Raw genomic sequence first — 57,671 nt, 5'->3', positions numbered from 1 at the left:
CACCCTCACCCTCACGGCGCGGACGATCACCAAACGGCTTACGCTCACGATCGCCAAACGGCTTACGCTCGCCACCACCAAAACCGCGGCGGTCACCCTCACCCTCACGGCGCGGACGATCACCAAACGGCTTACGCTCACGATCACCAAACGGCTTACGCTCGCCACCACCAAAACCGCGGCGGTCACCCTCACCCTCACGGCGCGGACGATCACCAAACGGCTTACGCTCACGATCACCAAACGGCTTACGCTCGCCACCACCAAAACCGCGGCGGTCACCCTCACCCTCACGGCGCGGACGATCACCAAACGGCTTACGCTCACCGCCACCGAAACTGCGACGATCGCCGTCGCCCTCGCGGCGCGGACGGTCACCAAACGGCTTACGCTCACCGCCACCGAAACTGCGACGATCGCCGTCGCCCTCACGGGAGCGGAAGCCCCGCGGATCCCCGCCGGAGTTATTGGTCCCCCTAAACGGGCCCCCCTGCCGTCCCCGGTTGCTTCCCGAGTCCCCCCGGTCATTTCCGCCGCGGTAACCGCCGCCCTTGTGCTCAGCCATAGTGGATTCCTCCTGTAGTGAGCCGACCACTGGCGCGATGTGCAGCCGCTCTTGTCCGTGTTTGGTTGTCTTGCGCGACCCGGGGTGAAGCATTCGGTGTCCGCATATCTCTAGCAATTCTAGGTGAGAGGCGGTGCCAGCCACTAACGGCGAGGGCCGTCCACGGGCCGGCGTGTGCATCCTCACAGCGTGGGCTACTCGGTCAGTTGCGGGCCCGCCCGTTTATTCGTGCTTCGGGGCGTCCGGGGAGCGCACCATCCCACAGGAAAAATCCAAGGAGGCGTGGCAAGACTGTGCCCTACAGCATCCGCCGAGGGGGGACCATGAAGAATTTCCGGACGAAGCCGGTGGCCGCTGCAGCCATGATCCTGGGTTGCGGGCTACTGGCACTGTTCGTTGCCTACTCAACCGAGGCCGGCCAGGAAGCAGCACTCCTTGACCGGACCGGCGCAGCGGTGATCTGGGGGCTTCCTGTTGCCAAGCTTGCTTTCAATGTCGCGGCTGCCGGGACTGTCGGACCTCTTGTCCTGGCGCTCTTTGCCCTTCCCCCAAAAGGAAAAGCGTTCTCGAAGGCACTCGTCCTTGCCGGTATATCCGCTGTGCTGTGGACAGCCGCCTCAGCCGCGGTCAGCGTCCTCACCTTCCACTCGCTGGCTAATCTGCCGCTGTTTTCGGAAGGATCCGGCGCCATCCTTGTGAGCTTCCTGACGGACGTCGACGCTGGGCGGAGAAATGCTTTGACCGTCGTGATTACGGCAGCCGTGGCGCTCCTGTGCTTCGGAGTTCAGAGCCAGCGGGCTGTAGCCGTCACGGCTGTGCTGGCTTCCGCGGGACTGATACCGCTGGCTCTAAACTCCCATGCCGCCGGAGGTGCCAGCCACGCCGACAGTACGGTTTCGGTGGTGATGCACATGGTCGCCGCAGCCATCTGGATCGGCGGTCTGGCGGCGCTCGTCCTGCTGCGGCGGACGCTGGAAACGGAGCTGCTGGCCGCGGTCCGGCGTTATTCGACGCTGGCGCTGCTGTCCTTCCTTGCCCTGGCAGTCTCGGGCGTGGCGGCGGGAGTGACAGGCATCGGCACGCTTGAAGGGCTGGCCACACCGTACGGCCTGATCCTCTTGGCCAAGACCGCAGCTCTGGGGGTTCTGGGCCTATTCGGTTCCCTGCACCGAAAGTGGATCCTTGCGAAGCTGGCGTGGGTCCCGGGCCGGGCACGGACCACTTTCGCAGTCCTGGCGGTGGCCGAACTTGCCGTCATGGCAGCCGCCTCTGGGCTGGCCGCCGCGCTGGCGCGCACCCCGCCGCCAACGGTCTCGCAGGCAGCACCCGCCCCGGTGTCCCTCCGTCTTCCGGGTTTTGTGGATCTCCTCAGCAGCTGGAAGCCGGATGCCCTGTGGATCTTCCTGTGTGCCGGCGCTCTGTTCTTGTATGCAGCCGGCGTGCGGCGCGTCAGGAACGGTGGCGGGCACTGGCCCGGTTACCGCGCGGGTCTTTGGGTGGCTGGAGTCGCGCTGCTGTTCCTGGTCACCAACGGAGGACTCCGCGTTTACCAGGAGTACCTGATCAGTGCCCACGTCACCACCCAGATGCTTCTTGTCGCCGTCGTTCCGCTCCTGCTGGTTCCGGGTGCGCCGCTGACATTGGCCAGGCTCGGCGCTGCGCCGAGGCAGGACGGGACCATAGGCGGTGCGGAAGCTCTCCTGTTAATCCTGCGTCCCGTTATGAGTGCATCGTCGGCGCCATATATGGCGGCCGCTGGCTTGGCCGCGGTGCTGGCTGCCCTGTACTACACGCCTTTATTGGAGTACTCGTCGCGCACCCAGTTCGGGTACCAAGCAATGGCCATGTTGGCGTTGCTCTCCGGCTGCCTGTTCACAGCTTCCCTTGCCCGCGCCACCCACGGCGGCCCTGGATCGTCACTGCCCTCCAGGCTGGCGACCTTAGGTGCCGTGGCTGCGCTCTATGCAGCGCACGGCTGGGCCCTCGCCCAACAAGCAGACCAGCTGCCGGACTCGCGGCGGCAGGAGTGGCTGATCACGGTGGGCCAGCCTTGGGACCAACCGGTTTTGGCGGTGGTCGAGCCGGCGGGCATGGCCATGTGGATCATCGCGGCCGGCACGCTTGGCGCGGCGGCGGCTGTGCTGTCCACGTCCCGCCAGCGCCGCGATCCGGTCGCACGGCACCGTTCCGGTACTGAGCGCGACCACAATCTGGTGATGTCCTCTGAGCCCTAATGGGCTTCGCCCCCACGCGGCCCCCCTTGGGTGGCTTCCACCCAAAGAAGGCCACCGCCAGCACTGCCTCCCTCAAGGTTTCCGCAGGGTAGGTAATACACCCTTCAACTAAATCAATTGGACTTTCTTTACGACGTCGGAGGTAGTCGTGTCAGTTACACGCCGTCAGGCATTGCAAATAGGTGGACTGGGGATCATCGGCGCGTTTGGGACTGGCCGTCCCCTTGACCTCCGTCAACGCCAAGTCAGCAAGCCAGCTGGCGTCCCGCAACATGCCGAAGCCCTTTCAACGGACACTTCCCATTCCGGAGGTACTCAGGCCCAGCAGCACGGTCGTGGACCCTGACGGCCACAAGCGGCACCTGTACAAGATTGAGCAGAAAGCCGCCCTGGCCAACATCGTGCCTGGCCTCAGCACACCGATCCTCGGCTACAACGGGACATTTCCGGGGCCGACCATCAAGGTGAATCAGGGCGAACGCATCACACTGGAGATGGACAACGTGTTGCCCCTGTTCCACCCGCAGTGGGGGTACCGGCTTGACACCTCCACCCACCTGCACGGGTCGGCGTCGCTGCCGCAGTTCGACGGCTACGCCAACGACCTCACCGGCCTGGGCTACTGCAAGGATTATGAATACCCCAACTTCCAGCCGGCACGGACGCTGTGGTACCACGACCACGCCGTCCACAATACGGCCCAGAGCGTCTACTCCGGTCTCGCTGCCCAGTACCACCTGCACGACGAAGTGGAGGGCAGCATTCTTCCGCAGGGAAGGTTTGACGTGCCGCTCACGGTATCCGACGCCATGTTCGCAGCCAACGGCTCCCTCGGCTACAACGACAACACCCATTCCGGCCTGTGGGGCGACGTCATCCTTGTCAACGGAGCGCCTTGGCCGGTGATGAAGGTCCAGCGCAGGATCTACCGCTTCCGTATTCTCAATGCCTCCATTGCGCGTTCCTACCGCTTCTCCCTGAGCACAGGAGACGCAATGACTATCGTCGCAACGGACGGCGGCCTGATGCCGGCCGCCCAGCAGGTGACCAACTGGCGTCACGGCGGCGCCGAGCGCTACGAAGTCCTCATCGACTTTTCGAAGTATCCCGTTGGCAAGCGGGTCGAATTGCGCAACCTGTCCAACAAGAACAATGTGGACTACGACTTCACCAACAGGGTCATGGCCTTCGACGTAACGGACGAGCCGGTAGACACGTCCGGTCCCGGCGCCAGGGTGCTGCCGACGCTTCTCGCCCCGAGCACGGCCATGAGCCTTAAGACGTCGGACTCTGTAAAGACCAGGCGCATGCGCGTAAAGCGGGACCTGGACGTCTGGACAATCGGCGGCATGACGTGGGACGAGGTGGTTGAGAGTGGCTACAGAAAGGTTCTCGCAAATCCCGACCTCGACGACGTGGAAATCTGGGAAATAGAAAACAGCTCGGGGGGATGGTTCCATCCGGTCCACATCCATCTGGTGGACTTCCAGGTCCTCAGCCGCAACGGGCAGGCACCCTTCGCCCACGAGCGTGGGCCCAAGGACGTTGTCTACGTGGGCGAGGGCGAGACGGTCCGGCTGCTCATGAAATTCGAACACCACCGCGGCAGGTACATGATCCACTGCCACAACCTGCCCCACGAGGACCACGACATGATGGCCCAGTTCAGCGTCGGCATCGACACGAACGACCCAGATCCCAATCATCCAGTGGAGGCCGTAAAGCCGCACCTGATCAACCAGACTGCACCGGCACAAGGGACGGAAGCGCCGGCACCACAGACCACCGAGGCAGCAGAGGTGGCCACACCGGTGACGACCACGCCGGCCACATCACCGGTGGCATCACCACCGGCACCAGCCCCGGCTGCGGCACCTGTGGGACAGAAAGACGTGGTGACCATTACCAGTGCCCGGCACCGGCTGAGGAAGGACATGACCTTCAGCGGTACTTCCAGGTACGCCGGGTCGACGGCAGCAACCTCGGCCACCATCGTGCTGTACGACGTGACACCAGGGCGAGCTGCCGCCCGCTTGGGAACTGTAAAGGCAAACTCCTCGGGAACTGGACGCTGGCGGTCAAGCCCGGACCTGCCAAGCAGGTCACCGCTGTCAAGGCCGAATCAAGCGCAGGCGGGACAGCAACAGCGAGCGTCAGGACCAGCTGAGAGGGTGTTTTAAATGCGGGAGAGCCCCGACCATGACTGGTTCGGGGCTCTCGACCTAATGGTTGTCCGGCGGTGACCTACTCTCCCACACCCTCCCGGGTGCAGTACCATCGGCGCTGTGGGTCTTAGCTTCCGGGTTCGGAATGGGACCGGGCGTTTCCCCCACGCTATGACCGCCGTAACCCTGTGTCCCGTCACACACCCGTGCGGGTGTGCGGGGGAAATCTTGTGGTTACAACAACTGTGGTGTTGTTATTCAGTTTATTTTGGTTCCTGTTCCAACGGGTTTGTTGGTTGGGAACCACATAGTGGACGCAAGCATGCTTTGTTCTTGTGTGGTGTAAGTTATCGGCCTATTAGTACCGGTCAGCTTCACGAGTCGTTAGTCCTCGCTTCCACATCCGGCCTATCAACCCAGTGGTCTGGCTGGGGGCCTCTCACACCCGAGGGTGTATGGAAATCTCATCTCGAAGCGAGCTTCCCGCTTAGATGCTTTCAGCGGTTATCCCATCCGAACGTAGCTAATCAGCGGTGCACTTGGCAGTACAACTGACACACCAGAGGTTCGTCCGTCCCGGTCCTCTCGTACTAAGGACAGCCCTTCTCAAATTTCCTGCGCGCGCAGCGGATAGGGACCGAACTGTCTCACGACGTTCTAAACCCAGCTCGCGTACCGCTTTAATGGGCGAACAGCCCAACCCTTGGGACCTACTCCAGCCCCAGGATGCGACGAGCCGACATCGAGGTGCCAAACCATGCCGTCGATATGGACTCTTGGGCAAGATCAGCCTGTTATCCCCGAGGTACCTTTTATCCGTTGAGCGACGGCCATTCCACAATGTACCGCCGGATCACTAGTCCCGACTTTCGTCCCTGCTCGAGATGTCTCTCTCACAGTCAAGCTCCCTTGTGCACTTACACTCGACACCTGATTGCCAACCAGGCTGAGGGAACCTTTGGGCGCCTCCGTTACTTTTTAGGAGGCAACCGCCCCAGTTAAACTACCCATCAGGCACTGTCCCTGACCCGGATTACGGGCCGAAGTTAGATGTCCAAAGTGACCAGAGTGGTATTTCAACGATGACTCCACCCGAACTGGCGTCCGGGCTTCAACGTCTCCCACCTATCCTACACAAGCCACTCCGAACACCAATACCAAACTATAGTAAAGGTCTCGGGGTCTTTCCGTCCTGCTGCGCGTAACGAGCATCTTTACTCGTACTGCAATTTCGCCGAGTTTATGGTTGAGACAGCGGGGAAGTCGTTACTCCATTCGTGCAGGTCGGAACTTACCCGACAAGGAATTTCGCTACCTTAGGATGGTTATAGTTACCACCGCCGTTTACTGGGGCTTTAAATTCTCAGCTTCGCCGTGAGGCTAACCGGTCCTCTTAACCTTCCAGCACCGGGCAGGAGTCAGTCCGTATACATCGTCTTGCGACTTCGCACGGACCTGTGTTTTTAGTAAACAGTCGCTTCCCTGGTCTCTGCGGCCCCGATCCCCTCCCGGACGCACGGTCCGTTCAAGGTTGGGGCCCCCCTTCTCCCGAAGTTACGGGGGCATTTTGCCGAGTTCCTTAACCATAATTCTCTCGATCGCCTTAGTATTCTCTACCTGATCACCTGTGTCGGTTTGGGGTACGGGCGGCTAAAACCTCGCGCCGATGCTTTTCTAGGCAGCATAGGATCACCGAATCCCCCCTTTACGGGAGTCCCGTCAGATCTCAGGCACATGAACAGCGGATTTGCCTACCGTTCGCCCTACATCCTTGGACCGGGACAACCATCGCCCGGCTCGGCTACCTTCCTGCGTCACACCTGTTAATACGCTTGCCTCCCAGGATCAGGTCCCGCGCTCCACCAAAACCCTTCACCCACAAGGGGTGTCAGGCAGGTCTCGGGCGGTTAGTATCCCCTGTTCAACATGGGCGGTTTTTCGCCGGTACGGGAATATCAACCCGTTGTCCATCGACTACGCCTGTCGGCCTCGCCTTAGGTCCCGACTTACCCAGGGCAGATTAGCTTGACCCTGGAACCCTTGATCATCCGGCGGACGGGTTTCTCACCCGTCTTTCGCTACTCATGCCTGCATTCTCACTCGTGTAGGCTCCACCGCTGGTTTACACCGCGACTTCACCGCCCACACGACGCTCCCCTACCCATCCACACTCCTGAACCACAAAGGCTTGGAAAATATGTGAATGCCACAACTTCGGCGGTGTACTTGAGCCCCGCTACATTGTCGGCGCGGAATCACTTGACCAGTGAGCTATTACGCACTCTTTTAAGGATGGCTGCTTCTAAGCCAACCTCCTGGTTGTCTTCGCAACTCCACATCCTTTCCCACTTAGCACACGCTTAGGGGCCTTAGTTGGTGGTCTGGGCTGTTTCCCTCTCGACTATGAAGCTTATCCCCCACAGTCTCACTGCTGCGCTCTCACTTACCGGCATTCGGAGTTTGGCTGACGTCAGTAACCTTGTAGGGCCCATTAGCCATCCAGTAGCTCTACCTCCGGTAAGAAACACGCAACGCTGCACCTAAATGCATTTCGGGGAGAACCAGCTATCACGAAGTTTGATTGGCCTTTCACCCCTACCCACAGCTCATCCCCTCCATTTTCAACTGAAGTGGGTTCGGTCCTCCACGACGTCTTACCGTCGCTTCAACCTGGCCATGGGTAGATCACTTCGCTTCGGGTCTAGATCACGCCACTGCAACGCCCTGTTCAGACTCGCTTTCGCTACGGCTTCCCCACACGGGTTAACCTCGCGACGTAACACTAACTCGCAGGCTCATTCTTCAAAAGGCACGCCGTCACAACTACTATGGCTGCTCCGACGGATTGTAAGCACACGGTTTCAGGTACTGTTTCACTCCCCTCCCGGGGTACTTTTCACCTTTCCCTCACGGTACTGGTCCGCTATCGGTCATTAGGGAGTATTTAGGCTTATCAGGTGGTCCTGACAGATTCACACGGGATTTCTCGGGCCCCGTGCTACTTGGGATACTCATCAAAGGCGGTACACAGCATTACGGTTACGGGGCTCACACCCTCTACGGCCGGCCTTTCAAGACCGTTCACCTATACCAGCACTCACACCTCCCCGGTCCGGCAGAACCAGGACAACAAGTCCCACAACCCCGCCCATGCAACGCCCGCCGGCTATCACACATGGGTCGGTTTAGCCTGATCCGCGTTCGCTCGCCACTACTAACGGAATCACTGTTGTTTTCTCTTCCTGCGGGTACTGAGATGTTTCACTTCCCCGCGTTCCCTCCACGCACCCTATGTGTTCAGATGCGGGTCACCAGATCACTCGCGCGTCTGGCGGGGTTTCCCCATTCGGACACCCTGGGATCACAGTCCGGTTATCGACTCCCCCAGGCTTATCGCAGATTCCTACGTCCTTCTTCGGCTCCTAATGCCAAGGCATCCACCGTGTGCTCTTAAAAACTTGACCACAAAAGATCAATCAGTAATTTTCGAGAGAACCATGAAAACCAACCACACCCAACAACCACCCCCAAAAAAGGAAGCCATCATCACGCGCAGCCAGATCCAGGTTCATATTCTTGGAAATTGCTTCTTATAAAAGATGCTCGCGTCCACTATGTAGTTCTCAAACAACAACCCCGTACCACACACCCCACACACAACCCCCCAAAGGGGCCAACGCGCATGACCGGTGCAGCCAGGAAACCAGAAACAAACAAGCCCCGGGAAAACACGGCCAAAAACCGCAGCCTCCCCGGCCCTGTTGCCTCAGGACCCAACAGTGTGCCAAACACTAAACCACGCATCCCCCACCCGCACCGTTCCAGGACAAACCCCCACAGGGAACCCATCCGTACTAAACACAGGAAAAAAACACGCGGCCGCTATCCGTTGATATTCCACCCATGAGCACCCGCCGCAGAACAAACGTCTGCGCAACGGGCCTTTACTCCTGACAACCCCTCCACACCCGCCTACACGGGCCGCAGAGACTGTAGGTGCTCCTTAGAAAGGAGGTGATCCAGCCGCACCTTCCGGTACGGCTACCTTGTTACGACTTAGTCCCAATCGCCAGTCCCACCTTCGACGGCTCCCTCCCACAAGGGGTTAGGCCACCGGCTTCGGGTGTTACCAACTTTCGTGACTTGACGGGCGGTGTGTACAAGGCCCGGGAACGTATTCACCGCAGCGTTGCTGATCTGCGATTACTAGCGACTCCGACTTCATGGGGTCGAGTTGCAGACCCCAATCCGAACTGAGACCGGCTTTTTGGGATTAGCTCCACCTCACAGTATCGCAACCCTTTGTACCGGCCATTGTAGCATGCGTGAAGCCCAAGACATAAGGGGCATGATGATTTGACGTCGTCCCCACCTTCCTCCGAGTTGACCCCGGCAGTCTCCCATGAGTCCCCGCCATTACGCGCTGGCAACATGGAACGAGGGTTGCGCTCGTTGCGGGACTTAACCCAACATCTCACGACACGAGCTGACGACAACCATGCACCACCTGTGAACCGGCCCCAAAAGGAGAAACCACATTTCTGCGGCGGTCCGGTCCATGTCAAGCCTTGGTAAGGTTCTTCGCGTTGCATCGAATTAATCCGCATGCTCCGCCGCTTGTGCGGGCCCCCGTCAATTCCTTTGAGTTTTAGCCTTGCGGCCGTACTCCCCAGGCGGGGCACTTAATGCGTTAGCTACGGCGCGGAAAACGTGGAATGTCCCCCACACCTAGTGCCCAACGTTTACGGCATGGACTACCAGGGTATCTAATCCTGTTCGCTCCCCATGCTTTCGCTCCTCAGCGTCAGTTAATGCCCAGAGACCTGCCTTCGCCATCGGTGTTCCTCCTGATATCTGCGCATTTCACCGCTACACCAGGAATTCCAGTCTCCCCTACATCACTCTAGTCTGCCCGTACCCACCGCAGATCCGGAGTTGAGCCCCGGACTTTCACGGCAGACGCGACAAACCGCCTACGAGCTCTTTACGCCCAATAATTCCGGATAACGCTTGCGCCCTACGTATTACCGCGGCTGCTGGCACGTAGTTAGCCGGCGCTTCTTCTGCAGGTACCGTCACTTTCGCTTCTTCCCTACTGAAAGAGGTTTACAACCCGAAGGCCGTCATCCCTCACGCGGCGTCGCTGCATCAGGCTTTCGCCCATTGTGCAATATTCCCCACTGCTGCCTCCCGTAGGAGTCTGGGCCGTGTCTCAGTCCCAGTGTGGCCGGTCACCCTCTCAGGCCGGCTACCCGTCGTCGCCTTGGTGAGCCATTACCTCACCAACAAGCTGATAGGCCGCGAGTCCATCCAAAACCACAAAAAGCTTTCCACCCCCCACCATGCGATGAGGAGTCATATCCGGTATTAGACCCAGTTTCCCAGGCTTATCCCAGAGTCAAGGGCAGGTTACTCACGTGTTACTCACCCGTTCGCCACTAATCCCCGGTGCAAGCACCGGATCATCGTTCGACTTGCATGTGTTAAGCACGCCGCCAGCGTTCATCCTGAGCCAGGATCAAACTCTCCGTTGAAGAAAAACAGACACAACCAACACCCCCGGAAATAACAGGAACGAAGGCTGCACAAAATTTGAAACCAGCTAAAAACACCAGGCCACACCACGGGGGTGGGCAGCCCGGCACAATCAACCAATTCATAAAAAAATCGGTATCAACAAACTTGGCACACTATTGAGTTCTCAAACAACAGACACATTCGAATACTCACGAAATAATTCAAGAATTATCATCTCGAATTTGCCTTTTCGCTTTTCTTCGCTGCGATGTTTCCAGCTTATTTCATTCATTTTCACTTTGCAAATCCGGGTTATTTACCCGATATTCACCTCGTGGAATGAATCCACCCAGCACTAATGGAAGCTTTTCTTCATTCATGCTTGAAGTTGAAGAATTGCTTCTCAGTGAAGGGGGTTTGTCACCGCTCAGCGGCGGCGACTCAGAAGACATTACACGCTCCCCCGCGGCCGTGCAAATCGGCTGCGGAGGAGCGTGCATTTTGCCTGTTCCGGTGCTAGGCGCCGGACACCTGAACCGTGGCCAGGTTCTTCTTGCCCCGGCGAAGCAGCAGGTACTTGCCGTGCAGCAGCTGGGAAGGTGGGATCACCGCGTCAGGATCCGTGACCTTGGCGTTGTTGACGTAGGCACCGCCCTCTCCGACGACACGGCGTGCGGCGGACTTGCTGTCCGAGAGCCCCGAGGCAACCAGCAAGTCGATGATGCCGAGCCCGGTGTCGTCCACGGAAGCGGACGGCAGTTCTGCAGTTGCCGCGGCAAGCGTCTGCTCGTCCAGCACCGACAGGTCGCCGTTGCCGAAAACGGCCGCGGAAGCAGCAATGACCTTTTCGGTGGCTTCGGCTCCGTGGACCAGGGCCGTCACTTCGTAGGCGAGCTTCCGCTGGCCTTCGCGGGCGAACGGACGCTCGGCGACAGACAGGGCAATCTCGTCAATCTCGGCCCGGGTGAGGAAGGTGAACACCTTCAGCCGGTCCACGACATCTGCATCGGCGGTGTTAAGCCAGAACTGGTAGAAGGTGTACGGGCTGACCATTGCGGAATCCAGCCAGATGGCGTTGCCCTCGCTCTTGCCGAACTTGGTGCCGTCGGCGTTGGTGATGAGCGGAGTGCCCAGCGCATGGACCGTCTTGCCCTCCACCTTGCGGATGAGTTCGGTGCCGCTGGTGAGGTTGCCCCACTGGTCCGAACCGCCGGTCTGCAGCATGCAGCCGTAGTCGCGGTAGAGCTGGAGGTAGTCCATGCCCTGCAGGATCTGGTAGCTGAATTCCGTGTAGCTGATGCCTTCCTCGGAGCTGAGGCGTGAGGCCACAGCGTCCTTGCGGAGCATGGTGCCCACGCGGAAGTGCTTGCCGACCTCGCGAAGGAAGTCGATCGCGCTCAGCGGTGCGGTCCAGTCGAGGTTGTTGACCATCCGGGCTGCGTTGACGCCGTCGAAGCTGAGGAAGCGGCGGACCTGGGCCTGCAGGTAGCCGACCCACTCGGAAACGGTGTCCTTGGTATTCAGGGTGCGTTCCGCCGTCGGACGCGGATCGCCGATCAGCCCGGTGGAGCCGCCCACGAGACCGAGGGGCTTGTGGCCGGCCAGCTGGAGCCGCCTCATGAGCAGGAGCTGGACCAGGTTTCCCAGGTGGAGGCTCGGCGCCGTGGGGTCGAATCCGCAGTAATAAGTGACCGGTTCCCCGGCGAGGAGCTTTTCCAGTTCCACCTCGTCGGTGGATACGTGGACAAGGCCGCGCCATTTGAGCTCCTGCCAGATGTTGGCGAAGCTGGGGTCGTTCTGCTGGGATTCGAGGTCGTTTAGTTGTGACACGCCTTCTAAGTTAGCAGGGTCAGCGCCACCCGGACCCTCGGGGAGGGCAAGCGGGCGGGCCGGGCCGCGACGGCCGGGCCCGCCCGGAAACCTTAACGCTCGATGCCCGCCGGAACGTCCGCGGCCGCGATCAGCCGAAGCCGCTGGGTCGGGCGGGTCATGGCGACGTACAGATCGCCGACCCTGCCGTGCTCGTGGTTCAGCATGGCGCTCGGTTCAAGGACCACGACGCCGTCGAACTCAAGACCCTTGGCTTCCCGCGGGCTGATGACCACCACGTCCTGTTCGTAACTGCCGGCACCCGTGCCGAGCCGGGAACCATACTTCGCGCGCAGCGCGGCGGTGGCCTCCCGGAGCAGGTCCCCGTCGGCAATCACGGCGAGCAGACCGCCGTCGAGCGCTTCGAGCTCCTCGGGGAGGACCTCCACCAGCCGGCTCACGATGTCCGACTGCTCCACACGGTCGATAATCGGCGACCAGCGGCCCTCCCGGACCGCCTTCGGTGCGGAAACCACCAGGCCGGCGGCGTTGGCCATGCGTGCCGCCGCTTCGGCAATTTGCGACGGCGTGCGGTAGTTCACCGTGAGCTCCTCCAGCTGCCAGCGGTCGCCGAACATCGGGGCAAGGGCTCCCTGCCAGGACTTCGCGCCGGCCACGGAACTGGTCTGGGCGATATCCCCGACGATGGTGAAGGACTTGAGCGGGCAGCGGCGGACCAGGAGCCGCCACTGCATGGGCGAGAGTTCCTGTGCCTCGTCGACGACGATATGGCCGAACGCCCACGTGCGGTCGCTGGTGGCGCGCTCGGCTGCCGTCAGGCGCGCCTCGCGTTCCTCGTTCTGTTCAACGAGTTCCTCGGCGGACATCAGGACATCGACCCCGGCCGATTCCATGTTCACCAGGGTCTGCCGGGCGTTGGCCAGGGCGCGGGCCCGGTCCTGCTCCTGCTGGGCGAGGCCGCGGCCTGCCGCCGGATCCAGTTCACCGAGGAGTTCCGCAGCTTCGTCGAGCAGGGGTACGTCGGCCTCGGTCCAGGGGGCATCGGGGGCCCGCAGCAGGAGCTCGCGTTCCCTGGCATTGAACCCGGGGGTGCAGGCTTCGAGCAGGGCGGGCTTGCTGAGGAGTTCGTTCACCAGCTTCTCGGGCGTCATCGGCATCCAGCACAGGTTCAGCGCGATGCGCACGTCGCGGGACGTCCGCACGTCCTCGGCGAGGTACGAGCGGTCGGCGTTGTTGCCGATGTTGCCGGCCTCGACGAGTTCGGTCATCTGCTCGGTCAGCTCGCGGAGCAGGATCTTGACGAACGTCACGCGGGCCTCGTTGTGCGGCTTGCCGGTGGAGCGTGCGCGTTCACGTGCGCGCCGGACCTGGCGGGGCGTGAGGGTCAGCTTGCGGCCGTCGACTTCCAGGGTCCGGTTTTCGGCCGGAATGCGCTGCCGGTTGGCCACGGCGTTGGCAATGACCTCGGCCATTTCCAGCCGGCCCTTGATGGCGGCAACGTCCGCCTCCTGTTCCGGCACCGCATGGATGCCGGGCATGAGCCTGCCGAGGCTGGCCATGACCACGCCGGTCTCACCCAGCGACGGCAGGACGCGTTCGATGTACTTCATGAACGACGACGACGGGCCCACCAGCAGCACGCCGGCGGACTTGAGCCGGTCGCGGTGGGTGTACAGCAGATAGGCGGCACGGTGCAGGGCCACGGCGGTCTTGCCGGTGCCGGGCCCGCCCTGGACCACCAGGGCGCCGGAGATGGAGGACCGGATGATCCGGTCCTGCTCGGACTGGATGGTGCCCACGATGTCCGACATCCGGCCCGTGCGCTTGGAGTTCAGTGCGGCCAGCAAGGCGCCCTCGCCCTGCAGCGAGTCGGCGTCGGAAAGCATGTCGGCATCCAGGACGTCGTCCTCGATGGCCTTGACCTCGCGGCCCTGCAGGATCAGGTGCCGGCGCCGGCGCACGCCCTGCCGGTCAAACGCGGTGGCCTGGTAGAAGTGGCCGGCCTCCGGCGCGCGCCAGTCGACCATGAGCCGGACGAGGTCCTCGGTGGTGAGCCCGATGCGGCCGATGTACTGCGCTTCCCGGAGTCCAGGTCCAGCCGCCCGAACACCAGGCGGTCGTCGACGGCGTCGAGCTGGGCGAGGCGGTCCTCGTACAGGGCCGCGAAAGCGTCGCGTTCGGAAACGTTCTGCATGGTGCCGACGGCTCCCGCGCGGCGCACCTGGGCCAGCTGGGCGCGCTTTTCCTCGCGCAATTCATCAAGCCGTGTGTACAGACCGGCTACGTAGTCCCGTTCGTGGGCCAAATCGGCGTCGAGCATCGTTCCCCTATCGCAAAAGACAGACCGTCCATTCTATAACCTTTTCGGCTGACGTGGCGGCTCTTGAGCTGCTTACAGCAGGTTATCTGACGGCGCGGCTTCGCCGCTCACCGACGAGGCTGCTGGTCAGAGCCTGGTAAGCCAGAGCCACGGCCGGCCCGCGGACCGCAACGTCAGAGTCGCAGCAGCGACCGCACACGGTGCCCGGCCAGCGCGGAGCGGCCGCGCAGCTCGCCGAGTTCCATCACCACGCCCACGCCCGACACGTGGACGCCGCAGCGCTCAAACAGGCGGGCGGCCGCCCCGAGGGTGCCGCCGGTGGCGAGGACGTCGTCCAGGATCAGCACCCGGCTGCCGCGGGCCAGGTCCGTGGTGTGAAGTTCCAGGGTGGCGTTGCCGTATTCCAGGGCGTAGTCCTCAGAGTAAACCTCGCGCGGCAGCTTCCCGGCCTTCCGCACTGTCACCACACCGGTGCCGGTGGCGTAGGCCGCGGCGGCGGCGAGCAGGAACCCCCGTGCCTCGACGCCTGCCACGGCGTCGAACTGCCCCTTGAACGGTTCCACGAGCGCGTCAACGACTGCCCGGAACGCGGTGCCGTCGGCGAAGACGGGCGTCAGGTCCTTGAAGGTGATTCCGGGCTTGGGGTAGTCCGGAACGGTCGCGCAGAGGCTGGTAATGAGTTCGTCCACGGGGACGGGCCTGCGGGCAGGGGCTTGTTCGCTGTGGTTCACCCGTCCAGCCTACGCCCGCGGCGGGCGCGCCTTCGCAGCCTTGTAACGGGACACGGTGGGGTCGCCCGTGAGCCAGAACCGCCACGGATAATCGTGCGTGCCGCCATGCCCGGCGACGCCGACCCGCGGCCCGGTGCTGACGTGGGCGGCGGGTGCCGGCGGCAGTGACAGGCCAAACGGAGGGCTCAGGGCATCCCGTCCGCTGTCCTCGGTGGTCAGTCCAAGTGCTGTGGCCAGCCGGGCCGGTCCGCTGGCGAGATCCTTGGCGGCTTTCGACGTCGGCCGCCGGGCAAGCGCGAGTTCGCGGCCGCCGACGATTTCCCCCGCGCGGAGCAAGACGGCCGAGGCGTGGCCGGCCGGACCACAGACGATGTTGGCGCAGTAGTGCATGCCATACGTGAAGTAGACGTAGAGGTGGCCGGCCGGGCCGAACATGGGCGCGTTCCTGCGGGTCGGGCCGCGGTACGTGTGGGAGCCGGGATCGGGGTGCAGCGAATCGACGGGACCCATGTAGGCCTCGAGTTCGGTGATCCGGACGGAAACGGGACCTTCCTCGCTCTCGTGGGTCAGGACAGCACCAAGCAGCAGCGGCGCTATTTCGCGGGCATCGCCGGACAGGAACTGCCGCACAGGGCCGCTGGTGGTCATGCCCCGACTCTACCGAAGCGTCTGTTGTCCGGACCTGGCCCGAAGAAGCCGTTCCACGGCCATGTCCGATTTCCGCTAGCACGGCCTCTTGGTGGCTGGCAGGATGGAGTCATGGACTTCTGGCAGCGCTACCGCGCCATCGACGCGCGGGACACCCGCTTCGACGGGCAGTTCTACACGGCGGTGCGGACCACGGGCATTTACTGCCGGCCGTCATGCCCGGCGAGGACGCCCAAGGCGGAGAACGTCACCTTCTATGAAACCTCCGCGGCCGCCCACGACGCCGGCTACCGCGCCTGCAAGCGCTGCCTGCCGGAGGCCGTGCCGGGCACGCCGGCCTGGAACCTCCGGTCGGATATCGCCGGCCGGGCCATGCGGCTGATCAACGACGGCGTGATCAACCGCGACGGCGTTGAGGGGCTCGCCTTGAGGCTGGGCTATTCGTCCCGCCAGCTGAACCGGATCCTCAGCCATGAACTCGGCGCCGGTCCCCTGTCCCTGGCCCGGGCCAGCAGGGCACAGACCGCGCGCACGCTGCTGGTGTCCACGGGGATGAAACTTGCGGACGTGGCCTTCGCCGCGGGTTTCAGCAGCGTCCGCCAGTTCAACGAGACCGTGGCCGAGGTGTTCGACATGACGCCGACCGCCCTGCGCAGCACCGCACGGCACCATCCGTCCGCCCGCGCAAGCACCTCACTCACCCTGGCTCTCCCCTACCGCGAGCCATTCGACCCCGGCGTGTTCAGTTTCCTTGCCGTCCGTGCCATCCCGGGAATCGAGGCCGGAACCGCAACGTCCTATGCCCGCACGCTGCAGCTACCGCACGGTGGCGCTCGGTTCAGCGTTGAGTACACCGGTGGTGCCACCGGAGCGGGTGGCACAGCGTTGGCCAACACAGCGGTGGGTGACACAGCGTCGGATAATTCAGTGAAGTACGACGGCGGGCCGCACCGGCGGCCGCTGATTCTCACCATCGGCGCGGTGGACCTCCGGGACCTGCCGGCCCTGCTGAGCAGAGTACGCCGGCTTTTTGACCTCGACGCTGATCCCGTCGCCATCGATGGCGCGCTCGGCGCCGACCCCCGGCTTTCGGCGTCCGTGGCGGCAGCGCCGGGGATCCGCCTGCCCGGCGCCCTGGATCCGCAGGAACTGCTGGTCCGGGCCATGGTCGGGCAGCAGATCACGGTCGCCGCCGCACGCACGGCCCTCACGCAGCTGGCCGAGGCCGGCAGCCCCAGCACTGCCGCAGGCGACGGACTTTCCCGGCTGTTCCCGACGCCGGCGCAGATCGCCGGAGCCGGCGCGGAACTGCTGCGCGGCCCGCGGCGCAGGATAGAGTCTCTGCTGGCCGTTGCCACGGCACTGGCCGAAAACAAGCTGGAGCTTGGCTACGGGGACGATCTTGCCGGCCTTTCCGCCAAGCTGCTGCCGCAGCCCGGCATCGGGCCGTGGACTGTGGGATATGTGGCCATGCGGGTCATCGGCGCGCCGGACATCTTCCTCGCCAACGACGCCGCGGTGCGCAACGGAATCCGGGCGCTGCCCGGCGGTACTGCCGGAAGTGGCGCTGCCGGAAGTGGCGCGGGGCCGTCGTCGGACGTGCCGTCGCCGGACTTCCGCGAAGTCAGCCCATGGCGTTCGTACGCCACCATGCATCTCTGGCGGGCAGCCGCGGCTGCATCCGCGAACCCCCGCCGCCCGCGGGGCGCAGACAATGAAAGCGACAGTGCCATGAAAGTGACCGCACAATGAAAGCCCAATTGCTCACCATGACCACGCCGGACGGGCCGTTCACCATCATCGCCCGCGACGGCGTGGTGCTCGCCTCCGGCTGGACGGCCGCCCCCCAGGACCTCACGGGCCAGATCCATCCTGAGCTCCTGCCGGACGCCTACGAAGCGGTGGAGCACCTCGGGCCGATTTCGGCCGCCGTGGACGCCTTCTACGCGGGCGATCCGGCTCCGGCCATGAGCGTGCCTGTCCTGCAGAAATCAGGCCCGTTCCGCGTCCACGCCTGGGACATGCTCCGCACCGTCAGCCCGGGGGCGCCGGTTACTTACACCGAATACGCGGAGCTGTCCGGCAACGCCAAGGCGGTCCGCGCCGCCGCCAGCGCCTGCGCCTTCAATGCGGCGGCGCTGTTCGTACCATGCCACCGCGTGGTCCGCACGGACGGCACCATGGGCGGCTTCCGCTGGGGCCTGCGGATCAAGGAAAGCCTGCTGGCCCGGGAAAAGCAGGGACTCGCCGCAGGTTGAGCTGCCGGGCCCTGGGTGGGCCGCTATTTCGCCGGAACCCCGGCGGGCCACGGCAGCAGTTCCGGCAGGTCCACGCCGTCAGCGGCGGCCGAGGCACGCAGGCTGCCGAGTGACGGTTCCCGTCCGGCGAGCCAGGCGGCGATGTCGGTGATCATTCCGCTGATGACCGTGGAGCGGCCGCCGGTCCCGATGGTCACGGGAGGCATGCCGAGCGGCTGCAGCACCAGTTTCTGGTCCTCGGGCACGCGCGCGGCGAGGAAGGAGAACAGGTGCTCACAGAATGGCCTGCTCCACGTTTCCGAGCCGCGGCCTGTGTTGAGGTCGGAGGCATGGATCACCAGCTCGCGCCAGAGCGCGAAGCCACCGTCCAGCACCACTCCCCCGCGGTAGGAGATGGGCGCATGCCAGCTGCCGGCACCCGCCGCAGCAGCGTTCCCGGAAGCGGCACCCGCATCCGCCGCCAGCGAATCGAAGGCGCGCAGCGCCCGCTCCAGCGCTACGTTCAGATCCGCGCGGTGCTGTTCCAGGGCATGCCCGGCATTCATTTCGATGGCCTTCGTGCGGCCGTCATAGCCGCCGTCGTACAGTTCCACCATTTCCCCGCGTGCGGCGTATTCGAGCTGCCGGGCCATTGCGTTGGAGATGCCGGTGATGTGCGCGAGGACGTGTCCGCGGGTCCAGCCCGGGAGGGCCGAGGGGGCCGGGACGTCGGCCTCGGTGAGTTTGGCTGCCAAGGAGGAAACGGCGTCGGCCGCTTTGTGGAGCTCAGCCAGCAAAGCGTCAGGTGTGATCGCGGTCATGCCGCAATCGTAGCGGAGTGTTATTTCATGTTAACGCAGGTAAGGGTCTCGACGGGCTCGACCACCGGTGGGCGAGCCGTCGAGACCCAAGGTCCCGGCACGTGAACTGCTAGCCCGCGTACTCGCGGACGCCGCTAAGCTCGCCTTCCAGCGCAGCAAGCTGGCGTTCGACGGCGGCCGGGGCCGTTCCGCCCTGCGAGTTCCGGCTGTTGAGGGAACCTTCCGTGCTGAGGACGCTGCGGACCTCCGGGGTGAGGTGCTCCGAAATGGCGGCATACTCCTCATCCGTCAGGTCCCACAGCTCCACGCCGCGGCTTTCAGCCTGCTTCACGGCCGCGCCGGAGAGCTCGTGCGCTTCGCGGAAGGGAACGCCCTGGCGGACCAGCCACTCGGCGATGTCCGTGGCCAGCGCGAAGCCCTGCGGGGCCAGCGCTTCCATCCGGTCCGCATTGAACTTGAGCGTGGCGATCATCCCCGAAACGGCCGGCAGCAGCAGCTCCAGCGTGTCGGCGGCGTCGAACACCGGCTCCTTGTCCTCCTGCAGGTCCCGGTTGTACGCGAGCGGCAGACCCTTCAGCGTGGCCAGCAGGCCGGTGAGGTTGCCGATCAGGCGGCCGGCCTTGCCTCGGGCCAGCTCAGCCACGTCCGGGTTCTTCTTCTGCGGCATGATGGACGATCCCGTGGAGTAGGAATCGTGCAGCGTGACGAAGGAGAACTCCTTGGTGGCCCAGAAGATGACTTCCTCCGAGATGCGTGAGAGGTCCACGCCGATCATGGAGCACACCCACGCGAACTCGGCGAAGACGTCGCGGGATGCGGTGCCGTCGATCGAGTTGTGGACAGCGGAGAAGAAGCCAAGGTCCGCGGCAACTGCCTCGGGGTCAAGGCCCAGCGACGAGCCGGCGAGGGCGCCTGAGCCGTACGGCGAAACGCCGGCGCGCTTGTCCCAGTCCTGCAGCCGCTGCACATCGCGCAGCAGCGCCCAGGCGTGGGCCAGGAGGTGGTGGCTGAGCAGGACAGGCTGGGCGTGCTGCAGGTGAGTGCGGCCGGGCATGGCGACGCCCTGGTGCGCCTTCGCCTGCTCCACCAGCGCGTCGATGGTGGCGAGCACGCCGCGGGCGATGATCCGGGCGTGGTCGCGCAGGAACATGCGGCCCAGGGTGGCCACCTGGTCGTTGCGGGAACGCCCCGCCCGGAGCTTGCCGCCCAGCTGGGTCCCGGCCCGCTCGATCAGCCCGCGCTCCAGGGAACCGTGCACGTCCTCGTCGGACTCCGCCGGCAGGTACGCGCCCGAGGCGACGTCCGCATCCAGCTGGTCCAGGGCTGCGAGCATGCCTTCGAGTTCGGCGTCGTCCAGCAGCCCGGCCTTGTGCAGCACGCGGGCGTGCGCCTTGGAGCCGGCGATGTCGTAGCGGGCCAGCCGCCAGTCAAAGTGCGTGGACTTGCTCAGCGCCGCGAGGGCATCCGCGGGGCCGCCGGCGAACCGGCCGCCCCACAGTGCACCTGTGTTTGTCGCTTCGGTCTTCGAGGTTTCGACAGGCTCAACCAACGATTTTTACTTTCCTGCGACGCGGATGTCGCGGCCGGAGGCAACCTTGGCGGACATGCCCCACAGCTCGATGAAGCCGCGCGCCATGGACTGGTCGAACGTGTCGCCGGTGTCGTAGGTGGCGAGCTCGAAGTCGTAGAGCGAGGTCTCGGAGCGGCGTCCGTTGACGATCGCCTGGCCGCCGTGCAGCACCATGCGGATGTCGCCGGTCACGTACTTCTGGGTGTCCTCGATGAAGGCGTCCAGGGAGCGCTTCAGCGGGGAGAACCACTGGCCGTCGTAGACCAGTTCGGCCCACCGCTGGCCAACGGTGGCCTTGAAGCGCGCCTGCTCACGCTCGATGGTGATGTCCTCAAGGTGCTTGTGCGCGGTGATCAGCGCCATGGCTCCCGGGGCTTCGTAGATTTCGCGGGACTTGATGCCGACCAGGCGGTCCTCGACGACGTCGATCCGGCCCACGCCCTGTGCACCGGCGCGGCGGTTCAGTTCCTTGATGGCCTGCAGTGGGGTGACCCTGACGCCGTCGATCGCTACCGGAACGCCTGCTTCGAAGGAGATGGTGACCTCGTCCGGTGCCGGCGGGAATTCCGGCGTGGCGGTGTAGTCGTAGATGTCCTTGGTGGGGGCGTTCCAGATGTCCTCGAGGTAGCCGGTTTCGACGGCGCGTCCCCAGACGTTCTGGTCGATCGAGTACGGGTTCTTCTTGGTGGTCTCGATCGGCAATCCCTTTTCCTCGGCAAAGGCGATGGCCTTGTCGCGGGTCAGGGCGAGGTCGCGGACCGGGGCGATGCACTTCAGGTCCGGGCCGAGGGTCTGGATGCCCACTTCGAAGCGGACCTGGTCGTTGCCCTTGCCGGTGCAGCCGTGGGCCACGGTGGTGGCTCCGAATTCGCGGGCGGCCTTGACCAGGTGCTTGACGATGACCGGGCGGGAGATGGCGGAGACCAGCGGGTAGTGGCCCTGGTAGAGGGCGTTGGCCTTCAGCGTGGGCACGCAGTATTCGTTGGCGAACTCGTCGCTCGCGTCCGCCACGTAGGCCTCGACGGCGCCGCAGCCGAGGGCGCGCTGGCGGATGGTCTCCAGCGATTCGCCGCCCTGTCCGACGTCGACCGCCACGGCGATGACCTCGGCGCCGGTGGCTTCACCGATCCAGCCGATGGCTACGGAAGTATCCAGGCCACCGGAGTAGGCCAGAACAATACGCTCAGTCACGGAATATGCTCCTTAGTTGTTGTTTCTGTCTTTTGATTGTCTTGAAAGTCAGCGGCCAGGCGCTACTGGCCGGCTTCCTCGGCGAGCTGCAGGAAGCGGGCAGCCAGTTCCGGCCCGCCCAGCGGGTCCCGGGCCACGAGCAGCACGGTGTCGTCCCCGGCGATGGTGCCCAGGATCGAGGGCATTACGGAATGGTCGATGGCAAGCGCGAGGAAGTTCGCCGCGCCCGGCGGGGTCCGGAGCACCACGAGGTTGGCGGATGCCTCGGCCGTGACCAGCAGTTCCCCGCACAGCCGCGCCAGCCTGGCATCCAGGATTTCCTGGCTGACCCCGCTTTTGGCCGCCCGTTCCCCGCCTTCACCGGGAACGGCGTAAACCAGCACGCCTTCCTTGCCCCGGACGCGGACGGCACCAAGCTCCACGAGGTCACGCGACAGCGTGGCCTGGGTAACCTGCACGCCGTCGTCCGCGAGCAGCGCCGCAAGCTCAGCCTGGGAACGCACCGATTCGCCGGTCAGGATCGCGGTGATCCGCGCCTGGCGGGCGGTCTTGGTGGCCGGGCTGGCGCCGGGCGAGGGGGCGGGGACAGACAACTACGCCTGCCCTGCCAGGGGCCGCAGTCCGTCGACGACGGCCAGTCCGGACTGGTGCATGAGCCAGGCCATGAGCCCCTTCTGCGCGTGCAGGCGGTTTTCGGCCTCGTCCCACACGATCGACTGCGGGCCGTCAATCACGCCGGCAGAGATTTCGTAGCCGCGGTAGGCGGGAAGGCAGTGCAGCACCACGGCGTCCGCGGCGGCCTGCGCCAGCGCGGCCTCGTCCACGGAGTATTCACGGAAGAGCTGCATCCGTGCTTCCTTTTCGGCTTCCTGGCCCATGGAGACCCACGTGTCGGTGGCCACGACGTCGGCCCCCTTGAGTGCCTCCGCCGCGTCGGTCGTGATAAGCACGGATCCGCCGGTCTCGGCGGCACGTTCCCGGGCGGCCGCCACGATGCCGTCCGCGGGCAGGTAGCCGTCGGGACCGGCGATGCGGACGTGCATGCCGGCGGTGACGCCTGCCAGGAGGTAGGAGTTGGCCATGTTGTTGGCGGCGTCGCCAAGGTAGGCCATGGTGAGGCCCTTGAGTTCGCCCTTGTGCTCCTTGATGGTCAGCAGGTCGGCCAGCAGCTGGCAGGGGTGGTAGTCGTCGCACAGGGCATTGATGACCGGAACCTTTGAGTTCTCGGCCATGGCGACGAGGCCGGAGTGCGCGCCGGTCCGCCACACGATGGTGGAAACCATGCGCTCGAGCACCTTGGCGGTGTCCTCGACGGATTCCTTGTGGCCGATCTGCGCCTCGCCCGGGTTGATGATCAGGGCGTTGCCGCCCATGTCCGCCACGCCGGTGGCAAAGGAGACCCGGGTCCGGGTGGAGGTCTTGTCGAAGATCACCGCAACGGTCTTGCGGCCGCTGCCTTCGGCGGCGAAAGGCTGGACGCTGTACGGCGCCGCCTTCATGCGGCCCGCGAGTTCGAGGACTTCCGCCTGCTCGGCAGGGCTGAGGTCCGTGTCCTTGAGGAAGTGGCGGATGGTGCCGGTGGAAGTCACTGTGCGTCCTTTGCAGTTTGCAGGATGGCCGGAAGGGCGGCGAAACGGTCCGCCTGCTCGGTGGTCAGGATGAGCGGCGGGGCCAGGCGGATCGTGCGGGGGCCAGGGCTGTTGATGATGAAGCCGGCGTCCAGGGCAGCGGTCACGGCGGCCGGGGCGACGTCGGCATCCAGGTCGAAGCCGATCAGCAGTCCCTCGCCACGCACCTCTGTGACACCGTCGACGGCGGCCAGCGCCTGCCGCACATGCTCACCCACCACGCGGACGTGGTCCATCACCTGCTGGCTTTCGATGGCGTGCAGCGTGGCCAGTGCCGCGGCGGTGGCCACCGGGTTCCCGCCGAAGGTGGTGCCATGCTGCCCGGCGGAGAGCAGCGACGACGTCTTCTCACCGAACGTGACGAGCGCGCCGATGGGGAAACCGCCGCCAAGGCCTTTGGCCAGGGTGATGGCGTCGGGCACGATCCCGGCATCCTCGCTGGCCAGCCACTTGCCCGTGCGTGCGATGCCGGTTTGCACCTCATCGAGGATCAGCAGGGCGCCGGCTTCGGCGGTGAACTCGCGGGCTGCCTTCAGGTAGCCGGCCGGAAGGGGCCGGACGCCTGCCTCGCCCTGGATCGGCTCTAGGAAGACGGCAGCAACGGTGTCGTCCACCGCGTTGCGCAGGGCCTCGATGTCCCCGAACGGAATGTGCTCGACGCCGCCGGGCACCGGCTCGAACGGAGTGCGGTAGGCCTCCTTGGCCGTGAGCGCGAGTGCGCCCATGGTCCGCCCGTGGAATGCGCCTTCAAGCGCGATGATCCGGGTGCGGGGCTTGCCGCCCTCGGCGCCCCCGGCGGGAGACCCCGAGTTCCGGCGGGCCAGCTTGAAGGCGGCCTCGTTGGCCTCGGTGCCCGAGTTGGTGAAGAACACCTTGGAGCCGGCCGGTGCCTTGCTCAGCTCCAGCAGCTTTTCCGCCAGGGCGATCTGCGTGGGGCTGGTGAAGAAGTTGGAGACGTGCCCCAGGGTGGCCAGCTGGCTGGAGATCACCGAGGTCACGAACGGGTGGGCGTGGCCCAGCGCGTTGACGGCGATGCCGCCCAGGAGGTCCAGGTATTCCTTGCCGTCGGCATCCCAGACGAGGCAGCCCGCGCCGCGGACCAGCACCCGCTGGGGCGTGCCGAAGACACCCATCAGCGACGACGAGTAGCGTGCCAGCCACTCAGAGCCGCTGCTGGTGGGGACAATTGTGGTTACGGTGGCCTCCGCAGCGATGGGGGCCCCACTGCGGCCTTCAGCGGAATGGCTCAGTTCAGTGCTGCTCACTATGCGTTCACGTCCTCATCGGGTACGACCTGGGTGCCAATTCCGGCGGTGGTGAAAGTTTCCAGAAGCATCGAGTGGGGCAGGCGGCCGTCCACTATGTGCGCCCGCTCCACTCCCTCGTCGATGGCCTTGAGGCAGGCGGCCATCTTGGGAATCATGCCTGATTCGAGCCTGGGCAGCATGTCCCGCAGCTCGGAGGCCGTCAGGGACGAAATGAGCGAGGACTTGTCCGGCCAGTTGGCGTAGAGGCCTTCGACGTCGGTCAGGATGACCAGCTTCGAGGCGCCCAGGGCGGAGGCCACAGCTGCCGCCGCGGTGTCCGCGTTGACGTTCAGGACCTGGCCGGTGGGCTGGAAGCGCGCCGCGCCGGCCACGCCCTCGCCGGCGTCGGTGATCTCCGGGGCGACGGTGGAGATCACCGGGATCCGGCCGGCGTCGAGAATGTCCACGATGCCGGCGGGGTCCACTCCCACCACTTCGCCCACGAGCCCGAGGTCCACCTGCTCGCCGTCAACCACGGTGCCGGTGCGGACGGCACGCAACAGGCCGCCGTCTTCACCGGACATGCCGACGGCGTAGGGCCCGTGCGAGTTGATCAGGCCTACCAGTTCACGGCCCACCTGGCCGGTGAGGACCATCCGCACCACGTCCATCGCCTCGGGCGTGGTGACGCGCAGGCCGCCCTTGAATTCCGACTCGATGCCGAGCCTGCCCAGCATCGAGTTGATCTGCGGTCCGCCGCCGTGCACCACCACGGGGTGGATGCCGACGTGGTGGAGGAAGACGACGTCCTCGGCGAAGGCACGGCGCAGCTCGTCGTTGACCATGGCGTTGCCGCCGTACTTGATCACCATGGTGGTTCCGGCGAAGCGCTGGATCCACGGCAGGGCTTCGATGAGGGTGCCGGCCTTGGCTTGGGCATCACTCATGGACGTTGACTCGCGGGTCTGGGTGTTCATGCGGCTGGTTCTCCAGGGGTTGCTGGCGGATCTAGCTTGAGTAGGCGCTGTTCTCGTGGACGTAGTCGTGCGTGAGGTCGTTGGTCCAGATAGTGGCTTCCGCCCCGCCGGCCTGCAGGTCGATCTCCACGAGCACCTCGCGTGGTTCCAGGTCCACGAGCTTGCGGTCCTGGCCGATGCCGCCGTTCTGGCAGATCTGGACGCCGTTCATGGACACGTTGAGCTGGTCCGGTTCGAACACGGCGTCGGTGGTTCCCACGGCGGAGAGCACCCGGCCCCAGTTGGGGTCCTTGCCGAAGATGGCGGCCTTGAAGAGGTTGGAGCGGGCCACGGCGCGGCTGACGGTTTCCGCGTCGCGTTCCGTGGCAGCGTTGAACGTCCGGATCGCGATGTCGTGGCTGGCACCCTCGGCGTCGCCAATCAGCTTGCGGGCCAGTTCAGCGCAGACCTGGGTGAGGCCCTGGCCGAACGCCTCGGCTGACGGGACTGCCTTGGAAGCGCCGGAGGCGAGCAGCACCACGGTGTCGTTGGTGGACATGCAGCCGTCGGAGTCTGCCCGGTCAAAGGTGACGCGCGTGGCGTCACGGAGGACGACGTCGAGCATTTCCGGCTGCACGTCGGCATCGGTGGTGAGCACCACGAGCATAGTGGCGAGCCCGGGTGCCAGCATGCCGGCACCCTTGGCGATGCCGCCGATGGTGAATTCATTTCCTTCGGCGTCGGCGCCGGTGAAGACGGCCTGCTTGGGCACCGTGTCGGTGGTCATGATGGCAGTGGCCGCTTCGGGACCGCCGTCGGCGCTCAGGGCGGCGGTCGCGGCGTCGATGCCGGGGACGATCTTGTCCATGGGCAGCTGCTCGCCGATCAGGCCGGTGGAACAGACAAAGATATCGGTGGCGGACAAGCCCAGCACCTCGGCCGTTTTCTCGGCCATGGTGTGCGTGTTCTGGAAGCCCTGCGGGCCGGTGCAGGCGTTGGCGCCGCCGGAGTTGAGGATCACAGCGTCAACGCGGCCGTCCGAGACCACCTGGCGCGACCAGTGGACGGGGGCCGCGGCAACCCGGTTGGAGGTGAAGACGGCGGCTGCCGCTTTGGACGGTCCGTCGTTGACCACGAGTGCGAGGTCCGGGTTTCCCGAGGCCTTGAGTCCGGCTGTGACACCGGCGGCACGGAATCCCTTGGGGGCGGTAACGGTCACGGGGCAACTCCCTGCAGGTTAAGGCCGGCGGTCTCCGGCAAGCCAAGGGCAATGTTCATGGACTGCACCGCTCCACCGGCGGTGCCTTTGGTCAGGTTGTCGATGGCGCACGTGACAATGACGCGCCCGACGTGGTGGTCGAACGCCAGCTGCATGGCGGCGTGGTTGGAGCCCTGCACGGACTTGGTGGTGGGCCACTGGCCCTCAGGCAGCAGGTGGACGAACGGCTCGTCGTCATACGCCTCCGCCCAGGCACGGCGAAGTTCCTCGGCGCCGACACCGGGCTTGACGCGTGCGGTGGCGGTGGTGAGGATGCCACGGCTCATGGGTGCCAGGGTGGGCGTGAAGGAAACCGTGACCGGCTCACCGGAGGCGTTGGACAGGCCCTGCTCGATTTCCGGCGTGTGCCGGTGGCCGCCGCCCACGCCATAGGGGCTCATGGAACCCATGACCTCGGCGCCGATGAGGTTTACCTTTGCCGCCTTTCCGGCCCCGGAGGTGCCGGAGGCGGAGACAATGACGACGTCGTTCCCCTCGAGCAGGCCGCCGGCGAACCCGGGTGTGAGGGCGAGCAGCGCCGACGTCGGGTAGCAGCCCGGGACGGCGATCCGGTTGGCGCCCTTGAGTTTCTCGCGCTGGCCCGGCAGCTCTGGCAGACCGTAGGGCCACGTTCCGGCGTGGTCGGAGCCGTAGAACTTTTCCCACGCGGCGGCGTCCTCCAGGCGGTGGTCCGCGCCGGCGTCGATCACCACCGTGCCTTCGGGCAGCTTGGCCGCAATCTCGGCGGACGCACCGTGCGGGAGGGCCAGGAACACGACGTCGTGTCCGGACAGGTTCTCCACGCTGGTGTCCTCGAGAATCCTGCTCGCCAGGCCATGGAGATGCGGCTGCAGTTCGCCTAGTCTGGAACCGGCGTTGCTGTGTGCCGTGATGGCTCCGATGGTGACATCCGGGTGGCCGGCCAGGAGCCGGAGAACTTCGCCGCCGGCGTAGCCGCTGGCGCCGGAAACGGCAACAGAAATAGTCATGAAGACGACTATACAGCAAGACTATGCATAGGTCCCGATATTTATGCATGACTTTCCATGCCGTGAGCCGGTCCGCCGCGATGCTTAGCCACCGTATGATTAACAAAGGGTGATCCAGACCGTGCGCGCCGAATGTCGGCCGCAGCGTTGCCCGTAACAGTTACGAGGCACGCCGTTCATGACGTCCACCATCACTTCCGAGCGCCCGCAGCCCCGGATCAGCCAGCCCAGCAGGGTCCGCCAGGCCAATCCTGTCACACAGAGCTACTCCGACCTGCTCAAGTCCGTGCGCGCAGCCGGACTCCTGGAACGGCGCCAGGGCTTCTACATCACCGTCTTCGCCACGCTGGCTGTCCTGATGGCGGCGGCCTGGTTCGGTTTCGCGCTGATCGGCCAGAGCTGGTTCCAGCTCCTCATCGCCGCAGCGCTCGGCATCATCTGCACGCAGCTGAGCTTCCTGGCCCATGAGGCCGGCCACCGCCAGATATTCGCCTCCCGGCGCGCCAACGACTGGTCAGCACGGATCGGCAACATCCGTGGCCGGCGTCAGCTACTCGTGGTGGGAACAGAAACACGGGGCCCACCACAACCACCCCAACGTCATCTCCAAGGACCCGGACATCGCCCCGGGTGCCATCGTCTTCCACCCGGAAGCCGCGGCCGCACGGCAGGGCCGGCTGGCCCTGCTCACGCGCAAGCAGGGCTGGCTTTTCTTCCCCCTGCTCTTCCTTGTGGGTCTCGGCCTGCAGATAGATTCGGTCCGCTTCATTTTCCGGCGCGCCAAGGTCACGCACCGCTGGGTGGAACTGCCCATCCTGCTGGCCCGCCTCAGCATCCTTCCTGTGCTGGCGTTTTCCTTCCTGCCGCTGGGCATGGCTGCCGCCTTCATCGGCGTGCAGCTCGCTGTTTTCGGGTTCTACATGGGTGCGTCCTTCGCGCCCAACCACAAGGGCATGCCGGTCCTTCCGGCTGACAGCCGCGTCGACTTCCTCAGCCGTCAGGTCCTGACATCACGCAACATTTCCGGCGGCCGGTTCATGGATATCCTGCTCGGCGGCCTGAACCGCCAAGTTGAGCACCACCTCTTCCCCGACATGGCCCGGCCCCAGCTGCACAAGGCAACCGCGCTGGTGCGCCAGCACTGCGAAAAACACGGGATTCCCTTCACGGAGACCACGCTGGCGGCGTCGTTCGGAATCATCGTCAGGTACCTCAATGAGGTGGGGCTCGCTGCCGGACGCCACTTCGAATGCCCCATGGCAACGGTCTCCCGCCGCTACTAAGCGGCCGCCCCGACTTCGCCTGCACCGCCCCGGTCCCTAGGATGAGGGGAGGAAGGGTGCCGGAGGTCCCGGCCCGGAAAAGGAGAATTCCATGACGCACGCCATCGTCGCCCGGCAGGCAGGCGGACCCGAGGTTCTGGACTTCACGGAGATCGACCGTCCCGTCCCCGGCCCCGGCCAGCTGCTCATCAAAGTGGCAGCGGCCGGCGTGAACTTCATCGACACCTACCAGCGCGGCGGCATGTACCAAGTGCCTTTTCCCTTCACCCCGGGCTCCGAGGCCGCCGGCACCGTTGAGGAAGTGGGGGAAGGCGTTGAGAACTTCGCAGTCGGCAGCAGGGTCGCCACGGCCGAAGGTTCCAAATGCTATGCCGGCTACACGGTGCTGGATGCAGCGAAGGCCCTTCCGGTGCCTGACGGCCCGGATGACCAGACGGCAGCCGCCCTCCCGCTTCAGGGCATGACGGCGCACTACCTCATCAATTCGTCATTCCGGGTGGAGCCGGGCCACACGGTGCTGACGCATGCGGGCGCAGGCGGCGTTGGCCTGCTGCTGACCCAGCTGCTGAAGGAGCGGGGGGCACGGGTCATCACCACGGTGTCCTCCGATGCCAAGGAGGAACTTGCCCGGGAAGCCGGAGCCGATCACGTGCTGCGCTATCAGGGGTTTCCCCACCACGTCCGCGAGCTGACCGGAGGCAAAGGCGTGGACGTCGTGTATGACGGCGTCGGCCGGAACACCTTTGACGGGTCCATGTCCTGCCTGCGCACGCGCGGATCGCTCGTCCTGTTTGGAGCAGCCTCCGGCGCCGTTGCTCCCGTGGACCCCCAGCGGCTGAATGCCGGCGGCTCGCTGACGCTGACCCGGCCGTCCCTTGCGCACTTCCTTCTCAACGAACAGGAACGCCGCTGGCGGTCCGGGGAGATTTTCGCTGCCGCCGCCAGCGGAAACCTCAAGGTCCGCATCGGCGCCAGTTACCCGTTGGCTGAGGCCCGCCAGGCACACGAGGATCTCGAGGGCCGGCGCACCACCGGCAAGGTTCTGCTGGTTCCGTAGCAAAACAGCCTCGGATGAACACGAAGGAAACGATGTCACCTTCCGTTCATCTTGCCGGGAAAGAATTCAGCCGTGACTGACCCACTCCCGCACACCATGGACACCACCGCTCCCTCCGTCGGCGGACAGGCGGCAGTGCTGTACCCGGTGCAACTGCCGGGCGCTGCCGCCGCCCCGCCGGAGCGGACCCTGGTGGACATCCTCACCGGCACCGCCGCGCGCTTTCCGGATGCTTCCGCGCTCGACGACGGCCGCCGCTCCCTGAGCTACGCCCAGCTCCTGGCGGAGGTCAAGGCCGAGGGCCGGCGGCTCCACCAGGCCGGCCTCGGTGCGGGAGACAAAGTCGGGGTGCGGATTCCCTCGGGCACCAACGAGCTCTACATTGCGATCCTTGCGATCCTGCTGATCGGCGCCGCCTACGTCCCCGTGGACGCGGACGATCCGGACGAACGGGCCAGGCTGGTGTTCACTGAAGCGCGGGTGGCCGGCATCCTGCGGGCCGACGGCGTGATCGTCACGGACCACAAGCGGCCCGTCCCCTTCCCGGCTCCGCGCCCGGCCACCCCCGACGACGATGCCTGGGTCATCTTCACGTCCGGTTCCACCGGGACGCCCAAGGGCGTGGCGGTGCAGCACCGCTCGTCGGCCGCGTTCGTCGACGCGGAAGCCCGCATTTTCCTGCAGGAGGATCCGGTCGGCCCGCAGGACCGTGTGCTCGCGGGACTTTCGGTCGCCTTCGACGCGTCCTGCGAGGAGATGTGGCTGGCCTGGCGCCATGGCGCCTGCCTCGTGCCTGCCCCGCGGGCCCTGGTCCGCACCGGCATGGACCTGGGGCCGTGGCTGATCAACCACGGCATCACGGTGGTCTCCACCGTTCCCACCCTTGCGGCACTGTGGCCGGCCGAGGCCCTCGAGAACGTCCGGCTGCTGATCTTCGGCGGCGAGGCCTGCCCGCCGGAGCTGGCCGAGCGCCTGGCCGTGGACGGCCGTGAGGTGTGGAACACCTACGGACCCACCGAGGCAACGGTCGTGGCCTGCGCGGCTCCCCTGGGCGGTACCGGCCCGGTCAGGATTGGGCTCCCGCTGGACGGCTGGGACCTGGCGGTGGTCGACTCCGACGGCGTCCCGGTGGCCGAGGGCGAGGTCGGCGAGCTCATCATCGGCGGCGTGGGGCTGGCCCGCTACCTCGATCCGCAGAAGGATGCGGAGAAGTACGCCCCCATGCCCTCACTCGGGTGTGGGGCGCGCCTACCGCTCCGGCGACCTGGTCCGGTTCGAGCACGCCGGCCTGATCTTCATGGGCCGCGCCGACGAGCAGGTCAAGCTTGGCGGCCGCCGGATCGAACTCGGTGAGATCGACGCTGCCCTGCAGTCACTCCCGGGCATTGCGGGCGCCGCCGCTGCCGTACGCACGACGGCGGCCGGCAACCAGGTCCTCGTGGGCTACCCGGCTGCCGCCGGCGGCACGGACACCGCACTGGACCTGGCCGCGTTCCGGGAGCTGCTGTCCGCCACGCTGCCCGCTCCCCTCATCCCGATGCTGACCGTCGTCGACACGCTGCCCACCAAGACCAGCGGCAAAGTCGACCGGCATGCGCTGCCATGGCCCCTGCCGGGTGCCGGCGCGGCGGCCGCGGACGCCGCGCCGCTGAACGTGCCCGAGGATGCCCAGTGGATCGTTGACCAGTGGCAGGCAGTCCTTGGCAGCAGCGTCGACGGCCTCGACGCGGACTTCTTTGCCCACGGTGGCGGGTCGCTGGCCGCGGCGCAGCTCGTCTCCGCGCTCCGGGTCCGCTACCCCACCATCACCGTGGCCGATATCTACGCCACCCCGCGGATCGGCGCGCTGATAGAGGTGGCCCGCCAATCCCTGCCCGACGGCGTCTCCGCCGGTCCGGCCCCGGAACGGCCGGTCCGCCCCACGGCCCTGAAGTCGCAGGTCTTCCAGACCCTCATGGGCATACCGCTGCACATTCTGGCGGGCATGCGCTGGCTGACCTATCTGATGGCCGCCAACAACGTCCTGTTCACGTTCGCCGGGTTCACCGCCGCACCCACCGTGTCGTGGTGGTGGGTGGCAGCGTCCTGGCTGGTCTTTGTCAGCCCGCCCGGACGGATGGCCATCTCTGTTGCCGCCGCCCGCCTCCTGCTTCGCAACGTGCAGCCCGGGACCTACCCGCGCGCAGGCAAGGTGCATTTACGCCTCTGGCTGGCCGAACAGATCCAGGACCTGGCCGGCGCCGTCAGCCTCGCCAGCGCACCTTGGGTGCCGTACTACGCCAGGGCCCTCGGCGCCAGGATCGGAAGCAATATCCATTTGCACTCCCTTCCCCCGGTGACCGGCTTCCTCACCCTGGGCCGCGGCTGCAACATCGAACCCGAGGTGGATCTGTCCGGGTGGTGGATCGACGGTGACATCGTCCGGATCGGCCACGTCCACGTCGGGGCGGACGCCACCGTAGGCGCCCGCAGCACCCTGATGCCCGGGGCCAGCATCGGCGCCGGCGGCCAGGTGGAACCGGGCTCCGCCGTGCTGGGCAAAGTCAAGGCCGGCCAGTTGGTGGCCGGGTCCCCGGCAGAACGGCGGGGCAAAGCCAAGCAGGACTGGCCCGCGGGCCAGCCGGTCAGTTCCGTTCTGGGGCACCTCTGGTTCACGGCCTTCGCTGCCGCGTCCGCTGTCCTCGCCCTGATTCCCTACGCTTCGGCCGTGGCCGCAGCCCTGGTGGTCTTCCTGTTCATCAGGGGAAACGACTCGCTGCTCCATGCCCTGCCGCAGGTGCTGGCGTCGCTCCCGCTCGCAGCTTTGACCTGGTTCCTCACCAATATGCTGCTGATCCTGGTCACCACCAGGCTCCTGGGCGTCGGCCTGAAGGAGGGTTACTACCGGGTCCGCAGCCGCGTCGGCTGGCAGGTCTGGGCCACCGAGCGGGTGCTGGACATGGCACGGGACCTCCTGTTCCCGATATACGCCAGCCTGTTCACGCCGGTCTGGCTGAGGCTGCTGGGGGCGAAGGTCGGAAAGAATGTCGAGGCCTCCACCGTCCTGCTGCTGCCGCGCATGACCACGGTCGGCGAGGGCGCGTTCCTCGCCGACGACACCATGGTGGCTTCGTACGAGCTCGGCGGCGGATGGATGCACATCGCACCCGCGAAAATCGGAAAGCGCTCCTTCCTTGGCAACTCCGGGATGACCGCCGCCGGGCGCAGCGTGCCAAAGAACTCCCTGGTCGCAGTCCTCTCGGCGACGCCAGGCAAGGCCAAGTCCGGCACGTCCTGGCTGGGCAGCCCTCCGGTCAGGCTGCGGCGTACGGCGGTGGCCTCCGACAGCACCCGCACTTTCCAGCCCCCGGCCAGGCTCAAGGTGGCCAGAAGCCTCTGGGAACTGTGCCGGTTCGTGCCGGTGGCCCTGACGGTGGGCCTGGCCCTTGGCGTGCTGCTCGTCCTCGACTGGCTCGCCAGCGCCCTCGGCTACGGTCCGGCAGCGGCCCTCGGAGGCGTGGTCCTGCTGCTGGCGGGCGGGGTGGCGGCAGGCTTCTCCGTCGCGGCCAAGTGGTTGCTCGTGGGCAGGATCAGGACGGGCGAACACCCCTGTGGAGCTCCTTCATCTGGCGCAACGAGGTGGTGGACACCTTCATCGAAATGGTGAGTGCCCCGTGGTTCGCCCGGTCAGCCAGCGGCACCCCGGCCCTCGTCTGGTGGCTGCGTGCCCTTGGTGCCAAAATCGGCCGGGGAACATGGTGTGAAAGTTATTGGCTTCCCGAGGCAGACCTCGTGACCCTCGGCGCCAGCTCCACGGTCAACCGCGGCTGCGTCGTCCAGACCCACCTCTTCCACGACCGCATCATGAGCATCGACACTGTTAGTCTCGAAGACGGGGCGACGATGGGCCCGCACGGCGTGATTCTGCCGCAGGCGAGGATTGGCAAGGGCGGGACCGTTGGCCCGGCGTCCCTGGTGATGCGCGGCGAGACCGTTCCGGCCGGGACGTACTGGATGGGCAATCCGGTCAGCCCGTGGACCGGGCCCGCCGTTCCCGCACCCCGCCTGAAATAAGCGCCGCCTGACTTGAACACCGCATGGCATGAAACACCGCCGGGAGCGGCCACACCACAGCTAAGGAAGTCACACGCAGAATGAGCTCCGGAGATTCGCCCGGCCCGGCCGCCGTCCTCTCCGCCGGCGCCAAGGCCACCGGCGACCCCTACGTCCCGGGACACGGAACGGATGCCTACCGCGTCCTGCACTATGACCTGGAGCTGGACTACAGGCTCGCCAGCAACCGGCTGACCGGCCGCGCCGTACTGGCCGCGGTGGCGGCACGCCGCACGTCCGCCGTCGTACTCGATATGACCGGCCTCCGTGCCCTGAAAATCCACCTGAACGGGGTCCGCGTACGGAAGTTCACGCAGCGGGCGGAACAGCTCGTAGTGCACTGCGAACAACCCCTCGAGGCGGGCTCCGAATTCAGCCTGGAGATCCGCTACGACGGCAATCCGCAGCCGCGGCGGGGGCTGTGGGGTGAGGTGGGCTGGGAGGAGCTCGCCGACGGCGTTCTGGTGGCCGGCCAGCCCAACGGGGCGCCATCCTGGTTCCCCTGCAACGACCACCCGCGGAACAAGGCCAGCTACCGCATCACCGTTACCACTGACGCCGGCTACCGCGCCGTGTGCAACGGGCTCCTCGTGGGGCAGGCCGTGAGGTCAAGCCGCCAGACCTGGGTCTATGAGCAGCGTGAGCCGATGGCGACGTATCTGGCGACCATCCAGATCGGCCGGTACGGTCTGGTGAGCCTGCCGGACTCGGCCGGCGTGCCCCAGTTCGTTGCGGCTCCGGCGCATCTGGTGGCCCGGGCGGAGACGGCGCTGGCCCGGCAGGAAACCATGATGAGCACCTTTGTGAGCCGCTTCGGCCCGTATCCCTTCCCGGAATACACGGTGGTGGTCACCGCCGATGCGCTGGAAATTCCGCTCGAGGCCCAGTCGCTGTCCATCCTGGGCCGCAACCACCTTGATACGGGGTGGGAATCACAGCGCCTGATCGCCCACGAACTGGCCCACCAGTGGTTCGGGAACTCGCTGACGCTGGGTACGTGGAGCGACATCTGGCTGCACGAGGGGTTCGCCTGTTATGCGGAGTGGATCTGGTCCGAGGAGGCCGGCGTGATGCCCGCCCACGCGCGGGCCCTGGCTGCCTGGCAGCGGCTAGATGCTGGCGCTCAGGACCTTCTGGTGGGTGATCCCGGACCCGAGCTGATGTTCGACGACCGGGTCTACAAACGCGGAGCACTTGCCCTGCACGCGCTGCGCCGCCGCTGCGGCGACCTCGCCTTTTCGCGCTGCTGCAGGAGTGGACCCGCACCCATGCCCACAGTTCCGTGTCGACGCCCGATTTTATCCTCACCGCGGACCGTATCACGGGACTGGACTCGGAATCGCTGCTACACCCCTGGCTCTACGAAGAAGCCCTGCCAGCGCTGCCGTGAATTGTTTGCGGAATTCTGTTTTCCGGCATAAAGAAAGACCACGCCACATGGCGTGGTCTTTCTTTATGGCCGGCTAGCGCTGGACGGCGCCAAACCGCTCGGCCGCGGTGGCGACGGCGCGCTCACGCGCCTCCGACGCCTCGTCGGCCGTCAGTGTCCGGTCGGTTGCGCGGAACCGCAGGCCGAAGGCGAGGGACTTCTTGCCTTCCTCGATCCCCTTCCCTGCGTAGACGTCGAAGAGGGCGACGTCCTCGAGCAGTTCACCGGCGCCTTCACGCAGCGCTGCCAGCACGTCGTCGGCGGGGACGTCCTGCGGCACCACGAGGGCCACGTCCTGCGTGGCTACCGGGAAGGTGGAGATGTGGCGGGCCACCACGACGTCGGCCGCCGCCTCGAAGAGGGCGTCCGCATTAAGTTCCAGCGCGGCAGAGCGCGCCGGCATGTCGTGCGCAGCCAGCAGCTTCGGGTGCAGCTCGCCGGCGTATCCCACGACCTCGCCGGAGCGCAGCGAAAGCTGCGCGGCACGGCCCGGATGAAACGCCTGGTGCCGGCCACGGGTGACCACCAGCTCCACACCAAGGACGTCACCGGCCAGGCGGGCGATGTCGAGGGCGTCTGCCCAGTCCCACAGCCGCGGGGCGTGGCCGGCGGCGGCGGGTGAATCATGACCGGTCAGGACGGCGGCGATGTGCAGCGGCTGGTCCGGAACGCCGTCGTACAGGGCGTCCAGCACCTCATCGCTTGGCTTGACGCCCAGCGGAGGAATGGACAGGGTGCCCAGGGTGTCACCGGGCAGGAACACCATGCCGGCTTCGAAGACGGCGAGATCGCGGAAACCGCGGGAGTGGTTGCGCTTGGCGATCTCCAGCAGGCCCGGCAGCACCGAAGTGCGCAGGTATCCGTGCTCTTCGCTGATCGGGTTGGCAAGCTTGACCGCAGTCCGGGGTGCACCCTCCTCGGCCACGCCGAACGTGTCGTTGGCGGCCTTCGACACGAAGGGGTAGGCCAGGACCTCGGTCAGGCCGGCGTCTGCCAGAGCCTGGACCAGGCGGCGGCGCTGCTGTTGCACGCGGGTCAGGCCGCGGCCGGGGGGCGCCACCGGCAGGGTCGCGGGGATCTGGTCGTAGCCCACCAGGCGGGCGACCTCCTCGGAGAGGTCCTCCTTGGTTTCCAGGTCGTTCCGCCAGCTCGGCGCGGTGACGGTCCAGCCGGCGCCGGTCTTTTCGAGGACGGCGCCGAGGTCCTCGAGGGACGTGACGATCTGATCTTCGGTGAAGTCGATACCGATCCGGGCGGCGGGGAATTCCGCGGGCAGCACGATGGTCACCGGATCCGACGCGGTTCCGACGTCGGTGCCGGCCTCATCGGCGGTACCGCCGGCCAGTTCCACGAGAAGATCGACGGCGCGCTGGGCCGCGATGTTGGCGACCTGCCAGTCCACGCCGCGCTCAAAGCGCTTGGAGGCTTCGGACGGGAGCTTGTGGCGCCGGCGCGAGCGGGCAATGGAAACTTCCTCGAAGTGGGCCGCCTCGATCAGGACCGCCGTGGTGGCGTCGGAGACCTCGGTGGACGCGCCGCCCATGACACCGGCGACGCCGATGGGGCCGGAGGCGTCGGTGATCAGCAGGTCCTCGGGGTCAAGCGAGCGCTCCTTGCCGTCGAGGGTTGTCAGCTTCTCCCCCGCCACGGCCCGGCGCACCACGATGTCGCCGGACAGCTTGTCCTGGTCGTAGAAGTGCAGCGGCTGGCCGAGTTCGAGCATCACGTAGTTCGAGATGTCCACCGGCAGGGAGATGGACCGGATGCCGGCCAGCCTCAGTCGGGAACTCATCCACGGCGGCGTGGGCCCGGTGGCGTCCACGCCGCGGACGGTGCGCGCCACAAAGCGGTCGCAGCCGGGCTTGCCGTAGATCGGCGCGTCGTCGTTGATCTTGACGCCGTAACCGCCGGAGAGGACAGCCGGAGCGTTGACCTTCGACGCCGGATCGGTGAATTCCGTGCCGGTGGCGTGGGCGTATTCGCGTGCCACGCCGCGGATCGAGAACGCATAGCCGCGGTCCGGGGTCACGTTGATTTCGGCGGCCTGGTCGTAGAGGCCCAGCAGTTCCATGGCGTCGGCCCCGATCTCGGGGTCCAGGCCGATCCGGGACAGCACCAGAATGCCGTCGTGGTCCTCGCCGATACCCAGCTCGCGGACGGAGGCGATCATGCCCGCAGACATGTGCCCGTAGGTCTTCCGTGCCGAGATGTGGAAGTCGCCGGGCAGCACGGCGCCGGGCAGGGTGACCACAACTTTGTCGCCCTCCACAAAGTTGTGGGCGCCGCAGACGATGCCCTGCACGCCGGAGGGATCGATGCCCTTGCCGGTGAGGGCCTGCTCCTGCCCCTCGGGGACGACGCGGACCTGGCACCAGTTGATGGTCTTGCCGTTCGACTGCGGTTCCTTGACCAGGCTCAGGACCTGGCCCACCACGACGGGTCCGCGCAGGGCGTCCGTGGGGCGGTGGACCGCTTCCTCTTCAAAGCCGACCTTGACGAGGTCCGCCATGACGTCTTCGGCCGTGGCTCCGGCCGGTATCTGCGCGAACTCACGCAGCCAGGAAAGTGGGATACGCACTGTTAGATCTCCATCCCGAAGTGCTCGCTGAAACGTACATCGCCTTCGATCATGTCGCGCATGTCGCCGACCTCATTGCGGAACATCAGCGTCCGCTCGATGCCCATGCCGAAGGCAAAGCCTGAATAGACGTCCGGATCGATGCCGGCGGCCCGCAGGACGTTGGGGTTGACCATGCCGCAGCCGCCCCATTCGATCCAGCGTGGCCCGCCCTTGGCGCCGGGGTGGAAGATGTCCAGCTCGGCGGACGGCTCGGTGAACGGGAAGTAGTTGGGGCGCAGCCGGATCTGGGCTTCGTCGCCGAACATCTGGCGGGCGAAGTGCTCCAGGGTTCCGCGGAGATCAGCCATGCTGAGCTTCTTGTCGATGGCCAGGCCCTCGAACTGGTGGAAAACCGGGGTGTGGGTGGCATCGAGCTCATCGGTGCGGAACACTTTGCCCGGGCACAGCACGTAGATGGGCAGCTCCCGCTCCAGCATGGACCGGACCTGCACCGGGGACGTGTGGGTACGCATCAGCAGGTGGGCTTCGGGCGGCTCCACGAAGAACGTGTCCTGCATTTCGCGGGCCGGGTGGTCCGGCTTGAAGTTCAGTGCGTCGAAGTTGAACCACTCGGATTCCACCTCGGGGCCTTCGGCAATTTCCCAGCCCATGCCCACGAAGATGTCCGCAACGCGGTCCTGCAGCGTGGACAGCGGATGGCGGGCTCCGGCCCGGCGGCGGCGCGGGGCTGCCGTGACGTCAACGGTCTCCTCAACCAGGATCCGGGCGTCGTTCTCCGCTTCGAGTTCGGCGGTGCGGTCCGCGAGCGCCTTGTTAACACGTCCGCGCGATGAGCCCATGAGCTTGCCGGCGGCGGCCTTCTGCTCCTTGGGCAGGCCTCCGATCCCACGGTTGGCGAGGCTGAGCGGCGACTTCTCACCGGTGTGGGCCAGGCGGACTGCCTTGAGTTCATCGAGCGTGGACGCGCCGGCGATGGCGGCGACGGCCTGCTCCACGGCGGCGTTGATGGCGGTTTCATCCAGAGGGTTCGGGACGGCGGCGCCCGGCAAAGTTTCAGTCATCTACTGTTCTTAGCTACGAGTCGGGTGATGCCAGCCGCCGGTGCAGCCGCGCCGGTTTCCCGGCAGCGCGTCCGTCGCTGGCACGTCATTGCATGAAGTCATCCAAGGACGTCATCCAAAGACGCCATCCAAAGACAAGGGCAGGCTCGCCGGCGGGTGGCCGGCAGGCACTGTTCCCAGTCTAATTGACGGCGCCGGGCGAATTGACAGCGGGCCTGGCGCCTAGGTCAAATGGCTGTCATCTGCCGGGCCTGCGCCCGTCAGGCAGCGCCGGGCCGTGGGCTGTCCTGCGCCCGTCGTACGCCTGTCCTGCTCGGCCGCCCGCGGCTAGCATGGCCTCATGACGAGAGGCCGCAGAACGAGAGGCCCCCTGACGCAAAGACAGCGCCTCAGGCAACTAGCAAACGTGCTGAACGCTTCCACCCCTTGGGGCTGGTGCTTGCCGGGCTGGCCGGCACCAGGACGTTCCAGGGTCCGCGCGGCCTTATTGTCGCCACCGGTTACCGCTGGCGGCTGCCGGTGGCTGGTGCCTTCACCGTGGGGAACGTGGTCATCTTCCGTGCAGACGCCGACACGGCTTTGACGGGCCGTGTGCTCCTGGACCACGAGGAGCGGCACAGCACCCAGTACGCGTGGTGCAGGGGCTACCCTTCCTGCTGTTCTATTTCGCGGCCGCTGCCTGGTCGGCAGTGCGCTACGGCGATTCGGCGTCGGGAAATCCCTTCGAGCGGCATGCCGGCCTCGAGGCTGGCGGCTATGTGGACCGGAGGCGCAGGCATGAGTGACCCCGCCGGCCACGCGGCAGCCCGGACCGTCACCGTCACAGGATTCGGAACCGCCGAGGCCGCACCGGACCTGCTGACGCTGTCCGTTGGCGTGGAATGCCGGCGCGACAGCGCCGGGGATGCCTATGCCGCCGCCGGCGAGGCGTCCGCTGCCGTAACGGGCGCACTGCGCAGCCGGGGAGTGCTGGGCCGGGATATCAGGACGTCCGGGCTTAACGTCCGGGCCGACGTTGTCTGGCAGGAGGGCCGCGGCCAGCAGGTCACGGGCTATGTGGCATCCAGCATGCTCAGCGTCCGGCTCCGGGATCTCGCTGCCGGCCCGGGCGTCATCGCGGCGGCAGTGGAGGCAGGCGGCAACGACGTGCGACTGGATGGCGTTCAGCTCGGCTTTGCCGACGCCGGAGCCGTGATGGCGCTGGCCCGCGAGGCCGCCTGGCTGACGCACGGGCGGCTGCCGCACAGCTCGCCGGGCTTGCCGCAGCCGAACTGGGTGAGGTGGTCTCTGTGCGGCAGCACGCCGTGCCGTCGTCGCCCGTTCCGGTGGGCGGGATGCAGCGGGCCTTCGCCGCCGACACCATGGCGGTGGAATCCGGGGAATCCGGCGTCAGCACCAGTGTCACGGTTGAGTGGGGGCTGTTGAGTGGGGGCTGTTGAGTGGACGCTGAATGGGGCTGGGCTCCCGCAGCCGCTGACCCGCACCCCACCGGATGAGGGCGGAAAGGCTCGCCGCCTAGTGGATACTGCCAGCGGCGAGCGCGACGTCGGACCGCCGGGTTGCGCCGGTTGGCGGGATTGCGTCGATTGGCAGGGTTAGCGAGGTTCGGACGACGGCGGCAATCGCCTCCGCCATCGAGGCCACAGACAGTGACGGTTCACTGCTCCCCTGCTCTACCTGGTCCGGCGCGAACGGGACGTGGACAAATCCACCGCGGACGCGCGCGGACGGGAGGCGAGCTCGTGCATGAGCGTATGGAAAGCGTGGTTGCAGTAGGTTCCCGCCGTCTGTGAATTTCGACGGGAATACCCGCCCTTTCCACGGCCACCCGTCCGCGGCCTCCGGCCTGCCCGATGCACACCACGAGTTCCGGTCTGCGGGAAACGCCGACGGCGTACCTTGACTTAAGTTCGAACATACCTTCGAATGGAGGGCATGAGATGGGACGCACAGGCACTAAAACCGGCACCGGAAGAGATGCCCGGGACTGCACCGCTGCTGCCCCTGGCCGGCCTCGTGCGGTCCGTGTCCACGCCCGAGTTCGCCGGCGTCACCTTTCATGAGGTCACCGCCAAATCGGTGCTCAACAAGGTGCCCGCCGGCTCCCGGATGCCGTTCGAGTGGACCGTGAACCCCTACCGGGGCTGCAGCCACGCCTGCGTCTACTGCTTCGCCCGCAAGAGCCATACCTATCTGGACTTCGACGCCGGGCTGGATTTCGACAGCCAGGTGGTGGTCAAGATCAACGCAGCCGAGGTGCTCCGCAAGGAGCTGGCCAAGCCCGCATGGAACCGGCAGCACGTGGCACTGGGCACCAACACGGACCCCTACCAGCGGGCGGAGGGCCGGTACCGGCTGATGCCCGGCATTATCGGTGCGCTGGCCGATTCGGGGACTCCGCTTTCCATCCTGACGAAGGGAACGTTGCTGGCGCGTGACATCCCGCTCCTGAAGCATGCTGCGGCACAGGTGCCGGTGGGCATCGGGATCTCGCTCGCCATGACGGATGAGCAGCTTTCCGAGGCCATCGAACCCGGCACCCCCGGACCGCGGGCGCGGCTCAAACTCGTTTCAGGCTCGGCGAGGCCGGGCTGCCCTGCGGGGTGATGGCCATGCCCATCCTGCCGTGGCTCTCGGACAGCGACGAGGCACTGGACTCCTGTTCGCCTCGCTGGCCGCCGCGGGTGCAACCGGTGTCACGGCCGGAGCGCTTTATTTGAAGCCCGGCACCCGGGAATGGTTCATGCAGTGGATCGCCGCCCGGCATCCGGAACTCGTGGGCCGCTACCGCAGGCTGTACGGCACGGGCTCGTATGCGTCCAAGGAATACCGCACCTGGCTGGCGGGAAGGGTCCGCTTTTTCAAGGCCCGGCACGGCTTTTCCGGCTCCCACGGATTCAGCCACCGGGACGTCGACGATCGCCAGGCCGACGATCCCCGCGGCGAGGAAGCCGCCTACCCTGAGGGAAGCATTCCGCAGGATCGGACAGGGCACGACAGGACGGGGCAACAGGGGACGGGGCATCATCACCACAGTTCAGGCCGGGCGTCCCAGCCCACGCTGTTCTGAGCCCGCCTTAGCTCTGGGCCGGTCTTAGCTGGCCGGGATTACCAGGCTCTTGCCCGCGCCGCTTTGCACCACCGCGGGAAAGCCGTGAAGGGTGGTGTTAGCTTCCGGGGACCGAGCCCGCACGGGCCGCCGCGGCGACGTTGGCGAGCAGCGCCTGGACAATCGGGAGGTCGGCCGGAATCCAGGGCAGGCTGAGAGCTTCCTCACCTTCGCGGATGCTGACCCAGCGAAGTTCATCGTGGTCCTCAAGCGGCCGGGGTGGCCATCGGCCACTTCCGCGAACCACACCCGCATCACGGCTTTCTCGTTCAGGGGCCAGCCGGCCGGTCCTCGGGGCTTCCAGCTCCTTCCCAAGCACGACGCCGATGCCGAGTTCTTCACGGAGCTCCCGGTGCAGGGCACTTTCGGGAGCCTCCCCGTTCCACCTTGCCGCCCGGAAATTCCCACATGCCGGCAAACTGCGGAGGCGCCGTCCGGCGCGCCACGAGAAGCCGGGCGGGAGCGGAGAGCGAGTCGAGCACGGCACCGCCGACGACGTTGATCAGTTCAGTCACCGGTCCAGTCTATGAGGGCCCGGGTTCATGGGGGCACCTGTCTATAAGGCCGTCCTCCCGCGGACGGGAATATCCAACCCGCCGCGAAGCTTGTTAAAATCAGACATATCAGTGGCAACGAGGCCTACTCCATATCTCCCTTCGAAAAGCAGGCACATGACTTCCACTGTCCAGGCTCCCCGCACGCCCAAGGCCGCCGCGCGCATCGGTCCCGCCATCCTGGCCCTGGCCATGGGTGGTTTCGGCATCGGGGTCACCGAGTTCGCCATGATGGGGCTGCTCAAAGAGGTCGAACTCGGACTCCGGGATCAGCACCCCAGAGGCCGGCCACCTCATTTCGGCCTACGCCCTGGGCGTCGTGGTGGGAGCGCCTGTACTTGCCGCCGTCGGGGCGAAACTGCCGCGCAAGTTCCTTGCGCTGGGCCTCATGCTGTTCTTCAGCGTGGCCAACCTGTCTTCGTTCATCGCTCCCGATTACGCGAGCATGCTGGTCTCCCGCTTCGCCGCCGGACTGCCGCACGGGGCGTTCTTCGGCGTGGCCGCCGTGATTGCCGCTTCGCTGGTGGCGCCGACAAAACGGGGCTGGGCCATCTCCATGGTCATGGCGGGGCTCACCGTTGCCAATGTGGTCGGTGTTCCCTTCGCCACCTGGCTCGGACAGGCCTTTGGCTGGCGGCTGCTCTTTGTCCTGGTGGGAGTCCTGGGACTGGTGACCCTGGCGCTTATCTGGAGATTCGTTCCGTTCCAGCAGGCGCATGCGGACGCCAGCATCCGCAGGGAGCTGGGCGCGCTGAAGCGGGCGCAGGTCTGGCTGGCCATCCTCATTGGCATCGTCGGATTTGGCGGGTTCTTCGCCACGTACACCTACATCTCCCACACCATGACCTCCGTGGCCGGCGTCCCTGCCGCCCTGCTGCCCTTCGTGGTGGCCTTGTACGGCCTGGGGATGGTGGCCGGCAATATCGTCGGTGGCCGGATCGCGGACAAGTCTGTGATGGGGACCATCTACCGCGTCCTGCCGGGAATCGCCGTCGCGCTGGTGGTGTACGCCGTGGCCGTGCACTGGCCGTGGTCAGCCTTCGTCATGGTGTTCGTGGTGGGCGGCGCCGGGTCCATGCTCGTCCCGGCCCTGCAGACCCGGCTGCTGGACGCGTCTCCTGATGCGCCGTCGCTGGCGTCCTCACTCAACCACGCGGCGCTGAACGTCGCCAACGCCCTGGGCGCGTTCCTCGGCGGTGTGGTGATCGCCTGGGGCTGGGGCTATGTTGCGCCCGCGCTGGTGGGTGCTGTCCTGGCCATTCTCGGGCTGATGGTGGCCCTGCTCAGCGGCCTGCTGGAACGCAAGAAGCCGCTGGCCCCGTAACAGGTGTCACGGAGCCAGCGGCTCTGTCTTCGGCTAAGCAGCTAGGCGCCTGAGTCGCCCGCCAGGGCGGGCCCGCTGGCCACACGGGCACGGCGGATGTCGGGCTCCAAGTAGATGACCCGCGCGATGGGAACTGCCGAGCGGATCCGGGCTTCGGCGTCGTCGATGGCCTTGGCAATGTCCAGTCCGGAATCTCCCGCCTCCACGCTGATCTTGGCAGCCACGAGCAGCTCCTCCGGGCCCAGATGCAGGGTCTTCAGGTGGATGATGGCGGTACCGTCCGCTTCGATGGCATTCCGGATGCGCCCGACGTCGTCCTTGGTTGCCGACTCCCCCAGCAGCAGGGACTTGGTCTCCATTGCTAAAATCACGGCAATGGCCACCAGCAGCAGGCCGATCATTCCGGTGCCGATTGCGTCCCAGATACCGTCGCCGGTCAGCAGGGTCAGCCCCACGCCGAACAGCGCGAAGACCAGGCCGAGCAGGGCACCGAAGTCCTCGAGCAGGATCACCGGAAGCTCGGGCTGCTTGGCGGTCCGCACAAAGCTGATCCAGCCCTGGCTGCCGCGGACGTGGTTGGCTTCAATGATGGCCGTCCGGAACGAGAAGGCCTCGGCGATGATGGCACCCACCAGCACGGCAGGGGCACCCACCAGAAGTCACCTTCGATCGCATGCGGGTGCTGGATCTTTTCCCATGCCTCATACAGGGCAAACAGGCCGCCGACGCTGAAGAGCACGATGGAAACGATGAACGCATAAATGTAGCGCTCGCGTCCGTAGCCGAAGGGGTGTTCCGGGCTGGCCGCCCGTTGGGCGCGCTTGCCACCCACCAGCAGCAGGACCTGGTTGCCCGAGTCGGCGACAGAGTGGATGGCCTCAGCCAGCATAGATGAGGAGCGTGTCAGCAGGAACGCGACGAACTTCAGGACGGCGATGGTCAGGTTGGCGGCTAGCGCCGCGACAATCGCCTTGGTACCGCCGTTTGCAGCCAAGGGAGGCTCACCTCTTTACGTGCGAATTTCAACGGATGGGACAGGGCGGCATGGAACCGCCGTCTGGTAAATACCGTACCCGTCCGGCCCGGAACAGACACCGCACACCGCCACCGGGCGCCGCAAAAAGCCAAAACTAAGCCTGCTGACAAAGAAACGCGCACTGTGTTAGCTTGAAGCCATATCGGGACTGATAAGAATCGATCCCGACGAATATGAAGGAGCAGACAATGGGTTTTCTTGCTTGGATTATTCTCGGCCTGATCGTAGGCGCAATTGTTAAGCCGTCATGCCCGGCAGGGTCGGCGGCGGCTGGGTCACCAGCTTGGTTCTGGGCGTCGTTGGCGCCATCGTCGGCGGCTGGATCGGCAGCCTTCTCTTCGGCAAGGGTGACCTGGCGTTCTTCGACCTCGGCACCTGGATCCTCGCCATCATCGGCGGCCTCGTAGTCGCAGGCATCTACGGCGCGATCACCGGCCGCAGCCACAGCACCCGGGCACCGTAACAGTCCGGATCACAGGTACTGGTCCTCAGCAGGCCCAGTCCAATTCAGACAAACAGGCAGGAGCGGGGGCCCACCACACGGTGGGCCCCCGCTCCTCTGTGTTGCTACCGGCTTTGTGTTGCTACCGGGGCTGCTGTGACCTCGCGCTCGCGTAGAGGCAGACCGTGGCGGCCGTGCCAAGGTTGAGGCTCTCGGCGGCGCCATAGACGGGCACGGCCACCCGATGGTCGGCAAGGGCAAGCTCGTCCTCGGACAGCCCTGGGCTTCGTTGCCGAAAAGCCAGGCCGTGGGGTTCTCCAGTGCGTAGTCCGAGCCGGCGGTTGATGCGCCAAGCCGGCGTGCGGCGTTCTCGTCCTGCAGGCGGTCAAGGTTCAGCTGCCCGTAGCCGTCGGCCGCAAGCACACCGATCCCCGGTCCTTGCACAGCGCCACCAGCTCATTGACGTCGGCACCCAGGACGACAGGCAGATGGAAAAGGGAGCCGGCGGTTGAGCGGACCGCCTTGGGATTGTAGATGTCCACGCTGGAACCGGTCAGGACCACGGCGTCGGCACCGGCTGCGTCTGCGGCCCGAAGCACCGTCCCGGCGTTGCCGGGATCGCGGACCTGGCAGAGCACGGCAATCAGCCGCGGCCCGGCGTCGAGCACATCCGCCAGGGCGACATCGAGAAAATCGCACACCGCAACAATCCCCTGCGGGGTGACAGTGTCCGCCATGGCCGCCAGCACGTCGTCCGTGGCGAGCCGGGCGCTGGTTCCCACGGCCAGTTCCTCAAACTCGGGATACCGGTCCAGACAGGCCTCGCTGGCATACACCTCGCGGACTATGCCCGGCTGCCCGGCAGCGATCCGCTTGCCATGCAGCACCAGGGCCTCACGTACCGCCTGCGGGCCTTCGGCAAGGAACTGCCGGCGCTTTAAACGGACCGGGCGCCCTGCGAGCTTTGCCACATCCCTGACCCGATCTGCTCGGGGATTGGAGAGTGGAAAGTCTTGCGGGCGCCCGGTTTCGTTCATATAAGAAACCTTAGTGGCTGTTGCCACCGGTCCTTGAACTGGGAGTTGCCTGCTTACTCAGCAGCTGCAGCAGCCGGCTTCTTCGCAGCGCGTGCGCGGGTAGCCTTGGCCTTCGGTGCAGTCTCAGCCTTGGCGGCCGGAGCGGAGGTGTCCGCAGGCAGGGAGTCCTTGGCAACCTGGACCAGCGCAGCGAAAGCGTTGGCGTCGGAAACGGCGAGCTCGGCCAGCATGCGGCGGTCAACCTCGACCTCAGCGGCCTTCCAGGCCCTGGATCAGGCGGTTGTAGGTCAGGCCGTTGGCCCGGGATGCAGCGTTGATGCGCTGGATCCACAGGCGGCGGAAGTCGCCCTTCTTCTTCTTACGGTCACCGTAGCTGTACACAAACGAGTGCAGCAGCTGCTCTTTGGCCTTGCGGTACAGGCGTGAGCGCTGCCCACGGTAACCTTTGGCGCGTTCGAGGATAACCCGGCGCTTCTTGTGGGCGTTTACCGCCCGCTTCACACGTGCCACGTGCGTACTCCTTCAAAAATCTGATCCCAAGCATCTACTGCCGGTGACCCGGCCGGCCTGAGAAGGCTTATTGGTAGTTGACTGGTGCCAGGTGGCAGTCAGTCAGAGTGCTTGGAAATTAGATGCCGAGCATCTTCCGGATGACCTTGGCGTCGCCCTTGAAGACGATCTTGTCGCCGGCAAGGCGGCGGGTCAGGCGGCTGGACTTGTGCTCCAGGTAGTGGCGGCGGTTGGCCTGCTGGCGGCGCAGCTTGCCGGTGCCGGTCAGCTTGAAGCGCTTCTTAGCACCACTGTGGGTTTTCATCTTCGGCATGGGAACCGATCTCCTAACGTTTCCGCAGACCATGTCTGCAGTCTTTCGCGCAGCCGCCCCTGGGGACGGCGTGCTGGTTGCTGGCTGCCTGAAGGGGATGCCTTCCGCAGTTTCGAACTAGTTGGTCTTCTTGCCCGCCGGCTTCGGTGTGGGCCGAGGTGCCGCGGGACGTGCCACCGGCTTCGGCGCAGCGGGCCTGGCCACCGGCTTGGGCGGGGAAGGAACAGCCGCAGGCTTCGGCGCTGCCGGGGCAGGCGCTTCGGCCTCTGCCGCCTTGGGAGCAGGCGCAGCGGCCTTCGGCGCAGCAGGCGCAGCCTTCGGCGCTTCGGCCCGGGGTGCCTCGCGCTTGGGCTCGGCCACCTTGGCAGCCTTGGGTGCTTCAGCAGCACGAGCTTCGGCAGCCTCAGCAGCAGGAGCTTCAGCAGCCTTGGGAGCCTCAGCAGCAGGAGCTTCAGCGGCAGGTGTTTCAGCAGCTGGAGCTTCTTCAACGGGAGCCGCAGGCGCTTCCACGGCTGCTTCCGGAGCGGCCGCTGCCTCCGCAGAAACCTGGAAGCCTTCCGGCAGAAGGTCGGCAAGCGACTGCGTCAGCGGTGCCTGATCGTCACCTGAGGTGTCGACACGGCCGGCTGCCTTGGCTTCGTTCTGGGCCTTGGCCTCGGCGCGCTGCGTAGCACGGCGGGCTTCGGCCTTGGCCTCGGCCTTGTTCTTCAGCGGACCGATAACCATGACCATGTTGCGGCCGTCGATGCGCGGGCTTGACTCCACGACACCAACTTCAGCCACGTCCTCAGCGAAACGCTGAAGGAGGCGCAGGCCCATTTCGGGACGCTGCTGCTCACGGCCGCGGAACTGGATCATGGCCTTGACCTTGTCCCCGGCTCCGAGGAACCGCAGGGCGTGGCCGCGCTTGGTCTCGTAGTCGTGGGTGTCGATCTTCAGGCGGAACCGGATTTCCTTCAGGACCGTGTTGGTCTGGTTCTTCCGGGCCTCACGGGCCTTGACTGCGGCTTCGTACTTGTACTTGCCGAAGTCCATCAGCTTGCACACCGGAGGCTTGGCCTGCGGTGCAACTTCAACGAGATCCAGGTCGGACTCGGCAGCCAGACGCAGGGCATCCTCGATACGGACGATCCCTACCTGTTCGCCGGCAGGGCCGACCAGCCGCACCTCAGGGACGCGGATACGCTCATTGATTCTTGGCTCGCTAATGTTAAAGCTCCTGTGTTTGTAATGGGTGTTCCACCGGCAAAATAGAGAAGGCCCCCAATTGCCGGAGCAATCGAAGGCCTCGAAGATCGGATGTGCTCCCCGCAGGGACTGCACGTACTTCACCCGGCACATGCCCGGTGAACCGCCCGACCGTTACCCGGCAACCTTGCTGCCCTGAACCTTCCAGGGAAAACGGCTGACGCGGGTGGGAGAGAACTCCGCTTGCAAACTGAGTATCAATTCTACAGAAAGATACCCGCTTACCGCACATTCGCGGCAGTGGGTCTCATACACGGCAAAATAACGACATCCAGTCGGTCTGTGACAAGCTTACCAGTATGAGCACTCCAGACAGCAATTCACACGTCTACCAGGCGCCCGGTGCCGGGGATGACGTCACGCAGCAGATCCGCGACATCTCCCGAAGTTCCGGCGATCGAGGTCATCACCACAGCGGCCGTGCACCTTATGAGTGCCTCCGCCGTGAAGCTTGGCACGGCCGCTGAGGAGAACGCCGCCGAGCTGAAGGACCTGGACGAGGCCCGCAAGCTCATCACCGCCCTCGCCGGCCTGGTGACGGCAGCCGCCCCGGAGATCGGCTCGCAGCATGCCGGTCCGTTGCGCGACGGACTGCGCTCCTCCAGCTCGCCTTCCGCGAAGAGTCCATCATTCCGGATCCCCCGGGCAAGGGTCCCGGTGAGAAATTCACCGGTGCAGTGAACTAACGATTGAACTTCGACGGCGGCGGGCCGGCTCTTCAGGGCCGGCCCGCCGCCGTTCTGGCTGCCTGGGGGCATGTCCCGCGGGAGCCCTTTCGACCGAACAGCCCAACGAAAGCCGGTACCGTCAGGATGTGGCGGCGCGGCGGCCGCTGCTGCAGAACAAGCCCGACGACGCAAAGCAGCACCCCTGCCACCCCGACGGACACGAAGCCTCCCGCCGCGCCAATGCTGTCGATGAAAACTCCGGCCAGCGGAGCCCCCAGTGCAACACCCGCGGTCAGGGCGGACCCGTACCAGCCCATGGCCTCTCCCCGCCTGGCCTCGTCGACCAGTTCGGCCACCTTCTCGGAAGCGGCCGAAAGGACCGGAGCACAGAGGAGCCCCGGAAGCAGCGACAGCAGGCTGAGGGTCAGTGTGTCGGTGGCAAAGCCCATCGGAATGGTCAGGGCAGCCATTCCCAGCAGCAGGAGTACCGGTGAAACAGGCCGGTGCATGGCCCCGTAAACAAGACCGCCGGCCACCGAGGCCGCGCACCAGAAGAGGAACACAACGCCGATCTCGCCCTGGCGGCCGCCGGTCTCCAGGGCAGCCACGATTCCCACATCGGTGCCGCTGAGCACCATGCCGGCGCCGGCTGCGACTGCGAAGACCGCGGCCACCGCTGCGGTGAACCAGCCGAAGCTGTGTGCCACCCGGCCCTTCAGGGCTGCCCGCCGCCTGCTGCCCGCAGCCGCGGGACCGAGCTCAGCCGCAGCCTCCTGCAGGTGTGCGGGGGCGGCGGCCACAACGGCTACCTCCGCGGCTTCCTGCTCGTCCACCTCACAGGATTCGTTGCGGACAGCACTGCGGGTGGGCGGGTTGAACCACATCAGGAATAGTCCGGCCAGGGACGTCGAGACACCGACGGCGGTCAGCCCCAGCACGGAATGGCCGCTCGTGGCCACCACAGCACCTGCTGCCGGGCCGATCATGAACACCAGCTCGGTGCTGACCGCGTCCAGCGCGAACGCGGTCCTGCGCTGGTCGCCGTCGGCCAGAACCCCCAGGGACTGCCGCACCACACTGAAAATGGGGAGGGTCAGCAGGCCGCCGACAAATACGAGGGGCAGCAGCCACTGGTAGGAGACGTGCGGCACGACGGACCAGATGACGGTTTCCGAAATCACGGAAGGTATCAGGGCCGTCCGCAGGCCCGCCGTATCCACCCGGCGGCCGCGCCAAGGTGCGCCAAGCGCGATCCCGATGGTCATCACGGCCGCTGCCGTTCCCGCGGCCGCATAGCCCTCGCCGAGGGTCAGGACGATGTGCAGCGTCAGCAGGACGCCCGCCGCCGAATGGGGAATGCGGGCAATCATGCCGACTGCCAGGAGCCTGCGGATGGGCCGAACGGCCAGCAGTTCGCGGTACAGGCTGAAATTCACAGGTGGGTCCTCAGTTCCGCCGCCGGACAGCACCGGAACGGACCCACCGGGCCCTCGGCTACTGCGCGGCGCGCCTTAGCTTGACTTCGATCGAATCAACGCGCTCACCAAACAATACATTCCGGCTCCACTCGGCCTGGAGGCCGGCAACGAGGGCCTGGACCGCGGCTGCATCAAGTCCGTCCTCCAGATAGAGCACCACACGCAGTTCCGGTCCGGCTCCGCCGCCATCGACGCGGCGGCCTGAGGCCGTGGTGGTGGCCACTCCCCCGCCGGGCAGGACCTCGAATCCACGGACTGCGGGTTTGCCGTCCGCTCCGGCCCGCAGCACCGCGGCCAGCTCGGCGTCCACGTAGGCCGGCACCCATTGCCGCTGCTGTGCGAGGGCCCAGACACCGGGGCGCCGGACCACGAAGGTCACTTCCGAGCCGGGGTCCACGACCAGCAGCTCGGCGCCTTCGGAGACGGCCGACAGGGCTGCCCTCGCGGCGTAAACGGCCACGGGCCGCGCCTCCGGGTGCCACGCCGCCAGGGCTGCCGCCGAGGTGAACACGGGCATGGCGAGGCGGCCGTCGGGTGCCTTGAGCGTCACCAGCGCCATGTCGGCCTGCTTGTCGGCGTGCACGCCATGCGCGCCCTCGGCTTCCTCCGCCAGCTGTGCCACCACGGGGACAAAGACACGGGCGGTGGCGAGCGAGGCAACCACCGCGGCCTCGTCGCCGTCGCCGGCAACAAGAGCAGAGACTGCGGTGAGGTAGCCGGCGTCGGCCGTGCCGTCGTCGTCCTCGAAGTTGTGGATCTTGGCGTCGTCACCGGCGAGGCTGCGTCCGGCCCAGGGCTGTCCCGCCGAATCGGTGGCGCCACCTGCCCCGGCGAGGGCGGCCTCGATGTGACCGGGCAGCCGGCGTGCCGGCGGCAGGTGCGCGCCCGGTCCGCCGCCGTCCGCGGAGTTGGGGTGGTGCTCGGTCACGGCGATACCCCTAGCGGCGGCCGGCGACGTCGAGGGCCTCGGGCAGCGTGAAGGCGCCGGCGTACAGGGCCTTGCCCACGATGGCGCCTTCGACGCCGAGCGGCACCAGGGAGCGCAGGACCTTCAAGTCATCAAGGCTGGAAATACCGCCCGACGCCACCACGGGCTTGCCGGTCTTTTCCACCATCTGCCGCAGGAGTTCAACGTTCGGTCCCTGCAGCGTGCCGTCCTTCGTCACGTCGGTAACAACGTAGCGTGCGCAGCCGGCCTCTTCGAGGCGGCCCAGCACGTCCCACGGGTCCCCGCCTTCCTTGGTCCAGCCGCGGCCGGCGAGAGTGGTTCCGCGGACGTCCAGCCCGACGGCGATCCGGTCACCGAAGCGGTCGATGGCCCGCGCGGTCCAGTCCGGGTTCTCCAAGGCGGCGGTGCCAAGGTTCACCCGGGCGACGCCCAGGTCCAGCGCCTTTTCCAGGGATTCATCGTCCCGGAGCCCGCCGGAAAGCTCGACCTTGATGTCCAGCCGGCCAACCACTTCGCGCAGCAGGTCCGCGTTTGAGCCGCGTCCGAAGGCAGCGTCCAGATCCACCAGGTGAACCCATTCCGCGCCCTGCTGCTGCCAGTTGAGCGCCGCCTCCAGCGGCGTTCCGTAGCTTCGTCTCGCTGCCGGCCTCGCCCTGGACCGTGCGGACCGCCTGGCCGTTTACGACGTCGACGGCGGGAAGCAGTTCAAGTACCGGCAGCTCGTTTTGGCTGGTCATCAGGGGTCCTCAGTTCTTGTAGGCGCTGGTTCCCGTGCGCGGCGGCTTCTGCGGCGCACACGGCGGGTTAGTTGGTTATTTGCCGGGAAGGGTCAGCAGGTAGGCGGCCAGCAGCGACATGGCGGCCAGTACGTAGAAACCGATCTGGATCCAGAGCGGCTTGTGCTGCTGCCCGAAGGACAGGCCACCGCCCACCAGGAGACCGGCCAGTCCCGTCAGGAGAATGGACCACATTTAGGCGTCCGCCGCCTGCCGGGAAGGCTGCCCGCGGAGCCCGTCGACCCAGTTCTTGAGCAGCCGCGCGCCAGCGTCACCGGATTTCTCCGGGTGGAACTGGAGTGGCGCAGAGGGGGCCGTTCTCCACGGCGGCGATGAAGGGGGCACCGTGCTCGGACCACGTGACCAGGGGCGGCGCCATCCGGGGCTGGATCACCTCGAAGTCCCAGTTCTGGACGCCATAGGAGTGCACGAAGTAGAACCGCTCAGCTTCAACGCCATCGAAAAGCCTGGAGCCTTCCGGAACCTTGACGGTGTTCCACCCCATGTGCGGCACCACCTCGGCAGGGAGGAGCTCCACCTTGCCGGAGCCACTCCCCATGCCTTCGGCTTCGGTCCCGTGTTCGACGCCGGCCTCGAAGAGTACCTGCAGGCCGACACAGATGCCGAGGACCGGACGTCCGCCGGCCACACGGCGGCCGATCATCCGGATGCCGTCAACGGCCTTGAGCTCGCGCATGACCGTTTCGAAGGCGCCGACACCGGGAACGACCAGCCCGTCGGCGTTCAGCACGTCCTCGGGCTTGGAACTCAGGATGACCTCGGCACCGGCACGTTCCAGGGCACGCACGGCGGAACGGACGTTGCCGGAGCCGTAGTCGAGGACGGTGACGGTGGGCTTGCCCTCCGGGGAAGCCGGCTTCAGCGTGGCCGACGGATCGATGATCGCGCCCTCGCGCAGTACTTTGCCGGTCACAGTGCTCCTTGGTGGACGGAATGCCTTCGACGCGGGGATCCGGCTCGACGGCTGCACGGAGGGCCCGCGCGAATGCCTTGAACTGGGCTTCCACGATGTGGTGCGGGTCGCGGCCGGCGATGACGTTCATGTGCAGGCAGATGCCGGCGTGCAGCGTGATGGCCTCGAAGACGTGCCGGGTCAGCGAGCCCGTGAAGTGGCCGCCGATCAGGTGGTACTCCTGCCCGGAGGGCTCGCCGCCGTGCACCGGTAGGGCCGGCCGGAGACGTCGACGACCGCGTGCGCCAGGGCCTCGTCCAGCGGCACGGTGGCCTCACCGAAGCGGCGGATCCCGGCCTTGTTGCCCAGAGCCGTGCGCAGCACCTCGCCGAACGTGATGGCAACGTCCTCAACGGTGTGGTGGACGTCAATGTGGGTGTCGCCGGTAGCCTTGACGGTCATGTCGATGAGTGAGTGCTTGCAACAGCGCCGTCAGCATGTGGTCGTAGAACGGGACCGACGTGCTGATGTCCGACACGCCGGTGCCGTCGAGGTTGATCTCCACCAGCACGGGAAGATTCGCTGGTGGCGCAGCTCCCATGCGTGCAGTCCGTGCCTCGGGCAGCCTTGGATTCCGGTGTCGCTCATGGTGGATAGATGTCCTTTGACGAAGGATGGGGGCGGACCTTGACCTGGTCCATGTTCAAGCTTAGGCCGGAAGTGCGGCCTGCCGGGCCAGGATGCTTTCGAGGGCTTCCAGGAAGGCCGCTGTGGTTTCCGTCTCAGTGCCGGCGGTGACCCGAAGGTGCCCGGCGATGCCGACGTCCCGCACAAGCACCCCCGCGTCCAGCAGTTCCTGCCAGACCTCATGGGGGTTCTTCCAGCCCGCCGAAGAAGACGTAGCTGGAGTCGTACGCCGCGGGCCGCAGCCCCATCCGTGTCAGCTCCGCGACAATCCGGTCGCGCTGGCGCTTGATGTCCTCGACAGGGATCCGCCATAAGCGTCCGCTCGCGGTGCTGCAGGGCCGCGAGGGCGGTTGCCTGCGTGACGGCGGACAGGTGGTACGCAGCAGGCGCACCAGTCGCAGGGCGTCGAAGTCACCCTCGGCGCCGCGGCCATGTAACCGAGGCGGGGCGCCGGCAAGCAGCGAACGCCTTGCTCATGGTCCGGGAGACGATGAGCCGCTCCCTGGCCGGGCAGCAGGGTCTGGGCGCTGGGCGTGCCGTCGTGCGCAAACTCGTGGTAGGCCTCGTCCACGACGACGATGGCCCTGGCTGGCCTCGCCCGCCTCGTAGACGGGCTTTTCCACCACCAGTCCAGGCCCCAAAGCCGGTACCGGTGGGATTGTTGGGTGAACACAGGAAACACGATGTTGGGCTGGAGTTCGCGCACTGGCTCGCGGCCGACTCCGGCGCTGAGGCCATAGTCGCTCTGGCACGCTTGCCAGTTCGCGATGTAGGCGGTGGTGTCGGTTCCGCTGGCGAGGAGCGGGTACATGGAGTACGTCGGCGGGAAGCTCAGGAGCTGGAACGGCCCGGCCCGCCGAAGGTCCTGGAGGATCTGCTGGAGGACCTCGTTGGAGCCGTTCGCTGCTCCGTAGAGAGGTTGTCCGCGCTGAGCCCGTGGCCGAGGTACTCCGCCGTGGCTTCCCGGAGCCCGGTGAATTCGCGGTCGGGGTACCGGTTGAGTCCGGTGGCTGCCTCGCTGACGGCCGCGGTGATGGCCGCCCGCGGCCGTCGGCGGGCAATGCCATGCGTGTTCTCATTGACGTTGAGCAGGATCGGAACGTCAAGCTGCGGGGCGCCGTAAGGCGACAGCCCCTCAGGTTAGGTCCGGCAGGGGCAGTCGGTTCAGTCGCTCAAGCTGGTCAGGGGTCACCTTAGACAGTTCCAGTAACTCGAAGGGCTGGCCGGAAACTGTGACGGTTCCAGCGTACGGCAACGGCTTATTTGTCTCGGCACGAACAGCTGCTGGCCGGGCATGACCTTCCCCGCCTGAAGCTGTCGTTGAGCTGGACGATGTCCACAATCACGTCCCGGGGGTCGCGGTCGGGGTCGACTTTTCCGGCGATGGCCCAGAGCGATTCACCGGGCTGCACGGTGACAGAAACGGTGGCGCGTGACGGTCAGGGCCACTGGCGGTGTCCGCAGCCTTGGCCGGCGAGTTCAACAGCCCCGTCAAAGACAAGATCAGGCGGCAAGAAGAAGCAAGCGGCAGTCCGATGAGGACGATCCGGCCGCGGCGGGTGAGGCGCAGTGCGTGGCGGCCTGCCCGCCGGGACACTGCACAGGACTGGGGCACGGCAGAGCGACTGGGGCGCCGCACGTAGCTCAAGTCACCGCACGGGGCTGAGGCACCGCACGCGGCCGAAAGACTGCGCCGGGCTGGGAGTGCGGCGGGACTGCTGGTGAAGCCGACATTGCTGGTGAAGCTGGAGACTGCTGATGAAGCTGACATGGCGTGAGCCCTCCCCGACCAAGTTGTACTGCCTCGCGTTCGAACAGACAGTTCGAACACCGGGCTGAGAAACCGTCCTCACTAGAACACATGTTCGAACTTTGCTTTTTCCAGTTTTAGCACCTATCACCGAATTAAGTCGAGACTTGCCAGAACAAATGTTTCAAAAAGCCCTATGGCTGGCCTACGTTGGAAATCACAGAACAACCACATCTGCAGTTGATCAGCAGGGTCTGACATTTTTCAGGCCGGAAGTTCCCGGCCACTGCAGCTACCGCGTCCGGGAGGAACGGAAAGGCGTTGGCGAACATGGCAGCACAGGCCCTTGACGGCAAGGCTCCCCAGCGCAGCTCGCGGTCTCAGCGGACCTCTATGGACCAACACTCCGCCAGAAGAAGATCCCCGGAACCATCCAGCGTTCGGTCAACGAGAACGGCTACCCGCCGTCGATGCGGGAAATCGGCGACACCGTCGGGCTGGCCAGCCTGTCCAGCGTGACCCATCAGCTCTCGCAGCTGGAAAAGCTTGGCTGCCTTCGGCGTGACCCCAAGCGTCCGCGCGCCATGGAGGTCCTGATGCCGCTCACCCTCGACGCGGGGGCGCTGAAATCCGGCGGCGCGGACAAAGCCCCGGCCCTGGGCACGGCAGGCGCTTCCGCGGTCCGAATTGCCCAGCGCAATGGATACCGCACGACTCCGCTGGTCGGCCGGATTGCCGCCGGCGGCCCCATCCTCGCGGACCAGATGGTTGAGGAACTGACGCCGCCGCTGCCCCGCCAACTGGTGGGCCACGGCGAGCTTTTCATGCTCAGGGTCGCAGGCGATCCCATGGTCGACGCCGCCATCTGCGACGGGATCTGGGCGGTGGTCCGGCGGCAGAGCGACGCCGTCAACGGCGACATCGTTGCGGCGCTGCTCGACGATGAAGCCACGGTCAAGACCTTCCGGCAGCGCGACGGCCACACGTGGCTGCTGCCGCAGAACACGCAGCAATGAACCCATCCTCGGCGACCACGCGCCGTTGTCATGGGCAAGGTGGCTTTCGTACTCCGCTCGCCAGCTGCCGGGCCGGAGGCCACCGCGGGTTTCGTCCCCGGAAACGTCCATCAGGGAGCGGGAATGTCCTTCAGGGAAGCCTTGGGCCCCGGGCAGCATCAGCCCGGGGCTTTTTAGGCCTGTGCGCCGGCGAGTCTTTCCAGCGGCCGCGACGGCGGTCTTCCGGTCGGTCGCTGGCCAGAACGGCGGCAGCGCGGCCCGCAGGAACCCGCCGTAGCGTTCCGTGGAAAGCTCCTCGAGTCCAGCACTGCCACCACGCCCTTGTCATTCGTGGACCGAATGAGCCGTCCTGCCCCCTGGGCAAGCATGGATGGCCGCGTGCGTGGCGGAGACAGACATGAAGTCGTTGCCGCCGGCCTGTGCAACGGCCCGGGACCGCGCGGTCATCAGG

Annotated in this window: 29 protein-coding genes, 3 rRNA genes and 18 pseudogenes (1 of these 50 running past the window's edge); 16 read left to right on the top strand and 34 right to left on the bottom strand. The window is 66.1% G+C overall.

Annotated elements, in window-relative coordinates:
- From ABRP34_RS00250 to ABRP34_RS00240, 3 genes are all read left to right on the top strand, one after another.
- Positions 1–583, top strand: partial view of a hypothetical protein gene (locus ABRP34_RS00250; protein WP_353711808.1) — the 3' portion only. Its footprint begins 332 nt before the window's first position; 583 of the gene's 915 nt are visible here — the last part of the coding sequence; the start codon falls outside the window, past its left edge; it ends in the stop codon at positions 581–583.
- A 305-nt stretch (positions 584–888) separates the two neighbouring features.
- On the top strand, positions 889–2,799 hold the full coding sequence (locus ABRP34_RS00245; RefSeq protein WP_353711826.1) for a cytochrome c oxidase assembly protein: 1,911 nt from the start codon (positions 889–891) through the stop codon (positions 2,797–2,799).
- A gap of 224 nt (positions 2,800–3,023) precedes the next feature.
- Positions 3,024–4,979 (top strand): multicopper oxidase family protein, encoded by a 1,956-nt coding sequence (locus ABRP34_RS00240; RefSeq protein ID WP_353711825.1) that lies wholly within the window; start codon positions 3,024–3,026, stop codon positions 4,977–4,979.
- Between the two features lie 51 nt (positions 4,980–5,030).
- Here ABRP34_RS00240 and rrf read toward each other — a convergent pair.
- From rrf to ABRP34_RS00200, 8 genes and pseudogenes are all read right to left on the bottom strand, one after another.
- Positions 5,031–5,147: ribosomal RNA gene (gene rrf, locus ABRP34_RS00235) — 5S ribosomal RNA — on the bottom strand.
- Between the two features lie 154 nt (positions 5,148–5,301).
- Positions 5,302–8,428, bottom strand: a 23S ribosomal RNA gene (locus ABRP34_RS00230).
- A gap of 543 nt (positions 8,429–8,971) precedes the next feature.
- Positions 8,972–10,498: ribosomal RNA gene (locus ABRP34_RS00225) — 16S ribosomal RNA — on the bottom strand.
- The 16S, 23S and 5S rRNA genes sit together here, the layout of an rRNA operon.
- Positions 10,499–10,765: 267 nt before the next feature.
- Positions 10,766–10,933 carry a hypothetical protein gene (locus tag ABRP34_RS00220; protein WP_175304949.1) on the bottom strand — a complete coding sequence of 56 codons (168 nt, stop codon included), beginning with the start codon at positions 10,931–10,933 and terminating at the stop codon, positions 10,766–10,768.
- 64 nt (positions 10,934–10,997) lie between these two features.
- Positions 10,998–12,311, bottom strand: coding sequence for a tyrosine--tRNA ligase (gene tyrS, locus ABRP34_RS00215; protein WP_353711804.1), 1,314 nt, complete (start codon positions 12,309–12,311; stop codon positions 10,998–11,000).
- A gap of 92 nt (positions 12,312–12,403) precedes the next feature.
- A pseudogene (locus ABRP34_RS00210) lies at positions 12,404–14,631 on the bottom strand (AAA family ATPase).
- Between the two features lie 173 nt (positions 14,632–14,804).
- Complete coding sequence (locus tag ABRP34_RS00205; protein WP_003798665.1) at positions 14,805–15,362, bottom strand: adenine phosphoribosyltransferase; 558 nt, start codon at positions 15,360–15,362, stop codon at positions 14,805–14,807.
- Between the two features lie 9 nt (positions 15,363–15,371).
- The gene (locus tag ABRP34_RS00200) at positions 15,372–16,010 is read right to left on the bottom strand and encodes a DNA-3-methyladenine glycosylase (protein ID WP_353711802.1); all 639 of its coding nucleotides are present in this window, start codon (positions 16,008–16,010) and stop codon (positions 15,372–15,374) included.
- A 111-nt stretch (positions 16,011–16,121) separates the two neighbouring features.
- On the opposite strand from ABRP34_RS00200, the gene ABRP34_RS00195 reads away from it, so the two are divergent.
- Both ABRP34_RS00195 and ABRP34_RS00190 read left to right on the top strand, forming a co-directional pair.
- Complete coding sequence (locus ABRP34_RS00195) at positions 16,122–17,762, top strand: Ada metal-binding domain-containing protein (RefSeq protein WP_353711801.1); 1,641 nt, start codon at positions 16,122–16,124, stop codon at positions 17,760–17,762.
- Entirely contained in the window at positions 17,759–18,268 is a 510-nt protein-coding gene (locus ABRP34_RS00190) for a methylated-DNA--[protein]-cysteine S-methyltransferase (RefSeq protein WP_353711800.1), read from the top strand. Before ABRP34_RS00195 ends, ABRP34_RS00190 begins: the two co-directional genes overlap by 4 nt.
- 23 nt (positions 18,269–18,291) lie before the next feature.
- Here ABRP34_RS00190 and ABRP34_RS00185 read toward each other — a convergent pair whose 3' ends face one another.
- The 9 genes from ABRP34_RS00185 to argC all read right to left on the bottom strand — a co-directional run bounded on the left by ABRP34_RS00185 (position 18,292) and on the right by argC (position 27,907).
- Entirely contained in the window at positions 18,292–19,068 is a 777-nt protein-coding gene (locus tag ABRP34_RS00185; RefSeq protein ID WP_353711824.1) for a maleylpyruvate isomerase family mycothiol-dependent enzyme, read from the bottom strand.
- Between the two features lie 109 nt (positions 19,069–19,177).
- Entirely contained in the window at positions 19,178–20,617 is a 1,440-nt protein-coding gene (gene argH / locus ABRP34_RS00180) for an argininosuccinate lyase (protein WP_003798677.1), read from the bottom strand.
- A 6-nt stretch (positions 20,618–20,623) separates the two neighbouring features.
- Positions 20,624–21,829, bottom strand: coding sequence for an argininosuccinate synthase (locus tag ABRP34_RS00175; protein ID WP_003798678.1), 1,206 nt, complete (start codon positions 21,827–21,829; stop codon positions 20,624–20,626).
- 62 nt (positions 21,830–21,891) lie between these two features.
- Positions 21,892–22,422, bottom strand: a complete 531-nt coding sequence (locus tag ABRP34_RS00170) for an arginine repressor (protein WP_003798679.1) — start codon at positions 22,420–22,422, stop codon at positions 21,892–21,894.
- A complete protein-coding gene (argF, locus tag ABRP34_RS00165) occupies positions 22,423–23,418 on the bottom strand; it encodes an ornithine carbamoyltransferase (RefSeq protein ID WP_353711798.1) in 996 nt (331 codons plus the stop codon).
- Positions 23,415–24,671: an acetylornithine transaminase gene (locus tag ABRP34_RS00160; RefSeq protein WP_353713450.1), complete on the bottom strand. Its 1,257-nt coding sequence runs from the start codon at positions 24,669–24,671 to the stop codon at positions 23,415–23,417. The genes argF and ABRP34_RS00160 overlap by 4 nt, the downstream gene beginning before the upstream one ends.
- 50 nt (positions 24,672–24,721) lie before the next feature.
- Complete coding sequence (gene argB / locus ABRP34_RS00155; RefSeq protein ID WP_003798684.1) at positions 24,722–25,681, bottom strand: acetylglutamate kinase; 960 nt, start codon at positions 25,679–25,681, stop codon at positions 24,722–24,724.
- Positions 25,682–25,712: 31 nt separating this feature from the next.
- Positions 25,713–26,879, bottom strand: a complete 1,167-nt coding sequence (gene argJ, locus ABRP34_RS00150; RefSeq protein WP_353711797.1) for a bifunctional glutamate N-acetyltransferase/amino-acid acetyltransferase ArgJ — start codon at positions 26,877–26,879, stop codon at positions 25,713–25,715.
- The gene (gene argC / locus ABRP34_RS00145) at positions 26,876–27,907 is read right to left on the bottom strand and encodes an N-acetyl-gamma-glutamyl-phosphate reductase (protein WP_353711796.1); all 1,032 of its coding nucleotides are present in this window, start codon (positions 27,905–27,907) and stop codon (positions 26,876–26,878) included. The genes argJ and argC overlap by 4 nt, the downstream gene beginning before the upstream one ends.
- A gap of 178 nt (positions 27,908–28,085) precedes the next feature.
- Here argC and ABRP34_RS00140 point away from each other — a divergent pair.
- The 4 genes and pseudogenes from ABRP34_RS00140 (at position 28,086) to ABRP34_RS00125 (ending at position 35,729) form a co-directional block, all read left to right on the top strand.
- Positions 28,086–29,190: pseudogene (locus ABRP34_RS00140) on the top strand (acyl-CoA desaturase).
- A 91-nt stretch (positions 29,191–29,281) separates the two neighbouring features.
- Positions 29,282–30,247: a quinone oxidoreductase gene (locus ABRP34_RS00135; RefSeq protein ID WP_353711823.1), complete on the top strand. Its 966-nt coding sequence runs from the start codon at positions 29,282–29,284 to the stop codon at positions 30,245–30,247.
- 96 nt (positions 30,248–30,343) lie between these two features.
- Positions 30,344–34,300 (top strand): annotated as a pseudogene (locus ABRP34_RS00130) (Pls/PosA family non-ribosomal peptide synthetase).
- A gap of 80 nt (positions 34,301–34,380) precedes the next feature.
- Positions 34,381–35,729, top strand: a pseudogene (locus ABRP34_RS00125) (M1 family metallopeptidase).
- Positions 35,730–35,802: 73 nt separating this feature from the next.
- On the opposite strand, the gene pheT reads toward ABRP34_RS00125, so the two are convergent.
- Positions 35,803–38,346 (bottom strand): phenylalanine--tRNA ligase subunit beta, encoded by a 2,544-nt coding sequence (pheT, locus tag ABRP34_RS00120; RefSeq protein ID WP_353711822.1) that lies wholly within the window; start codon positions 38,344–38,346, stop codon positions 35,803–35,805.
- Positions 38,347–38,348: 2 nt separating this feature from the next.
- Entirely contained in the window at positions 38,349–39,410 is a 1,062-nt protein-coding gene (pheS, locus tag ABRP34_RS00115; protein WP_003798700.1) for a phenylalanine--tRNA ligase subunit alpha, read from the bottom strand.
- A gap of 635 nt (positions 39,411–40,045) precedes the next feature.
- On the opposite strand from pheS, the gene ABRP34_RS00110 reads away from it, so the two are divergent.
- The 3 genes and pseudogenes from ABRP34_RS00110 (at position 40,046) to ABRP34_RS00100 (ending at position 42,480) form a co-directional block, all read left to right on the top strand.
- Complete coding sequence (locus ABRP34_RS00110) at positions 40,046–40,195, top strand: hypothetical protein (RefSeq protein ID WP_353713451.1); 150 nt, start codon at positions 40,046–40,048, stop codon at positions 40,193–40,195.
- Positions 40,143–40,849, top strand: a pseudogene (locus tag ABRP34_RS00105) (SIMPL domain-containing protein). The gene ABRP34_RS00110 and the pseudogene ABRP34_RS00105 overlap by 53 nt, the downstream one beginning before the upstream one ends.
- A gap of 496 nt (positions 40,850–41,345) precedes the next feature.
- A pseudogene (locus ABRP34_RS00100) lies at positions 41,346–42,480 on the top strand (Rv2578c family radical SAM protein).
- 97 nt (positions 42,481–42,577) lie between these two features.
- Here ABRP34_RS00100 and ABRP34_RS00095 read toward each other — a convergent pair.
- Together ABRP34_RS00095 and ABRP34_RS00090 are read right to left on the bottom strand one after the other, a co-directional pair.
- Positions 42,578–42,838 carry a hypothetical protein gene (locus ABRP34_RS00095; protein ID WP_353711821.1) on the bottom strand — a complete coding sequence of 87 codons (261 nt, stop codon included), beginning with the start codon at positions 42,836–42,838 and terminating at the stop codon, positions 42,578–42,580.
- A gap of 19 nt (positions 42,839–42,857) precedes the next feature.
- Positions 42,858–43,034, bottom strand: coding sequence for a hypothetical protein (locus ABRP34_RS00090; protein WP_353711820.1), 177 nt, complete (start codon positions 43,032–43,034; stop codon positions 42,858–42,860).
- Between the two features lie 156 nt (positions 43,035–43,190).
- Between ABRP34_RS00090 and ABRP34_RS00085 the strand changes: the two are divergent.
- Positions 43,191–44,397 (top strand): annotated as a pseudogene (locus ABRP34_RS00085) (MFS transporter).
- A 41-nt stretch (positions 44,398–44,438) separates the two neighbouring features.
- On the opposite strand, the pseudogene ABRP34_RS00080 reads toward ABRP34_RS00085, so the two are convergent.
- Positions 44,439–45,391: pseudogene (locus ABRP34_RS00080) on the bottom strand (cation diffusion facilitator family transporter).
- Between the two features lie 230 nt (positions 45,392–45,621).
- Here ABRP34_RS00080 and ABRP34_RS00075 point away from each other — a divergent pair.
- Positions 45,622–45,896 (top strand): annotated as a pseudogene (locus tag ABRP34_RS00075) (GlsB/YeaQ/YmgE family stress response membrane protein).
- Between the two features lie 121 nt (positions 45,897–46,017).
- Here ABRP34_RS00075 and ABRP34_RS00070 read toward each other — a convergent pair.
- From ABRP34_RS00070 to infC, 4 genes and pseudogenes are all read right to left on the bottom strand, one after another.
- Positions 46,018–46,912, bottom strand: a pseudogene (locus ABRP34_RS00070) (RNA methyltransferase).
- A 53-nt stretch (positions 46,913–46,965) separates the two neighbouring features.
- Positions 46,966–47,422 (bottom strand): annotated as a pseudogene (rplT, locus tag ABRP34_RS00065) (50S ribosomal protein L20).
- Positions 47,423–47,540: 118 nt separating this feature from the next.
- A complete protein-coding gene (gene rpmI, locus ABRP34_RS00060) occupies positions 47,541–47,735 on the bottom strand; it encodes a 50S ribosomal protein L35 (RefSeq protein WP_003798720.1) in 195 nt (64 codons plus the stop codon).
- Positions 47,736–47,852: 117 nt separating this feature from the next.
- The gene (gene infC / locus ABRP34_RS00055; RefSeq protein ID WP_353711783.1) at positions 47,853–48,902 is read right to left on the bottom strand and encodes a translation initiation factor IF-3; all 1,050 of its coding nucleotides are present in this window, start codon (positions 48,900–48,902) and stop codon (positions 47,853–47,855) included.
- Positions 48,903–49,282: 380 nt separating this feature from the next.
- Between infC and ABRP34_RS00050 the strand changes: the two are divergent.
- Positions 49,283–49,669, top strand: a pseudogene (locus tag ABRP34_RS00050) (DUF1844 domain-containing protein).
- Positions 49,670–49,701: 32 nt separating this feature from the next.
- Here ABRP34_RS00050 and ABRP34_RS00045 read toward each other — a convergent pair.
- The 7 genes and pseudogenes from ABRP34_RS00045 to ABRP34_RS00015 form a co-directional block, all read right to left on the bottom strand.
- Positions 49,702–51,087: an MFS transporter gene (locus ABRP34_RS00045; RefSeq protein ID WP_353711819.1), complete on the bottom strand. Its 1,386-nt coding sequence runs from the start codon at positions 51,085–51,087 to the stop codon at positions 49,702–49,704.
- A gap of 58 nt (positions 51,088–51,145) precedes the next feature.
- On the bottom strand, positions 51,146–52,057 hold the full coding sequence (locus ABRP34_RS00040) for an SseB family protein (RefSeq protein ID WP_353711818.1): 912 nt from the start codon (positions 52,055–52,057) through the stop codon (positions 51,146–51,148).
- Between the two features lie 10 nt (positions 52,058–52,067).
- Positions 52,068–52,815, bottom strand: a pseudogene (gene priA, locus ABRP34_RS00035) (bifunctional 1-(5-phosphoribosyl)-5-((5-phosphoribosylamino)methylideneamino)imidazole-4-carboxamide isomerase/phosphoribosylanthranilate isomerase PriA).
- A gap of 75 nt (positions 52,816–52,890) precedes the next feature.
- A complete protein-coding gene (locus ABRP34_RS00030) occupies positions 52,891–53,049 on the bottom strand; it encodes a hypothetical protein (protein ID WP_003798731.1) in 159 nt (52 codons plus the stop codon).
- Positions 53,050–53,788, bottom strand: a pseudogene (gene hisH / locus ABRP34_RS00025) (imidazole glycerol phosphate synthase subunit HisH). It abuts the gene before it with no gap.
- Between the two features lie 7 nt (positions 53,789–53,795).
- A pseudogene (gene hisB, locus ABRP34_RS00020) lies at positions 53,796–54,368 on the bottom strand (imidazoleglycerol-phosphate dehydratase HisB); the annotation flags it as partial.
- Between the two features lie 108 nt (positions 54,369–54,476).
- Positions 54,477–55,646: pseudogene (locus ABRP34_RS00015) on the bottom strand (histidinol-phosphate transaminase).
- An 888-nt stretch (positions 55,647–56,534) separates the two neighbouring features.
- On the opposite strand from ABRP34_RS00015, the pseudogene lexA reads away from it, so the two are divergent.
- A pseudogene (lexA, locus tag ABRP34_RS00010) lies at positions 56,535–57,280 on the top strand (transcriptional repressor LexA); the annotation flags it as partial.
- A gap of 113 nt (positions 57,281–57,393) precedes the next feature.
- Here lexA and ABRP34_RS00005 read toward each other — a convergent pair.
- Positions 57,394–57,670: pseudogene (locus ABRP34_RS00005) on the bottom strand (helicase C-terminal domain-containing protein); the annotation flags it as partial.
- Position 57,671 lies beyond the last annotated feature (1 nt).

The organism is Arthrobacter sp. K5, assembly GCF_040448525.1.
Lineage (GTDB): Bacteria > Actinomycetota > Actinomycetes > Actinomycetales > Micrococcaceae > Arthrobacter > Arthrobacter globiformis.
Note: the sequence above shows the minus strand (reverse complement) of the source record. Positions and strands in the feature narration are given on the sequence as shown.

Bases quoted from the DNA above. Each gene is read 5' to 3' on its own strand.
- ABRP34_RS00245 (WP_353711826.1), top strand. From the start codon at position 889: ATGAAGAATTTCCGGACGAAGCCGGTGGCCGCTGCAGCCATGATCCTG.
- ABRP34_RS00220 (WP_175304949.1), bottom strand. From the start codon at position 10,933: ATGTCTTCTGAGTCGCCGCCGCTGAGCGGTGACAAACCCCCTTCACTG.
- ABRP34_RS00200 (WP_353711802.1), bottom strand. From the start codon at position 16,010: ATGACCACCAGCGGCCCTGTGCGGCAGTTCCTGTCCGGCGATGCCCGC.
- ABRP34_RS00195 (WP_353711801.1), top strand. From the start codon at position 16,122: ATGGACTTCTGGCAGCGCTACCGCGCCATCGACGCGCGGGACACCCGC.
- ABRP34_RS00190 (WP_353711800.1), top strand. From the start codon at position 17,759: ATGAAAGCCCAATTGCTCACCATGACCACGCCGGACGGGCCGTTCACC.
- ABRP34_RS00185 (WP_353711824.1), bottom strand. From the start codon at position 19,068: ATGACCGCGATCACACCTGACGCTTTGCTGGCTGAGCTCCACAAAGCG.
- argB (WP_003798684.1), bottom strand. From the start codon at position 25,681: ATGAACACCCAGACCCGCGAGTCAACGTCCATGAGTGATGCCCAAGCC.
- argC (WP_353711796.1), bottom strand. From the start codon at position 27,907: ATGACTATTTCTGTTGCCGTTTCCGGCGCCAGCGGCTACGCCGGCGGC.
- ABRP34_RS00135 (WP_353711823.1), top strand. From the start codon at position 29,282: ATGACGCACGCCATCGTCGCCCGGCAGGCAGGCGGACCCGAGGTTCTG.
- pheS (WP_003798700.1), bottom strand. From the start codon at position 39,410: ATGACTGAAACTTTGCCGGGCGCCGCCGTCCCGAACCCTCTGGATGAA.
- rpmI (WP_003798720.1), bottom strand. From the start codon at position 47,735: ATGCCGAAGATGAAAACCCACAGTGGTGCTAAGAAGCGCTTCAAGCTG.
- ABRP34_RS00030 (WP_003798731.1), bottom strand. From the start codon at position 53,049: ATGTGGTCCATTCTCCTGACGGGACTGGCCGGTCTCCTGGTGGGCGGT.